This window comes from Acinetobacter sp. V89_4, assembly GCF_029967875.1.
GTDB classification, from domain to species: domain Bacteria; phylum Pseudomonadota; class Gammaproteobacteria; order Pseudomonadales; family Moraxellaceae; genus Acinetobacter; species Acinetobacter oleivorans.
In genome coordinates, this window is record NZ_JASCAI010000018.1 from 57,672 (window position 1) to 115,342 (window position 57,671).

The following is a 57,671-nucleotide window of genomic DNA, read 5'->3' on the forward strand; positions in this document are numbered from 1 at the left end:
TTTATTGGCCCACTGCTACTGATTGGCTTTGCGCAAACGCTTGCCAAAGGCCCATCTTACGTAGTGACCTTTATCGTATTATTTTCTGCTACCCAAACTTTCGGTGGTCTTGTCGGATCTTCTTTTTTCTCGACCTATCAACAACATCGTACGCAAAACTATCAGGCAGAGATTATTAAAGATTTAGAACAAGCGGACCCTCTAGTTGCTCAAAGGCTCTCGACCTATCAACGCAGTGCATCCATCACCACTACTGACCCAGCATTACAAACAGCTCAATCCATGCGCTCACTTAATCAAGTGGTCACCCGGGAAGCCCAAGTGCGTGCCTACAATGATGTTATTGCTTTAAACGGTATTTTTGCCGTCGCCCTACTCTTATGGGGTGGATTTAATATTGCACGTAGTAAATATCTACAACGCAGAGGAATTAGCCGTCCTTAGTGGCTTTCGTATTTGATGAAATAGAAATTGAGATTGATATATGTCAGATGATCAAAACAAACCGGAACCAACACCAGCTCAGGCACCCGCCAACGAGCCAACACTTGCACCTGCACCTGCACCTGCACCTGCACCTGCAAGTAAACTGATTCCGACAAAACGCTCAACACTGTTATGGATGTTAGGTGTTCTTATTGTCGGTATTTTAGTGATTTTATGGGCATGGAGAATCGGGCCATTTGCAACGAGTGTCCAGCAAACTGACAATAGTTATGTCAAAGGTAAAACCACGATTTTATCGTCACAAATTAATGGTTACGTTAAAGATGTAGTCGTTAAAGACTTTGATCATGTCAAAAAAGGTCAAGTGCTCATGCATATTGATGCAACCACTTACGATCAAAAAGTAACGCAAGCAGCATCAGGTGTTGAGCAAGCTAAAAATACCTTAGCCAATCAAACTCAATCCATTGCCCAGAAACAAGCTGATATTGTGGCGGCACAAGCCAAAGTGGATCAAGCCAAAGCTCAATATGAACTTTCTTTAGCCCAGCTTAGACGCTATCAACAGTTAGGAAATAGTGGCGCAGCTTCTAAATCTGAGCAAGATAAAGCTGCAGCAGATGCTGAAAATAACCTTGCAGCACTAAAGCAGGCAGAAGCAAATGTGCTAGTTGCAAATGAAGCACTAAAAACAGCACAAGTTGCAGAAGCGGGTTTAGAAGCACAAGTTTCAAGTGCTAAAGCACAGTTAGACCAAGCACAAACCACCAAAGACTATAGCGTTATTGTTGCTCCGATGGATGGCCAACTTGGTGAAGTTAATCCTCGAGTTGGTCAATATGTAGCAGCAGGCTCACAGTTACTCTACCTCATTCCACAGCAAACTTGGGTGATTGCCAATTTCAAAGAAACCCAAATTGCCAATATGCGAATAGGTCAGAAAGCATGGTTTACAGTCGATGCGATGAAACACAAAAAATTTGCAGGACATGTTGAGCAGATCTCACCTGCTGCTGGTTCCGAGTTCAGTGTGTTAAAACCTGACAATGCGACAGGTAACTTTACTAAAGTTGTTCAACGAATTGCCGTACGCATTACTATTGATCCAAATCAGGAAGGAATGGAACACTTACGCCCTGGCATGTCAGTGGTTACTTCTGTCGATACAAATTCGTAAACAGCTTTTTAAAGTTCTATTTAAAAAGTTACAATGTGATCAATCATTATTTTCTCAATTTCTAATGTTTGATCACATTGCTCAATCAGTTCCTTATCAACATATTCAACTACCTAATCCCCTGCATCTCGACATTAAGCGGCTAGATTTAATTCATCCTCAAATTTCGGGTAATAAGTTTTTCAAATTAAAATACAATTTGCTTGTCGCAAAACAACAAGCGTTATCAGGCGTTTTGACTTTTGGTGGCGCTTATTCAAACCATATTGCCGCAACTGCGTATGCAGCCCATCTTTTTGGCTTTAAAAGTGTAGGCATTATTCGTGGTGAAGAATTAGCAACCCAGCCTCTTAACCCAACACTGGCAAAAGCTCAAAGTCTAGGAATGCATTTACATTTTGTCTCGCGCACTGAATATCGCTTGAGGGATGATGCAAACTACCTTCAACAATTACACAATCAATTTCCTGAAACTTTCATTATTCCTGAAGGTGGTTCTAATGAGCTAGCAGTTCAAGGTTGTCAGGAAATTCTTAGTCAGAATGATTTAGAACAATACGATGTAATTTGCTGTGCAGTTGGAACTGGAGGAACGATTTCAGGACTCATTGAACGAAGCGCACCGCATCAAAAGGTTCTAGGATTTTCAGCATTAAAAGGCGACTTTCTACAACAAGAGATTCAGCAGTGGACTAAAAAACAGAATTGGTCGCTGACAGATGCTTATTGCTGCGGTGGTTATGCGAAAACTTCATCTGATTTACTAGCATTTATAGAAAATTTCGAAGAACAATACGCTGTACCCCTTGAACCGATCTATACGGGAAAAATGATGTTCGGTCTGTTTGACCTTATCAAAAACAACTACTTCCCTGAAGGAACTCGCATTCTGGCAATTCATTCTGGTGGCTTACAAGCAGATATAAGAAATAAACCAAGCTACTGACTCATAAATATTTAGGGAGCCTTATTCACCAGAGCAGTAAATGTCTTTAGCATGACTAAGGCTTGGCATGATAGTATATGCCCCTTTTTAATTTTCAAGATTAATCGAGAACCTTTTATGTCTAACAGCCATGTTGATGTCATTGTCTTAGGTGCAGGTGCTTCTGGACTCATGTTGGCTGCACATGCTGCTAAACGTGGGCGCTCGGTTTTAATTTTAGAAAAAGCCAATAAAATTGGTAAAAAGATTTTAATGTCAGGTGGCGGTAAGTGTAACTTTACCAATCTGTATGTCGAACCTGATAACTATATTTCTCATAATCCGCACTTCGTTATTTCTGCCTTGTCACGCTATAGCAACTGGGACTTTATCGGTTTGGTATGTGACTACAAAATTGCCTATGAAGAACGTAAACACGGGCAATTATTTACGCTAAACGGCGCTAAAGAAATTTTAGAAATGCTTGTGAGCGAGTGTAATAAAACCAAGAATGTGGATATTCAAACTCATTGCGAAGTTGGCCAAATTACACCCTTAGAAAAAGGTGGGTTTTCACTAAACACCAATCAAGGACATTACACTTGTGATTCTTTAGTTATTGCCACTGGTGGCTTATCCATTCCGACTCTTGGGGGATCTGGATTTGGCTATGAACTAGCACAAAAATTTGGCCATCAAGTTTTTCCAACTCGTGCAGGTTTAGTTCCATTTACTTTTTCAGATCACATTAAAGAAGTGACCACACGTTTAAGTGGTAATGCTTTGGATGTGACGTTAAGCAACTCAAAAAATAGCTTTACTGAAGCGTTATTATTTACCCACCGTGGCTTGAGTGGGCCAAGTTCTTTGCAGCTTTCAAACTATTGGAAATCAGGAGAAATTTTTAAAATTGACTTCTTCCCTAGCCAAGATTTAGCAACCTATTTAAAAGATAAAAAGAAAGCACAGCCAAAAGTTTTATTACGTACCCTTCTTAATGAGTTTACTGCCAAAAGTATTATCCAAGAATTACAACAACTCATCTGGCCAGAACAGAGCGAAATAGCGATTGGTAATATCAGTGATGCACAGCTAGATCATATTGCCGAGCAGTTACATGGCTTTGCAGTTAAACCGTCTGGCACAGAAGGATATCGTACCGCTGAAGTTACTTTAGGCGGAATAGATACAACAGAAGTATCTTCTAAGACCATGGAGAGTAAAAAGCAGAAAGGACTGTTTTTTGTTGGCGAGGTACTCGATGTCACTGGACATTTAGGGGGCTACAACTTCCAGTGGGCATGGTCTTCTGCCTATGCTGCTGCCCAATATGTATAAGCTAATTTGAGTTTTTCGAACTACTTGATGCGTTCGATGAATCTTGTGGCTGAGAAGTAGTCTGTTTTGAGCTTTCCGACTTACTAAATACAAATTTATAAGCACTTGCTAAAAACCCTACCGTAATTCCGGCAATGACAATCGGTGCTAAAAAACGACCTGGTTTCTTCATCGTATTTTCCTCACTTATTTGTTTTTATAACGGCCAAAAAAGAACGACCACTCAATATAGAGTGGTCGAACTTATCACAAAAATCAAAGATTTTTTGTACTGTTTATCTGAAATTTAATTTAATTCCCTTAAATTTCATCATTTTCGCCTGTAGAACCAAACGGTTTATTCACTGGTGGTTGTGCTGGATTCACCTGTACAGAATCTGCTGGTTTTGCATCAGATGGAGCTGTTGATGGTGGCGTTGTTGGTGCAGATGGAGTTGTTGACGTAGTTGTAGCTGGGGCTGAACTACTCGTACTAGAAGGTGGTTGATAAAGAGGATTTGGTTGATTCGCTTCTTTTTTCGCTTTATCAAGCAAATCAGTTAAAAGTCGTTCTGCTGGTTGGCGACCACCTAAACCGAATGCAAGAGCGAAAGCCACGGCAACCGCGCCTAGAGTCAAACCAAATGCAAGGTTAACAATTGAATCTGCAATACCCATCGCTCTTAAACCAAGCGCAAGTACCAGACCAATAATTAAAACACGAACTAAACTAGCTAACCAACGCGAACTATTATATTCACCACGTTGAACCACATTCGCTACAACATTCGCTAGCCAGAAACCAATTACTAAAATTACAGCACCCAATAGAATGTTTGCACCGAAATGGATAAACATTGCAATGAGACCACTGATTTGATCGAAACCAAGACGGTCCGCTGCTTCAGATACTGCAAACAGCATAGTAAAGAATACAATTAGCCAGCCAACTGCATTAGAAACTTTAGTTTGACCTAAGAAGCGTTGTACATCTAATTTTGCAGGAATTTCATCAACACCCGTACCTGCAATGAGTTCAGCTACTAAGCGGCCAACAAAACGAGAAACAATATAAGCAACCAGTAAAATTAAACCAGCCGCAATAATGTTTGGAATTGCTTGCAAGATTTCATTTAGCATTGCTGTCGCAGGTTGAGAAATTGTCTCAATACCTAACGCTTCGAACGCTACAATTAATGTAGTAATAATGATAATGGCAAAAACAAATGAACCTAAGAATTTGCCTACATTAGAGCTTTTGAAAAGACCAATTTTTTCAGCTTGAGCCTGAACACCTAAGCTATTTACTAGACCTTCAACAATACCGCGTACAATTTTTGCCAAGATATAACCAACAAAAACGATAACGCCAGCAATAAAGATATTTGGTAAGAAAGCTACGGCGTCATTTACCATATTTTGAACTGGAATGAGTAAGCCTGTAAGTCCTAATATTGACAGAACAATCGGAAGGAAAAGTAACAATACAAGCCAATAAAGAATTTCACCAATGTTCTGGCTAATTCCACCTACACCCACTTCACTGCTTAACTTATCATCGAGTTGGGTTCTGGATAAAACATTGGTAATGCCTGCCCGCACCAGTCGAGCAACGATCCAACCAATAAAACCCACCACCACAGCAGCAATAATATTTGGAATGTAGACCAGTACCTGATTTACCATGTTGCTGAATGGGCCACTCACTCCACTAATGTTGAGCACATTTAGAGCCGCGACAACAGCTAAAATCAGAATAAACCAGAATACTACCTTGGAGATCAGGCCTTCAATATTTGGCGCTCGGCCAGTAGCTGAAGATAGTTTGGCATTGGTATTTACTTTTTGTAGAAGCTTTTTCACACCTGCTGCTACTAATAAAGCAATTATCCAACCAACCAATAAGATCACTACTGCAGCCAGGATAGGATGAAACTGATCCCAGTAATACATCGCATCAAATTGAGCGCCGCGAGGCCCATCAAAAAATTCATTCATATTGTTATGTCCTCAATTGTTATGTTCTTTTCAGTGTTATCTCTAGGAAACACCATTCGTTGTAAAAAATGACGATGAATGCGGTCTATCTCACATTATGTTTTGAATATTTTCTAATCAACACACTTCTGCACAAATACAACAAATTGATGCAAAAGGTTGCAAAAAAGCCTTCAGGTTTACACCTAAAGGCTTGATATCAAGTTAAACTGATTCTCTTATTACCCTGTGTAGGTCTTTAAATTCAAATCAGAACTACCCTTAATTACATGTGGTGTGGTCTCATTTTGAAATGCTCCTTCTTGTTTAGGAGTCTGGTTGTGGTCAGCAACCATATAGACAATAAGTGCAAGAAGAAAAAGCCCAACAATAATTAAAATATAAACTGGCAGTCTTCTTTTTTTCGCAGTTTCTTCAGGACTCGTCACATGAGGTGGTTTTGAAAAGTCATGCATCTTCTTTCCCCTCTTCTATTATCATTAACTTTATATTCATCATAGCAATTTGCTTTGTTGCATTGTGTGAAAAAGCATTATTGGAAGGTGTCTGTAGTTGCAAAACTCTACTTTTAAATCAATAAAAATAGTATAAAATTTGCACACATTAATTTAGCCAATTAAAAATAATTTCTCTTTATTCACGAACTTCGTCTATTCCCCATTTGTAATACAATATGTTTTAGCGCTTACTTTTTATAAAATAGGCTATAATAAGCCCCCTAGTTTTAAAGCTGCTCTATTTTATGATGTATCGTCAGCAAAACGTAACTCTTGATCTCGACACTGACGTCACACATCAATGTTATATACACCAGACGAGAGATGAACATCTCATTGGTATTATTGAATTTAATAAACCAAGTTATGAACTCAAGTGGGGCGATCTGGAGTATTTTCGTCGTCGTACTGAAGAGTTTTCAGTGATGCCATTTCCTGACTGCATTAACGCCATGATTGTTGATATTCGTAATATCAATATTTTTCTGGACAATGAAGTTCCAATTTTACCTTGGCGTTTACTTGAAGAAGACTGCCCTGTTCGCTTAGTTGTTCCTCAAGATCGTTTGGAACATTATGCAGGCCTTTTTGAACCAACTTGGCTTTCAAGCGATGTAGACAGTGCAATTTCCGAAATTCGTGAATTTATGGATATGTTTGTCCATTAATAAACATATCCATAAAAATAATTTTAAAGTTCTTTTAATTGTCGTTTGTTACCAGTAATTTTCTACTGCAATATTTCCCTCACCTCGACGATTCATCGTCAAACCACGCCGCTTTAAAGCATCTTTCGTGTCATCTACCATTTCTGGGTTTCCACAAAGCATGACATGGCTTGTTGCAGGGCTCAGTTCTATACCAGCAACTTTTTCTAATTCACCATTCTCAATCAAAACTGGCAAACGATCATGTAACTGTGCTGATGGATCACGAGTGATAATTGAAATAAATTTAAAACCGATGTGCCCTTCCCCAAAAGTTTCAGCAATTTCTTGAATACGATCGACATAAGCTAATTCAGCTGCGGTACGGACACTGTAGACCAAATTAATCTTTTGATATTTAGACCATGTATCGAAATCTTGTAGCATCGACAAAAACGGCGCCAAACCCGTACCCGTTGCCAATAACCATAAATCATGCGGTAAAGGCTGTTGATAGCGAGCTAAAGTAAGATAACCATAAGGTATTTTTTCTAAATAAAGCTCATCTCCTACCTTCAAATGTTGAAGATTAGAGGTAAATGCACCATCAGGCACTACAATCGAGAAAAATTCTAGCGTTTCATCAAATGGAGACGACACCACCGAATAGGCACGAACAACAAGTTCCTCTCCAACTTTCAGTCCAATACGTGCAAATTGCCCAGCCGTAAATTTAAAATGCGCAGGGCGAGTCATGGTGAAACTAAAAAGAGTTGGCGTCCAGCGGTGTACAGATAAAACTTTTTCTACGCTAAATTTTTCAATTGACATGATTTCAACGTGGCATGAAATAGTGCGCTCATGTTAGCATGACAGCCGAAATAATGAATACTTTTAAACGTTAAGGCTTTTTAAACATGCGCATGACATTACGCCAGTTGGCTGTTTTTGTAGCAGTCGCTCAAGAAGGAACTGTCACCAAAGCCAGTGATGCGGTCAGACTGACGCAAAGTGCAGCAAGTATGGCTTTAGCCGATTTAGAGGATGGTCTTGGTGCCCCTCTATTTGATCGTTTAGGTAAACGACTACAACTCAATGATCTTGGTCGGTTTTTATTGCCTCAAGCGCTAGAAATATTAGGTCGCTGTGAAGCTTTTGAGCAAGCTGCAAAAGGTGAATTACAAAGCATTGATTTACGTATTGGGGCAACTCTAACGATCAGTGATTATCTCATGCCAGATTTAATGGCGAACTTTTTACAGTATCACCCCAAGGCACATTTGCAATTACAGGTGGGTAACACACGCCAAATGATTGAAGCAGTCAATCAGTTTCAGCTTGATTTAGCATTAATTGAAGGCTCATGTCACCTGCCTCAACTTCAATGTATTCACTGGCGAGATGATGAGCTTGCAGTATGCTGCTCCCCTAATCACCCTCTAGCACGTTTAAATCGACCTTTAACTGCAAATGATTTTTATCAAGTTGAATGGATTTTACGTGAGGAAGGTTCGGGAACTCGTGAAGTGTTTGATAATGCTATTTTACAAGATCTCCCAGATGCCAATATTCGCCTAACCCTCGGTCACAATGAAGCAATCTTGAAAATTGTTGCTGGTGGTTTAGGAATGTCTTGTATCTCTAAACTGGCTATTGAACCTTTAATTGAAAAAGGGCAATTAGTGATTTTAGAAACACCTTTCTGGCAACTCACTCGCCCACTTTACATGTTGGTACATCGTCAAAAATACCAAGGCCCTGGCCTAAAAGCTTTCTTGCAATTCTGTGAAGATCAAGTTTAAGACCTGATCTTCTAGTACCATCTTGAGTCATTCTCACATGGCTCACCATTTTTCATTTTATTATTTATGGGTTAAGACAATTAAGGGAAGCCAATACTTCCCTTAATTTTGTATTACTTACTTGTTCGAAACGTTATCAATAATCATCTCTATCCGTCATAGCTAAACTCAACACTAAGCTAGGTTTGAAGATTGAGAGTCTCTATTAACGTCGAAAATGTGATAACAACTCTGACGTAATCGCTTTATTATGATCAGCGATTTTATTCTTTTTTGTTTTAGCCGGATTAGGATCGATACGCTCGATCTTGATAGCCTTAAATTTCCCCTGATTATCTGCCGCAAGAAATCTCACTTTTTCATTTCTTTTTGGCTCACCTTCGGATGCAGGGAAATCAGAAATATGAAAGAAAATATCTCCTTCAGTAGTCGAAATAAAGCCAAATCCCTTATCAGGATCATATTGTTTAACCTTTCCGGTATAAAATTCTTGCTTCATGATCTTTACCTTACTTTTTCAATACTGTTATTACAGTAGAAAATTAAAAAGAGACTTTCAATCCGCCCTCAAAACTTTACGGTTTGATTAAGTCTCTTTTATCGTTATTTCAAAAATTAGTCTTTTTGGACACTACCAAAAATTTTATCGCCCGCATCACCTAGACCAGGAACAATATAGCCTTGTTCATTTAAGCCATTATCAATAGATGCTGTATAAATCTGTACATCAGGATGAGCTGCTTCAACTTTAGCAACACCTTCCGGAGCAGCAACTAATACCATAACACGTATATCTTTACAGCCACTCGCCTTTAATACGTCAATCGCAGCAACTAATGAATTACCTGTTGCCAACATTGGATCGATAATCATTGCAAGACGATTAGCCACATCTGGAACTAGTTTTTTATAATAAGTACGAACTTCTAGTGTTTCTTCATTACGCTCAAGACCTAAAACACTTACTTTTGCACTTGGAATCAGATTAAGTACACCATCCAGCATACCAATTCCTGCACGTAAAATCGGTACAATCGTTATTTTTTTACCAGCAATACGCTGTGTAGTAACAGTTCCAGCCCATCCAGCAATTTCACAATCCACCACTGGTAAATCTTTTGTTGCTTCATAAGTCAACAACATAGTCACTTCCTGAGCAAGCTCACGGAAATTCTTAGTACTGATATCAGAACGACGCAACAAACCTAATTTATGACGAATAAGTGGGTGACGAATTTCTTGAATGGCCACAGATGTTACCTAAAAATATAAAAACGTATTTATTATAATCTTTTTTTAATGCTCAATAAAAAAAAGCCTCCAGATTTGGAGGCTTTTTTGTACACTAGAATTAGTGTTGTTGTGAAAGCATGAAATGTAATGGAGATAAAATTTCTGCTTTTAATGCTAAATTAATCATTGGATCTGGGTAAACACCCAAAATAATAACTAATGCAGCAGCAGCTAATACCATTAAACCACCTACTTTTTGACCCCAATGAGCATCTGCATCAATACGAGGAGTTTCTGGTGGTGTCATATACATTACAACCATCACACGTAAGTAATAGTACAAACCAATACCACTACCCACAATAATCATTGCAGCCAAGAACCAGTGCTGAGTTGTTACAGCAGCCATTACAACCAAGAACTTACCAATGAAGCCTGCTGTTAATGGAATACCAGCCAAAGATAACATCATGACTGTTAAAGTTGCTGTAAGTACTGGACGACGCCAGAACAAACCACGGTAGTCTGCAAGACTTTGTGCTTCATCTACGTTGTTATATGGGCTAGACATTAACGCTACAGCACCAAAAGCACCGATAGTTGTTAAAACGTAAGACACCACATATACAGTTACACTACCCAAGCTCGCATAAGTCATGCTAATTAAAGCAATTAACAAATAACCAAAATGAGCAATAGATGAATAACCGAGAATACGTTTTAAGTTAACTTGACGAACAGCGAGTAAGTTACCAACTAAAATCGACAATACTGCAATGATTGTCAAAATAGTAACTAACGAGTCCACCATAATTGCGCCTGAAGCAAGCATATAGCGCACGAACAAACCAATGGTTGCAACTTTAGCAGCAGTCGCTAAGAAAGTTGCCATTGGCGCTGGTGCACCTGCATATACATCTGGTGTCCATTTATGGAACGGCGCAAGCGATAATTTAAACGCAACAGCAAAGATAATGAGTGCTAAACCTAATAACACCATTGGCTGTTTGATTGCGCCAAATAAAGCCTGTACAGAATCATAGAATGAAAGTGAACCAGTATATGCATAGATATATGCCATACCCATCAACAACATTGCAGAAGCTGTCGCTGAAAGTACAAGATATTTAATACCAGCTTCAAGTGAACTACTACGTTGATAAGTATAAGCAAGTAAGCCGTATACAGGGATCGACATTAACTCAAGGCTAATGAAGAACGATGCATAGTGAGAACTTGCAACCATCAACATTGCACCTGCTACTGAAGCAAGTAACAAAAGATAGAGCTCTTCGCGGTTATCTTTATAAGTTTCGATGTAAGCGTGAGACAAAGTACAACAAGCCAACGCCGCAATCAAAATCATAAATTGATAGAACATGGTAAATGGATCAACCATAAACATGCCCATCACATTTGCCGGTACAAACTTACCGCCAAATACTGCAAATAAAATATAAAGTGCAGCGAGGTTTAAACCAACAACAGAAGCTGTTGCGATTAAATTATGATTACGCTTAATTGAAATTAACAGCATGACGACGATTGTTGTTAAAGCAACAATCATCACCGGAGCTAAAGGCATAAGCGTAGCGAATGATACTGTGAAGTTCATGATTATTGGATCTCCACATGGTCAAGTTGAGTAGCTGTTTGCTGAACAGTGTCAACGACTTCTTGAACTGGCACATAACTATTGACGAACCACTGCATGCTTGAATGAGATACATCCAAGAATGTCTGTGGGTAGATACCAAGCCAAACGAGACCAATCGCACAAATCATCAAAATACCAACTTCACGAGCAGATAAGTCTTTTAGTGGACTAGTGTAGTGTTGCTTTTGTTCAGGATTTGGTTCACCAAACAAAGCGCGGTGAATCAAAATCAAGCCGTATAAGCCTGCAAATACAAGGCTGATAGAAGCAAGAATCGTGAATACAGGATATTTATTAAATGAACCCATCAAAATCAGGAATTCACCAATAAAGTTACCTAACCCTGGTACACCAACAAGAGCAGCAACGAAGAACATCAAGAAAAATGGCAAGTACTGAAGCTGGCCACGAAGACCACCCATTAAACGCAAGTCACGTGTATGTAAACGTTCGTAGATTTGACCAGACATAATGAACAATGCAGCTGATGACAAACCATGTGCCAACATCATGATCATTAGACCTTGGAAGGTCAAAATGTTACCTGCGTAGATCGCAAGTAAAATAAAGCCCATGTGTGAAATCGACGTATACGCAAGTAAACGTTTCATGTCAGTTTGCTGGTAAGCACACCATGCGCCGTAGAAAATACCAATCAAACCGAAAATAATCGCAATGTCTGCAAACTGAGCAGAAGCTGTCGGGAAGAATGGAATAACGAAACGAAGCAAGCCATACGCAGCTGTTTTAATCAAGATACCCGCTAAGTCTACAGAACCTGCTGTAGGTGCTTGAGCATGCGCATCTGGTAACCAACCGTGTAATGGGAACACTGGTAACTTCACCGCAAAACCGATGAAGAAACAGATCATGAAACCGTATGCTAAGCCAGGCGGTAAGTGGTTAGCTACAGCTAATAAATAGTTGTAATCGAAACCGATCATGCCTGTCATCATGTAGCCATAAACCACAAGACCAAGAATACCGATTAACATCACTAAACCAGCGATTTGCGTGTAAAGGAAGAACTTAGTAGCTGCGTAAACACGTGAACGACCGTTTGAACCTTTATGACCCCATAACGCAATCAGGAAGTAGATTGGTACAAGCATCATCTCCCAGAAGAAGAAGAACAAGAACAAGTCAATTGCTAAGAATACACCGATAACGCCACCTAAACTCCATAAAAGGTTTAAGTGGAAGAAACCAACGTTCTTTTGAATTTCGCCCCATGAACAACCAACAGCAAGTACACCAAGTAACGCTGTTAATAACACCATGAGTAAAGATAAGCCATCCACAGCTAAGTGAATGCCGATACCGAGTGATTGAATCCACGGTAAATAGAACTCAGCAGACCAAGTTGGGATTTTTGAACCCATCTCATAGCTATAAGTTCCATTTTGCCAAAGTGCAAGACCTAAGCCCAAAGTAATGAGCATACCAATTAAGGCAATCCAGCGCGGCAAGGTTTTGTCGAGCTTATCGACTAACCAACAAATAAAACCAGCAATGAACGGAACAAGGATCAGCGCGGGTAAAATTAAATTGTTTTCCATTTTATTTCCCCACTACCTGAATAACGATCAAGATCATCAATAACACCACTACACCGAGTGACATACTTGATGCGTATTCACGCAATGAACCGGTTTGACGTGAGCTTGTAAAACTGTTTCCGCCTTTAACAAGTGCAGGAAGAACTAACCACAAACTGTCAATCGGGTCACGGCCAAAGATTTTGGCGAAGAATAAATAAGGTTTAACAAAAACGATGTCATACAATGCATCAAAACCAAAAGCGGTACGGCAAATATGTGCCAAACCTGAACCCAAACTTGTTTGAGCGAATGATTTCACTGCACCATAAGCAAATGTAAATAATGCTATACCAACAACTAGACCAACTAGCGCAATTCCTACTGCTAAATGCTCTGCCCCATGCATGCCTTCAACAAATTGTTCAGCCACATGGAATTCAGGAATTTTTGCAGTATTAAGAATACCAGCTACAGGTGCTTTTAATACGGCACCAACAAAAGTAGAAAGTACAGCTAAAATGCCCAATGGAGCCCAGTAAGTTGCACCTTTAATTTCATGGTAAGGCGTGTTTTCTTGACCAAAGAATACAACCCAGATTAAACGGAATGTATAGATTGAAGTCAGGAATGCACCTGCTACACCCACCCAATATAAGGTGTGATAGAGGGCAACTGATTGACCTTGTACCCAAACTTCACCAAGAATCGCATCTTTAGAGAAGAAACCAATGGTCAAGAATGGAATCGCTGCTAATGCACCGCCACCAATCGCGAAACAAGCAAATAGGAATTTGTTACGCTTGAACAAGCCACCCATTTTGAAGATGTTTTGCTCGTGGTGGTAAGCCAAAATCACCGCACCAGAAGACAAGAATAATAATGCCTTAAAGAATGCGTGAGCCAACATATGGAACAAGCCAGCTTGATACGCTTCCGCACCTACAGCCATAAACATATAACCCAACTGACTCATTGTTGAGTAAGCCAAGATACGTTTGATGTCTGTTTGAACAAGTGCAGCAAAACCTGCAACTAACAAAGTTACCGCGCCAGTTACTGAAATGAATTGCATCACTTCAGGAGCAAGTTCAAATACGCTGAATAGACGGCAGCATAAGTACACACCAGCCGTTACCATTGTGGCAGCATGGATTAATGCAGAAACAGGTGTTGGACCTGCCATTGCATCTGCCAACCATGTTTGCAATGGAATTTGTGCAGATTTACCAGCAGCACCCAAGAACAACATTAATGCAGTCCAGATCGTAAGAGACGAACTCTTCGTCATTACTTCTGCTGCATGTTCAACGATGTACTGAGTATTTAGCGTACCAAATTGTTGGTAAAGCAAGAATAAAGCGATAAGTAAGAATACGTCACCTACGCGGGTAACTGTAAATGCTTTGATCGCAGCCCAACCATTTGCAGGGTTTGCATAATAGAAACCGATAAGCAAATAAGAGCAAAGACCTACGCCTTCCCACCCTAAGAATAACAACGCTAAGTTGTCGCCCAATACAAGAACAAGCATGCTGGCAACAAACAGGTTGAAATAAGAGAAGAAACGCGCATAACCCTCTTCACCGCGCATGTACCATGATGCAAAGATATGGATTAAGAAACCAACACCTGTCACCATGCCCATCATGAGTAAAGATAAGCCATCTAAATGTAAGCTAATGCCCGGTGCAAAACCACCAACATTGAACCATGTCCACAGATTTTGAACAAAAACTTGCTGACCACTTGTGGTAAATGCCATTCCAGCAATCAATGCAAATAATGCAGATAAACCTACAGAACCTACACCAATAATTGCTGCAACATTTTCAGAGAGTTTGTCTCGTCCCGCCGCCAATAAAATAAAACCGATTAGCGGAAATAATACTGTTAGATATAAATAACTCATCCGCGCATCTCACTAGCAGCATCCACATCCAAATGATGGAAGCGATGATAGAACTGAAGGACAATCGCAAGACCGATACATGCCTCTGCTGCTGCAAGGGTCAAAATCAGAATGAACATCACTTGTCCATCTGGTTGTGCCCATACGCTACCCGCAAGAACAAATGCCAATGCAGCAGCATTCATCATGACCTCAAGGCTCATTAACATAAATAATAGGTTGCGTCGCACCATTACACCGTAAAAACCGAGTGCAAAAAGGATGGTTGCAACAATCAAACCATGTTCTAAAGGAATCTGGCCCATTATTCTTTTTCCTCTTCTGCACCTGGTTCACGTTTACCTAAGTGGTATGCTGCAACAAGGGCTGCTAGCAATAACATCGCGGCAACTTCAACCAATAATAAATAGTGAGTAAAGAGTGCTTGACCAACGACTTTTGGTCCAATCACTTGTGCCCCAAGCGGTGCTGAAATAGTAGTGTATTCACCACCAAGCATCCAAACTAAAAGCAAGCCGAGCAAGAAACTCATGAGTGCTGGATATGCCCAAGCATCTGAAGAAAGCCATTTACGTTCTTGTTCAACGGTGTGTTGACCTAAGTTAAGCATCATCACAACGAATACGAACAGAACCATAATTGCTCCGGCATAGACGATGATTTCAAGAGCACCTGCAAAAGGCGCCCCCACTATCATGAAAATACCAGCAACAGCAAGCAATGAAACGATTAGACTAAGTAAAGCGTGTACAGGGTTCGTGTTAGTCACTACACGAACCGTAGAAACGATGGCCACGAGTGCCATCAAATAAAACGGCCACATCATGGTAATAGACTCCGTACATCGATTGGTGCACTTTCTTTTTGTGCTTGACCTTTCTCTTTACCGTTAATCGCCATACCCGTTACACGGTAGAAGTTGTAGTCTGGGTATTTTCCCGGACCTGAAATGAGTAAGTTTTCTTTCTCATAAACAAGGTCTTGACGTACGTATTCGCCTAACTCGAAGTCTGGTGTGAGCTGAATTGCAGTTGTTGGACAAGCTTCTTCACACATACCGCAGAAAATACAACGTGAAAAGTTGATGCGGAAAAATTCCGGATACCAACGTCCATCTTCTGTTTCTGCTTTTTGTAGTGAGATACAGCCAACTGGACACGCAACCGCACATAGGTTACATGCCACACAACGCTCTTCCCCATCTGGGTCACGCGTCAACACAATACGACCACGAAAGCGTGGCGGCACAATCTGTTCAGCCGGTACTTCTGGATATAAAATCGTGTCACGTTTACGCGTTACATGGCTAAATACCATAAACAACGAACGTACAATCGATCCGAATCCAGCTAGAAATTTATACATTTTGTACTCCCTGCTGTCCTAGGCCTGATTCATCAGAATCACAGCACCAGTCACTAACAAGTTGACCAACGCCAATGGCAAACAAATTTTCCAACCAAAGTTCATGACTTGGTCATAACGTGGACGCATTAAAGAACCACGAGCCAAAACAAACATCATTACAAAGAATGCTGTTTTAATCACAAACCAGAATACTGGCGGAACAAATGGAATTTCTAAATTGAATGGTGCTAACCAACCACCGAAGAATAAAGTTACGATCAATGCAGAAATAAGTACCACGTTGACATATTCAGCAACGAAGAACATACCCCATTTCATACCACCATATTCAACATGGTAACCTTCAGCCAATTCTTGTTCTGCTTCTGGTTGGTCAAATGGATGACGGTGAGTTACCGCAACACCAGCAACCACAAAAATCAAGAAACCTAAGAATTGTGGAATAACGAACCAAACATCGCGTTGTGCTTCAACAATTTCACGAAGGTTAAATGAGCCTGCAATTGCAACCACACCCATCAATGAGATACCCAAGAACACTTCATAAGAAATGGTTTGAGCAGCCGAACGTAAACCACCAAGCAATGAGTATTTGTTATTTGAAGCCCAGCCACCAAACAATACTGCATAGACTGCAATACCAGCCATTGCCATGAAGAACAACAAACCGATACTCATGTCGGCAACACCCAGTGAAGGACTCACCGGGATTACCATGAACGAAAGAACCGCTGTTGCCATTGCAACAGCTGGTGCTAAACGGAATGTAAGTTTGTCAGCAAATTTTGGTGTCCAGTCTTCTTTGAACATGATCTTGAGCATGTCGGCAACGATCTGGAACATACCACCAGGACCAACACGGTTCGGACCATAACGGTCTTGCCACCAAGCAAGTAAACGACGTTCAATGAAAGACATCAAGGCTGCAACTAAAACAACAACAAGCAAAATCACAACTGCTTGAACTACAGCGTAGGCGATTGGCCAGTTCTCAGCCCAAAGTGGCGTTTGACGTATAATTTCTTGATTCATGAATTACACTCCTAAAGCCACTGAAACAGGCTCAGCTAGTGACACCATTGGTGCTAAACCAACTGGGTAACCAATATAACCTGTAGGTAAATATTCAATTACTTGTACAGGCAAGCTCACACTGGTTTCGCCTGCTTTTACAGTAATGCGTTGACCTTCTTGAAGGTTCAAACGAGTTGCATCTTGTTCGCCCACTGCAAACATAGCTTCTGGAATACGAGTTTCCATTGCAGGTGTTTTAATCGTGAATTCACCAGAACCAAAAATATGATGCATTGGTACTAAGCGGAAACTTTCAGGGTTTGCAACTACCGCTACTGGAGCTACATAGCTACGTGCAGGGCGTTTTGCCAAGCGATCGAATAAACGAACACCTGAATCACCACCTTTTAAGTGACCACCCACTTCATCTTGGTATTTGTTCCAAGATTGTGGAGAGTTCCAGCCCGGAGCCCACGCAAATGGTACTAATGATGATGCTTTTTGCGGACCAACATAACCTTCCATTGAGAATGTTAATGCTGAATCTGGATCGGTAGGCTGTTTCGGTTCATGAACTGATAACGGTGCACGCATTGCTGTACGGCCTGAATAACGACGTGGCTCACGCGCAATTTTCAAACCATGTACACGGTAACCAGCATCAGGTGCCACATCTTGAATTGCTTCAAGTACTGGTACATTTTTCACGATGCTTTCAATCACATCGTCAAGCAATGTCCAATCTACAGCCTTCCCTTTAATGCCAGTTTCAATGGCATGTAACCAACGCCATGATTCTTTAATTGCATATTCAGGCTTGTAGTAACTTGGATCGTAAACTTGATAGAAACGCTGTGCACGACCCTCTTGGCTTACAACAGTACCATCACCTTCCGCAAAGCTTGCTGCTGAAAGAACAATATCAGCCTGTTTTACAGTTTCAGTTTCACTGTGATCAAGCACGATTACTGTTTCAGCTTTATCTAGTGCAGCTTTTACTTGAGCAGCAGGTAAACGACGGAACAAGTCATTTTCAACAATAACAAGTGTGTCGTAGTCTTGAGCAAATGCTTGTTCAAGGCTTAAGCCACCAAACAATGCCAAGCCCATAGAGTTCACTTCAGGAACCACAAGACTTAAACCAGCTTTAGAACCTAAGTTCTGAGTCAACTCAGCCGCAGCTTCCATAATAGAAGCATCTTGCAAACTTGTGCCCGCAATGATTAATGGTTTGTTTGCTGTTTTTAAAGTGTCAGCAATAGTTTGAGCGAATGCTTTTGCATCGTCATCCAGACCAATTAATACATCACCTTTCACTGCTGCCGCTACGGCGAAGCCTAAACGTGCAATATCATTTGGTGAAGCAACAACTTCACCAGTTGCAACGTCGGCAAGACGAGTTTGAGTTGCAGCCAAGATATAGATTGGAGATTTTGCTTCTTGACCAATACGTTGTACAGGTTCAGCCAACCAATCTGGAGTACGTGTTTTCGCAGCCATTTCGCGAGCTTTGTTTTTCGCAGCTTGGCGAACAGACAATGCCATACGAGGAGCAGTTTGAGTCAGGTCTTCACCTAAAATCAGAACAGCATCGTAGCTTTCAATTTCACGCATGTTCGGGTTATAAATACCCTCGGTTTGCATGATAGATGCAGCAAGTTCAACAAGTTTTTGCTCTTTTTGTGCAACACCAGTTGAGTAATTTGCCTGACCTACAAGCTCACGTAGTGCGTAGTTCGATTCCAAACTTGCGCGCGGAGAACCAATACCCAAGACTTTTTTGCCTTGAAGCTTTGCAATCGTTTGATCTAAAGCTTGATCAACAGAAACAGTTGCAACAGTTTCACCGTTACGGAACTGAGGCTGACGTGGACGGTCTGCACGGTTTACATAACCTGTGCCAAAACGACCTTTATCACAAAGGAAGTACTGGTTAACCGAACCATTAAAACGGTTTTCTACGCGACGGATTTCACCATAACGTTCACCCGGAGAAATGTTACAGCCAGAAGAACAGCCTTGACACACGCTTGGTGCATACTGCATGTCCCATTTACGGTTATAACGCTCTGAATGAGTCTTATCAGTGAATACACCTGTTGGACATACTTCAGTCAAGTTACCCGAGAATTCAGATTCTAAAGTACCTGATTCTGGACGACCAAAGTAAACACGCGATGCATTGGCATACACACCAAAGTCTGTACCGCCCGCATAATCTTTGTAGTAACGAACACAACGGTAACAAGCAATACAGCGGTTCATTTCATGCGCAATGAATGAGCCGAGTTCTTGGTTGTAATGCGTACGTTTTGTGAAGCGGTAACGACGACGGTCATGACCCGTCATTACAGTCATATCTTGTAAATGACAGTGACCACCCTCTTCACAGACTGGACAGTCGTGCGGGTGATTCGTCATCAAAAATTCAACAATAGATGCACGGAAATCCGTTGCTTCTTTGTCTTCAATTGAGATATAGGTATTGTCAGATGCTGGTGTCATGCAAGACATGACCAAACGACCACGCGTATCTTCTGGATTCGCATATTGCGTAACAGCACATTGACGGCAAGAACCAACCGAACCTAAGGATGGATGCCAACAAAAATATGGGATGTCGATGCCCAGACTCAAACATGCTTGTAGCAAGTTTTCCGAGCCGTTGACTTCATACGATTTTCCATCGACATGAATTGTAGCCATAGTCGAATTCCTTAAGCTTGTTCTACGTTGCTGGTTTGCACGACAGGACGAGTCGTCACTTTCGCTTCAAACTCACCACGGAAATGTTTGAGTGCGCCCATAAGCGGCTCCATCGCACCTGGTGCGTGGGCACAGAAAGTTTTACCGATCCATAATTTACGAGTCAATTCTTGTAAATGGTCGATATCTTCTTTCTTACCTTCGCCTGCTTCAAGTGCTTTAAGCGCTTTAACAGCCCATGGCAAACCATCACGACATGGTGTACAGAAACCACATGATTCACGCGCAAAGAATTCTTCTAAGTTACGAGTGAGCGATACCATGCATTGGGTTTCATCGACAACCATCAATAAACATGTTCCCAAACGAGAACCTGCTTTCATAATCGTGTCTGCATCCATTGGTAAATCAATGGTATCTGCTGGTAAAAAGTCAGTTGAAGCACCGCCCGGTAACCATGCTTTAAGCTTTAAGCCTTCTCGCATACCACCAGCATGATCTTCAATCACTTCACGTGCAGTTGTACCAAATGGCAATTCCCAAAGACCTGGGAATTTCACTTTACCTGACGCACCATAAATTTTAGTGCCTGGGTCTTTTGATTTACCTGCTGATAAACCGATATACCACTCTGGACCACGAAGCATAATTGCTGGCAAGTTGTTATAAGTTTCAACGTTGTTCACAATTGTTGGACGGCCCCATGCTCCTGCAACTTGCGGGAACGGTGGCTTAGTACGAGGATTAGCACGACGACCTTCAAGCGAGTTAATCAATGCAGTTTCTTCACCACAGATATAACGCCCTGCACCCGTATGTACATGCAACTCAAAATTCCAGCCAGAACCTAAAATATTTTCGCCTAAATAACCTTTAGCACGAATCTGTTCTAACGCTTCATTTAGATATTGAGCGGCCTCGATGTATTCACCACGGATAAAGATATAACCATGAGTCGCCTCTAAGGTATAACCCGCAATTAACATCCCTTCGATCAATTGATGTGGAAGTTTTTCCATCAACAAACGGTCTTTAAAAGTACCCGGTTCCATTTCATCGGCATTACAGATCAAATAACGTGGACCACCATCATTTGGTGCCATTAATGACCATTTAATACCCGCTGGGAAACCCGCACCACCACGACCTTTTACGGTTGCAGCTTTAATCACGTCTAACACTTCAGCAGGTTTCATGCCTAATGCTTTTTTAAAACCAGCATAACCTTCAAGTGCTTCGTAATCATCAGCACCACGAACTTCGTCACGTTTGCTTAAACGCCAAGTTAGTGGATGAGTTTCTGGATTACCGTCGCCATAAATTGGTTTTGGTTCAGTATTCATACATACTTCTCCAATAACTGTTTGACCGATGTCACTTCAACTAAACCGTGAGTATCTTCATCAATCATTAAAGTTGGGCCTTTGTCGCAGTTGCCGAGGCAGCAAATTGGAAGCAGCGTAAAACGACCATCTGGTGTCGTCTGACCATACTGAATTCCTAGTTCGCGCTGGAATGCTTCAGCAAGTGTTTCTGCACCCATCAAGAAGCAAGCAATTGAGTCACAAAGCAAAATTACGTGACGACCTACCGGATGGCGATAGATACGGTTGTAAAATGTTGCAACACCTTCCAAATCAGCAACACTCATCGACAATAACTGTGCGATGGCATTCATTTGAGCGTCATCTACCCAACCATTACGGCGCTGTACACACTTCAATGCATCCAAAGAGGCTGCACGAGGGTATGGATAGTGACCAATGTGATGTTCGATATCGTGAATTTCTTCCGCAGTCAAAATTCCTTCAACATTCACACGTGGCTTTTTATCAGTCAAAATCATCATTATGTGTTACCTCTTAGCGATCCACGTCAGCCATAACCACGTCAATGGTCGCCAGATAAATGATTAAGTCAGATACCAAACTTCCGTTAATCACTGAAGGCATTTGCTGTAAGTGAGTAAACGTCGGTGTACGAATACGAGTACGATAACTCATCGTCGCTTTATCTGAAGTCAAGTAGTAAGTACTTGCGCCTTTAACCACTTCAGTCATAAATGATGACTCGCCCGCTGGCATGACAGGACCCCATGAAACGCTTAAGAAGTGCGTAATCAAGGTTTCAATATCTTGTAATGTCTTATCTTTCGGTGGTGGAACAGCCAATGGATGATCCGCTTTATATGGACCAGAAGGCATGTTATCCAAACACTGTTGAATAATTTTTAACGACTCAGTAATTTCACGGAAGTGAACGAGTACACGTGCATATGCATCGCCTTCATACTCAACTGGCACATCAAAATCGAAGTTTTCATAGCCACTGTATGGACGATATTTACGAACGTCAAAATCAATACCTGTCGCACGTAAACCAGTACCAGTTACACCCCATGCGAGTGCAGATTTAGCATCGTATTGTGCAACGTTACGCGTACGACCAATAAACACAGAGTTTTTCAATGCCGCTGTGTAGTATTCGTTTAAGCGCTTAGGCATCCACTCTAGCAATTCTTTAACAAGTTTCTGCCAGTTGTTTGGAAGATCGTGTGCTGTACCACCAATACGGAACCATGCTGGATGCATACGGTAACCCGTGATTGCTTCAACAATGTCGTAAACTTTTTGACGGTCTGCGAACATATAGAATACTGGTGTCATACCACCGGCATCCTGAATTGCCGTACCACAGAATAATAAGTGGTTATTAATACGGAACAATTCGTTCAACATGACACGAATCACTTGCGCACGTTCAGGAACTTTAATACCAGCCATTTGCTCTACAGCCATTACATACGGCATGTTTTGAGCACAACCACCTAAGTAGTCAACACGGTCAGTATAAGGAATGAAAGAATGCCATGTTTGACGTTCAGCCATCTTTTCCACACCACGGTGGTGATAACCGATATCAGGAACACAGTCCTTCACTTCTTCGCCATCTAACTGCAATACAACACGGAACGCACCATGTGCAGATGGATGGTTAGGACCCAAGTTCAAGAACATGAAGTCTTCGTCAGCGTTACCACGCTTAAGACCCCAGTCTTCTGGCACAAAACGTAAGTGCTCTTGTTCAAAGTCTTGTTTCGCTTTGTCTTGCATGTACGGCGTATATTCCGTCGCACGTGCTGAATATTCTTTACGAAGCGGATGACCTTCCCAGTACGTTGGCAACAAGATACGACGGAGCATTGGATGCCCTTCGAAATTGATACCGAACATATCGTAGGCTTCACGTTCATACCAGTTGGCATTTGGCCAGATATTAGTCGCTGTCGGAAGGTTAAGATCATTTTCGTTCAAGGCAACCTTGATACGAATGTCACTATTACGCTCAAGCGATAATAAATGATAGAACACAGTGAAGTCAGATGCTGGTAAACCATCACGATGAACACGTAAACGCTCATCCATCGCAGACAAGTCAAATAGCATTACATATGGACGTTCCACTTTACGTAGGAACATAAGGACTTCTTGCACGCGTGCGCGCTCAACCCAGACTGTTGGAAACTCTTCAAAAGTCGCCTGCACGTAAAAGTTCTCACCAAATTTGGTTTTGAGTTCTTCTACGATTGCAAATGCTGGGCGTGAATCAACTGGTGTTGACTCTGGCATAGCAATGTCAGTTTCAGCCATTGGCTTGGCTTCCTATTTAATACAAATTCTGTCAATTTTCTCGATGAACATATCGGTTAGATATGTCAAAACACCGTCAAAAAATTATTTAATCTCATCCATAGAGCGTAAGTTTTTAACGGCAATACGCTGCGCATTCTTACGGTCACGTTCTGGCATCATCTTTGGCTTATACACTGGCTGAAGATCATCACCGATCACGGCAGAAAGCGGGCGTCGCTCTAATTGAATCTGGTCTTGTAAAAGCATTAAAGCTTGAATTAATGCTTCAGGACGAGGCGGACAACCTGGGACGTACACGTCAACAGGAATAATTTTGTCTACACCTTGAACTACTGAATAGATGTCGTACATACCTCCAGAGTTTGCACAAGCACCCATCGAGATGACCCATTTAGGCTCTAACATCTGTTCATATAGACGCTGAATAACTGGTGCCATTTTTACGAAACAGGTTCCTGCAACAATCATCAAGTCAGCTTGACGAGGTGAAGCACGGATAACCTCTGCGCCGAAACGTGACAAGTCATGCACACCTGTTAAGGTCGTTGCATATTCAACGTAACAACAAGAGGTACCAAAGTTAAATGGCCACAAGGAGTTTTTACGCCCCCAGTTTACTGCTGTATGCAAGACATCCTCTAAACGAGTCATGAATACGTTTTTATTCACTTCTTCTTCTAGTGGATCTGTCACGATTTGACGTTCTTGCAATGGGTATTGATCAGCATCCGGATTCGCGCGGGTCAGAGTATATTTCATCCCGACTTACTCCTTTTCAGATGACAATGCAGGTGTAGTTTTTGACTTAACACGACCTGATGATTGAGCTGGAATCTGGCCTGTAGGGTCAGTTACGAGCTCTTCAATAGAGTTAAAGCGTGTAATTTCAGCAATGTTCATTGTTGGTGAACCGATTTTAATCGCCTCACCTGCTGATTTACGGCGATCTGCTGGTGACCAACTTAAAGCACCTACAGAGAAGGCATAAACAAGCGCAATCAATAAATCAACGACAAAGATCACGACAGTGGTATATCCCAACCACCCTACTTCACGCACAGAAGTAGACCATGCATAGAGGTAAAGTGCCTCTAAGTCGAAGACAACAAAGAAAATTGCAACTAAATAGAACTTTGCAGACAGGCGAATGCGAGCGCCACCAGCACTCACGACACCCGATTCAAACTGCTCTTGCTTAGCACGCCCCCACGATTTCCCCCCGAGGAGTAAGGGAACTGTGAGCATAAAGACGCAAAGAAATGTAACGCCGATCACGAAGGCGATAATCGCCCAGTCGTATGGAGTAATGGCACTCATGCGGGGATAACTCCTGGCAGGCCTATTATTTAACAAAGAATGTATGTATTGGCCTTCAAATACACCAAACACAAAATTAATCCCGCCAATTGTACCTGATTTCTAATTTCGCATGCTAGTTGAAGCGTCTTAGTCTTTCGGATGATTTTCTAAACAAAACTATTCTTCTATGGGTTGTAAGGGGGGTTTCACCGCACATAATCGGTTTATTTAATAGTTTTTTTGTTTATGATGATTTTTTTCATTTTTTAATTTTAGAATATTTACACAGTTCATCGACTATTAAGTTTTAATAACTTACTTTTTTATAATATTAGTTTGTTTTTTATTGTATTCAGCTTCTCCTCTGAATTATGATGAATGTTTAGTCATGCATAATATTTTATTACTCTTGGATAAGAGTATTTATCATTAAGGGCAGCTGATGCCATACTCACTTCGTGAATTTTCATTTTTCTCCTCTTTAAAAATTTTTCTCCTGTTTAGCTTCATTATTGCAGTATGTTGTTTTATTGGCATCGCATCTCGTCCTTTAAGCTTTCTCGCATTCTTCTGGCCTGCTAACTCGGTTTTGCTGGGTTTACTCATTCGCTTTCCAAGCACACGTCGATTAAGCTCATTTTTAGGTGCTTATAGCGGCTATGTCGTTGCCGATCTGCTTCAGGGTACTCCATTTGCTCTTACACTCGTTTTAACAACGTCAAATTTTCTTTATGTTGTTACTACGTTTGCACTCTATATGTTTTTTAATCAGCATATTAAAGCGGCCTACCGAGGTTATTCTTACCTTTTTTTATTTGCTTTATGCGGAGTAGGAAGCGTAGCAGGCGCATTGTTTGCAGCAACTTTCGTACCCATGTTTAATACTAAATTTATGCTAGGTGGTTTGTGGGATGAATTTGGTTACTGGTTCACTTCAGAATTGCAAAATGCTCTACTTCTTTTACCGATCATATTGAACCTACCTCAATATAGTCAGGTAAAACATTATTTTTCAAGAAATCGCGGCTTACAAGTAACCGACCTTTTACCTTTCGGGGCGGTCCTCATTTCTATTGCAGCCAGCTATTATGATTCTGGTCCTGGTTCGCTACTCTACCCAATTGCTGCACTGATTTGGTGTGCAATTCGCTACAAACCTATTGTTGTTGCACTCATTACAAGTCTTACGAGTGCCTACATTATTTATCATGTCTCTGGACATTATCTTTTACTCTATCCGAATGACTATTTCAGCAATACGATTTCAATCCGTATTGGGTTAATCATGATGACGATTGCCCCTCTTACGGTTTCCAGTATTAGTGTTTTACACTCAGAATTAATTCAAAAGCTTCAACATGCGATTGCCCATGACGAGTTAACCTCAAGTCTCACTCGACGCCAATTTTTACAGTCGGTCAGACTACTTCAAGAAAAAGTGCACAAGGAAAATAAAACCTCAGCCTTTTTTATGTTGGATGTAGACCATTTCAAACAAGTTAATGACAATTACGGCCATCAAATAGGTGATCGCGCCCTACAAACCTGTGTTACCACTATTCAAAATATTTTGCATCCTCATGATTTATTAGGACGATTTGGCGGTGAAGAATTTGCAATTTTCATTGCAGATACCACTAAAGAGAGTGCCTTTGACCTTGCAGAGCAAATACGAATTAAAATTAGTCAGCAACCGATTTATATTTATGGGAAATTACCAATTTTCATACAAGTCAGTATTGGTATAAGTTTATATTCCCCTTCATCCCATAGAGCGATTGAAAATTTATTTAAAGAAGCAGATGACGCTTTATATCAAGCAAAACGCCAAGGGCGTAATCGGGTCTTTATATCTTTATAGGTTTTCATTTAATCATCTAGTGTAATGAATTTTATACAATAACCTGTGTTTTGCCATGTATGCTAATAACAGATAATAAGGAGAAAAATGCATGACTCTAGAATATACGCATAAACCAAACTACTACTTGTTTGCTCAGTTACTTGTGCGACATATAGAAAGCTATATTCACAAACATCCAGATGCGAATAATGCAATTTTTGACTTGCGAGATGTCTATGAAATATTTAGACAGGATTTTGCGTCAACGACAACAAACCTAGAAGGTATTTTGCATATTGCAGATGAATATAAAATAGAAACGCTTAATGGAGATCAACCTCTTATTCAAAAATACCAGATTGATGCAAAAAACAATTCATTACTGATCGACTTTAATTCCGATGCGTTGACCAGCTTAAGAAGCGGAAAACCTATTTTGGAACCAGATGCAACTCAACTATAAGTAACACAATAAAAAAGCACCTTTAGGAAGGTGCTTTTTTATTGGTTTTCAACGGAGGTTGTTTAAAGCGTTTTGCAGGCCATGTCATGATAAAGCGAGCTCCACCTAAGGTAGGACTTTCATCTACTTTAATCTCACCACCAAACCAATAAGCAATACGACTTACAATTGACAACCCTAAACCATAACCACCTGACGCACGCGTACGACTGTCATCTAAGCGGGCAAAGGCTTCAAATACTCTTTGACGATCTTGTTCAGGAATTCCGGCACCATCATCTTCAACACAGACAAAGGCCATGCCATCGCTGTGAACACCACCTGTAATGCGAACTTTGTTATCACAATAACGAACAGCGTTACCCACCAAGTTTTGAACAACACGGTGAAGATAACGACGCTCTGCATCTACTTTTAAATAAACAGGAGGAGCAACAAGCTCAATTTCTTTTTGCGTTTTTAAAGCTTCAGTTTCTACCGCAACCTGATCCAACACATCAAATAGCGCAATTTCAGCAAAATCTAATGAAGGTGTACCCTGCTCTAGCTTTGCATAAGTCATGATTTCATCAATTAAAGTATTAAGCGCCTCAATATCTTTATCAATCATATCGACCTGATGCATACGATGATTGTAATCATCTTCCTCTGCCAACATCTCTGTACCAAAACGTATACGTGCAACCGGCGTTCTAAGCTCATGAGATACAGCTCTCATCAACTCACGCTGAGCCTCAATTAAACGCTGAATATGATCAGACATATTGTTATAACTTGATGCTAAGTTTGCCATTTCATCACTTCCTTCAATAGGAACACGCAATGACAGATCACCTGACTTCATGCGGTTTAACGCATAACGCACTTGGCGAATTTTACGCTCTAACGGCAAGATAAGGCCATAAACACCTAAGCTCAGTAAGAATAGGCTAAATAAGGTAATTCCGGCAGAAAGCTGTAAAGGCATCCAGTTAAACATTGGAACCGGTCCAAGAACCAGAACTCGTGTAGGCTGATTTGGTATTGGAGATACGATTGAAATGGTCGTGCCACGCATTGTTGCACTATCTTTGTACAACATGACACTTTGGTCTTGGCGTAAACGACCAATTTGTTCAGAGTCTAGATTAATATCTTGAATATTGTAGATATTAATTGGATATGAAAAATGTTTTTGAATCTTGGCAAGATATTCTTGTTCTTGCCCTGGATAAAACATTAGATAATCAAGTACAAAAATAGGGAGAGCCTTCATTTGGCGCTCACTAATTTTGTCTACTTTTATCGATAAAAAGTGCTGAGGATCGTCACGTAAACCAATAATGATATACGCAATACTATTACTGGCATCGTAACGAACAACAGACTTTTGAGCTTCGATCCGTTTTTTCTCAGTACGAGATAACTCAACCTTGCTCGCATCAGTGTAATAAATTGGAAGTTCCAATAAATCTGATGCATCTGAAACCCAGTCTATTTTCTGTTGCTTCCCCGGTTGTCGAGCGACTCCCTCACTGATGACATAAGAAATACCATCAGTTAAAGATTCACGGTATTCTTGAGCACGCTGATAATTGATAATTTGTACAAGCAAATAACCAAAAACGGCAACCAAAACAACAAGAATTACCAGTCCCGCATAGATTCGCAGGAATATGCTGTGTTTAAACACTCGACCAACCTTATAGGAAGTTTATTCAGATCTTATAACCCATTGGTTTCTTTAACGAACAAGTAACCTTTACTACGCACTGTTTTAATACGTTTTGGATTTTCAGGATCATCACCAATTTTTGGACGAATACGTGAGATACGGACATCGATTGAACGGTCCTGACCATCGTATTCAATACCGCGTAAACGTTCGAAGATATCTTCACGCGATAAGATACGACCAGCATTTGATGCAAGCAACCATAATAGGTCATATTCTGCGCTAGTGAAATCAACAAGCTCACCATGCAGTGTTACAGAACGGCCGCCATTATCAATTACAAGGTCATCAAATTCGATACGCTGTGCAACTTCGTCTTCTACAGTTTTATCTGTGCGACGTAATAGTGCACGAATACGTGCTAATAGCACACGTGGTTGAACTGGTTTAGCAACATAGTCGTCTGCACCCATTTCTAGACCAAGTACCTGATCCATATCTTCTGTACGTGCAGTCAACATCAAAATCGGTTGATGATAATGTGGACGAACTTCACGGCAAACAGTTAAGCCATCGGCACCCGGCAACATGACATCCAAGACCACTAGGTCTGGTTGTTCACTAATAATACGACGAATTGCACGGTTACCATCAGTTTCTACACCAACTTCCAAGCCGTTGCGGATTAAATACTCTTGAGTTAATCGTGCTAAACGCTCGTCATCTTCAACGATCAGAATCTTTGGTAACTTTTCTTCTTGGCTCATATCATTGCCCCTATAAATCTCATTACATGCATCTTAAAAATCTTGCAGATACATTCGTTTATCATTTGCAATATACACACGTTTACATTGTAAACAAGTAGGCGTTCACCAAACTGATACATGACAACCGTGTTTTGTTGCATTTTATTAACCTTTGAATTTTCTCGTGTTTTTAACATTTAGTTATTGTTATGAAATTTCATATTCTATTCATATTTCCAATGTATGAATATTAAACAAATTATTTCTTCTCCTACATTAATTGTATTTAAGTGCTTGTTTTTTGAGTTATCCACAAAGTTATCTATAAGCGTTTTTTAATAGCTTTGCTATGCTATCTCCCATCAAATCATACAGATAAAAAATTACTAAAAAGTCAAGATTGATCTGCTATGAAAAATCCCGTATCTTGTGTTCAAAATAAACTTTAACTACTAAGTCTTGTGTTTATCCCTCAAACATCGTGGCATACTTTTTGCTCGGTTCAAACGGTCTATAAACATAACAAAAGTGACAATGGAGCTATGCTGGCATGAGCGTAATTACTTCGACTCCCGGTCAAATTCAGGTGATCAAACGCACTGGAGATGTTGCTGCATTTGATGCAGAGAAAATTTCTGTTGCGATTGGTAAAGCTTTTCTTGCTGTGGAAGGTCAACAGAGTTCGGATTCAAGCCGTATTCACGACCGTATTACCCAACTGACGGAAATGGTATTAAATACTTTCACTCGTCGTTTACCATCAGGCGGTACGATCCATATTGAAGAAATTCAAGATCAGGTTGAACTTGCTTTAATGCGTACCGGAGAACAGAAAGTTGCTCGCGCTTACGTGATTTACCGTGAACAACGCACTACTGCTCGTCAGCAAACGAACTCAAACCACCACCCTACATTACAAGTTACCGATGCTAACGGTCAGCTTCAGCCACTTGATTTAAGTGCATTGCAAGCAACTGTAGCGAAAGCAGCTGAAGGTTTGGAAGGTATTGATGTTCAGGCCATTGTTGATGAAACCGTTAAGAACTTATATAACGGCGTAAAAGAAAGTGATATTGCCACTACAATGATGATGGCAACACGTACTCGTATTGAACAAGAACCAAACTATACTTACGTAACTGCACGTTTGCTTTCTAGTGAATTAGTGAGCACAGGTTTAGCGTTCTTAGGCTTACCTACAGATACGCCTGAAAACAATGCACTCGAAGCCTTTTTGAAAAAAGGTGTAGAGCTTGACTTGCTTTCACCAGATTTGCTTGATTTCGATTTAGAGAAATTGGCAGCAGCAATTCAGCCAGAACGTTCTAATCAGTTTACCTACTTAGGTTTACAGACTTTATTTGACCGTTACTTCATTCACTCAAATGGCGTTCGCTTCGAATTACCACAATTATTCTTTATGCGTGTGTCGATGGGTCTTGCGTTAAATGAGCAAGATAAAGAAGAACGTGCAATCGAGTTCTATAACTTATTGTCTAGCTTCGACTACATGGCGTCTACGCCTACCCTGTTTAACTCAGGTACATTACGTCCACAGCTTTCTAGTTGCTACTTAACAACAATTGGCGATGACCTTTACGACATTTATGGCGCAATGCGTGACAACGCTATGCTTTCTAAATGGGCTGGTGGTTTAGGAAATGACTGGACACCTGTACGTGCCTTGAACTCTTACATTAAGGGTACAAACGGTAAATCTCAGGGTGTGGTTCCATTCTTGAAAGTTGCGAACGATACAGCTGTTGCAGTAAACCAAGGTGGTAAGCGTAAAGGTGCCGTGTGTGCATACTTAGAAACTTGGCACTTAGACATTGAAGAGTTTTTAGAGCTTCGTAAAAACACTGGTGATGACCGTCGCCGTACACACGATATGAACACTGCGAACTGGGTTCCAGACTTGTTTATGCAACGTGTATTTGAAGATGGTGAATGGACACTATTTACCCCTTCTGAAACTCCAGACTTGCACGACTTAACTGGTGCTGAATTTGCTGAGCGTTATGCCTACTATGAGTCTGTAGCGAAAGAAACCAACATGCTACACAAGAAAGTACGTGCTAAAGACTTATGGCGCAAAATGCTTTCTATGTTGTTTGAAACTGGTCACCCGTGGATTACATTCAAAGATGTATGTAACTTACGTTCACCACAACAACATGTTGGTGTAGTTCACTCATCTAACTTATGTACTGAAATTACCTTGAATACAAATCAAGACGAAATTGCAGTATGTAACTTGGGCTCAATCAACCTTGTACAACACGTTCAAGGTGGTGTGTTAGACCGTGAGAAGTTAGCTCGCACAATTAAAACAGCAGTACGCATGCTCGATAACGTTATCGACATTAACTACTACGCTGTACCACAAGCGAAAAACTCGAACTTGAAACACCGCCCAGTCGGCATGGGTATCATGGGCTTCCAAGATGCTCTATATGAAATGAACATCGCTTACGGTTCAGACGCTGCTATTGATTTTGCTGATGAATCAATGGAAGTGATTAGCTACTACGCGATTGAAACTTCAAGCAACTTAGCTGTTGAACGTGGTTCTTACTCAACATTTAAAGGTTCATTGTGGGATCAAGGTATCCTTCCAATCGACTCTTTAGAAATTGTTGCGAAATCTCGTCCAGAGCGCATGTTCGAAGTTGACCGTACTCAACGTTTAGACTGGGACACTTTACGTGCCAAAGTTCAAAAAGACGGTATGCGTAACTCAAACGTGATGGCGATTGCTCCTACTGCAACCATCTCTAACATTTGTGGTGTTTCTCAGTCTATTGAGCCAACATTCCAGAACTTATATGTGAAATCTAACTTGTCTGGTGAGTTCACTGTAATTAACCCTTACCTCGTTCGTGCATTAAAAGATCGTGGTCTTTGGGACACAGTAATGGTTAACGACTTGAAACACTTTGAAGGTTCAGTACAAAAAATTGCTCGTATTCCTGAAGAATTAAAAGCAATCTTTGCTACTGCATTTGAAGTAGATACACGTTGGATCGTTGATGCTGCATCACGCCGTCAAAAGTGGATTGATCAAGCTCAATCTCTTAACCTTTACATCTCTGGTGCTAATGGTAAGAAACTTGACATCACTTACAAGATGGCATGGTTACGTGGTCTTAAGACGACTTATTACCTCCGAGCTTTAGGCGCAACTTCTGCTGAAAAATCTACAATCAACACAGGTGCTTTAAACGCAGTTAAACCTGCGACTGTTGAAGCAGCGGCAGTTGCTGCCCCTGTTGTAGAAGCGAAAAAACCAGAAACTGTTGAAGAAGATGGTTTTACTCAAGCAGCTCCAGTTCCAATGGCTTGTTCAATCGACAACCCAGATTGTGAAGCTTGCCAATAACATTCAATAAAATTGCTCTTTTTCACTAAAGAGCAATTTTAAGAGGTAAAGATTATGCTTTTTCATCTCAGCCATAACTATATGCTTGGTGTTGGAGTTTTAATCTTTGCCTTTCTTTTCTTTTATATACCATTGATTTACGCATTTTTCACAATACGTAAGCAACAGCGTAAGCAAAATAAGTTGTAGTGAGTAGAGACCAGAGGCCCAAAATTTGGTCATGCATCAATAAAACTTAATTTTGTTTACACATTAAAAGCGTATAGTAGGGACATCTTCGTTTAAGAGATGTCAAATATAGATATACACAACGAAGAGAGAACAAAAATGTCTATCCTTAGTTGGGACGATTTTGAAGATGATTCGCAAAAACCGGCTGCACCTGAACACAAGTCTGCGCCCATCCAACCGGAAAAAACGTCTGATTCGCAGAATGTATCTGCTGCGCAGTCATCATCGCAGAGCGTGGCAGCTCCACAATCCGCTGGAACCCATTCCGTGCGACCAACAGTTGCCTCCGATACGGTGGCTAGAGCCTCTGCAGCCTTAGAACACTTAGATGTTGCCCCTGGCCTTGAAGAGCTAGAAATGGGCGCGCAACGTGTTCAAGTTGATGACAAAGCAATGATTAACTGTCGTGCGGACTTGAACCAGCTTGTTCCATTTAAATATGAGTGGGCTTGGCAGAAGTATCTTGACGGGTGTGCAAACCACTGGATGCCGCAAGAAGTAAACATGAACCTAGACATCGCGCTTTGGAAGTCTGAAAACGGCTTAACTGAAGATGAGCGTACGATTGTTATGCGTTCTTTAGGTTTCTTCTCTACTGCGGACTCTTTGGTTGCAAACAACTTAGTATTGGCAATTTACCGCCACATTACTAACCCTGAATGCCGTCAGTACATTTTGCGTCAAGCATTTGAAGAAGCAATTCACACTCACGCTTACCAATACTGTATCGAATCTTTAGGTATGGATGAAGGCGAAGTCTTCAACATGTACCGTGAAGTTCCATCTGTTGCGCGTAAAGCAGCATGGGGATTGAAATATACTCAATCTTTAACTGACCCTAATTTCCACACAGGCACACCTGAAAACGACCAGCGTTTACTTCGTAACCTGATTGCATTCTACTGTGTTCTTGAAGGGATCTTCTTCTACTGTGGCTTTACTCAAATTTTGAGTATGGGTCGTCGTAACAAGATGAACGGTGTTGCTGAGCAATTTCAATACATCTTGCGTGATGAGTCTATGCACTTGAACTTTGGTATCGACATGATTAACCAAATCAAGATTGAGAACCCTCACCTTTGGAGCGCTGAGTTCCAACAAGAAGTGGTTCAAATGATTGTTGAAGGCACAATGCTTGAAATCGAATATGCGCGTGACACAATGCCACGTGGTGTATTGGGTATGAATGCAAGCATGATGGAAGAATATTTGAAATTCATCTGTAACCGCCGTTTATCTCAGTTAGGTTTACCAGAGCAATTTGCCGGTGTAACGAATCCATTTGCGTGGATGTCTGAGATGATGGACTTACGTAAAGAGAAGAACTTCTTTGAAACTCGCGTAACTGACTACCAAACTGGTGGCGCGTTAAGCTGGTAAGTTTAAGCATCTGCTAAATAAAAAAACCGCTATCTATAGCGGTTTTTTTATTGGCTATCGCCTGCTGTATCTTACGCACATCACGTTCAAGTATGTATCAATCTTTAGCAATCTTGCTAAATTGACTCCCCTATACTTATCTCCTATGACTTTCTCACTTAAATTAATTTTAAATGAACTTCATGCAAAGTTTACTGGGTCTATAGTTAGTTTTGTCAGAACCCACTATCACACTATTAAAATCAAAAATTATAACTGGGTATTTATAATTGGTTTTATTTCACTATAGGCATCAAGGTATTGATTAATATTTCCTATAAAGCAATATATGTATCTTACCCTTCGTTATTAAAACAAATAGAATAAAATTAAAATTATTAATATCTAAATCAATTAGTTTAGAAACTAAAAATAATGAATCTATATTGTTAAAGTATATTTAACAATAATCGAGATTCCAGATAGCAGCACAATGATATTAATAATCTTCAAGAATTGTTGTTTAGACAATTTGAGTGTAATTCGCTTGCCAATGAACGCACCTATCAACATTGATGGAATAAACAGAAGCGCAAGTGAAAATAAGTTATCCGAAAAGTACACACCTGCTGTAGTAAATAGAATGACTCGAAAAACCGTACTACACCCAATTAATGTAGTTTGAGTGACGCGGATTTTTTCTGGGGTTTCAATTCGTCCGTTAAGATAAATCGCATATAAAAACCCACCGCTACCAAACATAGCTCCTAAGAAACCACCAGATAACCCAAAAGGAAAAACAAATTTTTTCTCTAGTTTTTTCTGGGGTTTAAAGCCGCTTAATGAGTAAATCGCATATAAAAGAGTAAATATACCAAATGCTAGAAGTGCGTAACTCGCATTCACTCTCATCAGCACTATAAAGCCAAGAAAACTACCGACAAACATAAGTGGTATTAGGAATTTTAATTCAGAAAAGTCTGCCTTCTTACCATCTTTAATAACATTCGAAATGGCAGCAAACATATCTAGTAAGGCTAAAAGGGGAATAATTTGAGAAAGAGGTAAAAAGTTAAGTAATACAGGACTAGCAATTAACGCAGTTCCAAAACCAACCATTCCAAAAATAATATAAGAAAAAACTATTGTTATTAACATTATCGAAAGTTGCAGCACTGAAAAATATTCTAAAAGATACATTTAAAATTCCATTTCTAATTTTTAAAAAATTCAAACTATACTAAAATATAAATTACCACATGAATATTAGACAATTTGATCAAATATTAAAATGTTTAAAACTCTTTGTTGTGATTATTTCTTTGTTATAAAAATTTCGCTTTAAAAATAAATTTCATTATAAAAGGAAATTCAAGCAGGCTCTTGAAGTTCCTTGTTATAACTTATGCTTTGCATTTCCTGTAATCGTGAGTAAGTTCTTTGAAATTCAAATTTAAGCCTCTCACCTTTATATAATTGATTTAGTGGCTGTGAGGCAAAAAAGTAGAGTTTGATTTTTTGATCATAAAGCTCATCAATCAAATAAATAAAACGTCTCACGGTATCATAAATTCTATCTGTCAGGTCACCAATTCCACTGATTAGAACATAGTCATATTGCGTAGCGATCTCAATATAATCAGCTGGGCTTCTGGCTTCTCGGCAAATGGCTTCAAAGTCGAACCAAATCACGTTCTTATGACAAGATTTAACATCTATTGATCTATGATTGATTATGATGTTCGTCTTGAGTTCTTTCTGGTTATTGGTAAGTCGTTGGTAAACCGAATAAAGCCATTGTTCTGATTCTTCATTTAATGGAAATCTATAGAACTCATCATTGGAGTTGCTTTCTTTTATGGTTCTATAATCTAGTTGATTACCGATCTTCAAAACCGTGCAATTCTTATTGATATGATCTATCGTCTCTAAAAATCTATCGCGATTTAAACCATCTTTATAAAGATCTTTCGGATCAATATTCGAGGTAGCAACCAATATCACTTTCTTTGAAAATAGCAGATTAAATAGATTTGAAAGTATCATTGCGTCGGCAACATTTGATACAAAAAACTCATCGAAGCAAATTAGTTTATAGTTGCTTGCGATGTCATTAGCGATCAGCGTTAAAGGATCTTTATTTCCCCGATAACCAATAAGTTGTTTGTGAACATCTTTTAGGAAATGATGAAAATGCACTCTCATTTTCTTTTTAAAACTAAGAGAGTTATAGAACAAGTCCATAATCCATGTCTTGCCTGTTCCTACACTCCCCCACATATATAGACCTTTAATCTGGGGACTAAAGAAATGATTAGACTGGTTTTCAAGTTGATTCCAAATCTCATCCAATGTTTCAATAGCTTGTCGCTGAGATGGATCTGCAAGAACATCGCCATTATCAATCATGGAATTGTATATCTCGATTGGACTTTGACCCTCATGCTTAAGCATCTTCATTCCCTACAGTAGACAAGATTGTTGTTGAGTGCTTAATCATAATATCATTCATTATTAAAATTGCTGGGGAAAATAAGAGAACCAACTAAAACGGCTTGGCCTGCAATACTGACGTGTAATATTGAATCTGTTTTCTCAACTGTTACTAAAACTCGCCCCGGTCTTTGTATGGCTAGACCTTGATATCCCCAATAAGTTACTTTCTTATCACATTCGATTAAATCGTGATGAACAAGGTACGCTCCTGCTGGACCATTTGCATTACCAGTTACAGGATCTTCATTAATACCGATCGCGGGTGCGAACATTCGACCATAAGTAATAGGTTCTTGCTTACTACCTTCCAAGACAAATGGGAAAAAGCCATTGCAGCCTATTTCAGCACTAATAGCTTTCAATTTTTCATTGTTCGGAGTTAATTCATCAAGTGTACTTCTGCTCAGCATGGGCACCATCACCTTGGAATGCCCCGTCGTGACAACTTGTATTGGCAAGTTAGCAAAATCACTTTCACTCACACCCAATGCGCTTGCAAGTTCACTCCGTTGACTCGCATTAAAAGGTGGTAAAAACTCTACGCGGCCTTGAGTCATTTTCACCAATAACGCTTCTGGACTTCCAAATATTGAAACGGGTAAATGACCAGCCCCCGTTTTTGCGATTAATGGATAGTCTGATTGGTGGCCTGTAGTTGCACGTAAAAAATGAGTAGCGATCGTCGCATGTCCACAGATCGGTACTTCATTTGTAGGGGTAAAATATCGAACATGTATGTCATGGCTTTGATCTTTAGGTGACAAAACAAAGGCAGTTTCTGAATACCCTGCGAATGCAGCAATATCTTGCATCTCTTGAGTTGTAAGATGGTCAGCATCTAGCACAACGCCTGCTCGATTTCCTGTATTTGGTTTGGTGGTAAATGCATCAACTACATAAATGGTCGTCATGGCAGAACTCCTCTGTTGTTAATATTGTGATCTCAGAAATAGCTCCTGCCATAACCAGAAAATCTTATTTAATTGCAACGACACATGCCTTAGCTCTAAAAGGTTTATAGTCGTCTCAAATAATGAGTTTTGAGTCTTTGTAGTGGTTGTTTGAATTGTATAAATCTAAACATCGGCGATACTATAGTTTTTATTGCAAACGCATTTTCTAAATATGGAAAGGTATGAATTGGGACGATACTAAAATTTTGTTAGCTATTGGGCGAACTGGCGGGTTGAGCCGCAGTGCAAAATTGCTTGGTATCAGTGTTTCTACCGTACATCGCAGAGCTGTTGAACTAGAGAAAAGTCTCAATGCGATTCTTTTTTCTCGAGACAATGATGGCTATACACTCACCCACGTTGGAAAACATTTTTTTTCTTTGGCTGAAAAAGCAGAAGAACATTTAATAGCGATGGAACGTTACAACGATCAAGGGCAACAATCATTGTTCCGCATTGCTTTACCTGAGTTAATTGGGCAGCAGTTGCTCCAATCAAAGCTAACAGCATTGCAACTCAAGCATCCAGATTTACAATTAGAAATCTCAACGAGTGTCGTTCCTGTTGATTTTTCCCGACGGGAAGCTGACATTATTCTTCGACTTGTGCGTCCAGAAAGCGGGCGTTACATTATTCGACGCCTTGGCCAACTGGAGTATGGACTTTATTGTAGTAAGGACTATCTCGCCAGTTTCACAGAGCATGCTGAAACGGCTGATGATTTATTGAATCATCGTATAATCGGTTGGGACCGAAGCCTTCAATATACGTTTCTAGCACAATGGATGCGTGAACTCACCCAAGATGCAGCCCCTGCCTTGTCTTTTGATAACATGCACTCGCAACTACGAGCAGTCATTGAAGGACAAGGAATTACAGCCCTGCCTTGTTTTGTTGCAAAGGCTTCTGGTTTAGTATCCATACTACCTATGCAAACTTTAAAACAAGATGTGTGGTTAATGCGTCATTTAGATACTAAGGATAGTGACTATTCAACGTTGATTAGCGAAACAATTGAAAAAGAGCTACAAGAATATCTGTTGTGATAAACATTAGCTTTTATTCTAATTTTGAATTCGAAAAAGAAATTTTCTGTTAAACCTAGTTATGTCTCACTCAAGTTGTACAGAGTGATTTTTAGTCAAAATGATTGGCGTGAACTATTAAATCTGCTCATAAAAAAGCCGATTTGTGTCAAAATCGGAATTTTGCTTTTTTTGTAGTAGATAATAATTCTTAACACTCTGATTTTAAAAATCTTTTCAAATATCGTTTCAGATAACGCCGATTATGTTAAATGGAAACAATAATGGCGTGATTTGCAATAACATTGGCGCATTACAAATGGTGATGAGTCACCTTTTACATTTTAATAAAGCTATCTTCTGTTAAATTTGAAAGGTACAACAATGAACAATGTAAAACTACAACTGAAAAAAGATTTTGATGCTCTATACATTGCTGGTGAATGGGTCAAACCCATTACTGAAGAAAAGCGTACATTAGTGAGTCCTCATGACCAGTCTGCCTTTGGTTCAATTGTACTTGCACATGAAGAAGATGTTGATCTTGCTGTCGCAAAAGCAGTTCAACATTTTCAATCAGGCTCATGGGCTAACAAGCCTATTGAACACCGTCTTGCAGTCTTTGAAAAGTTTAATGAAATTGCTCCTTCCTATGATCGCGATTATGCGGAATTAGTCACTTTACAAAATGGTGCTCCTATTGCTTTCAACTTGCCATTGCAGCAATCACAGGCTTATTTGATCAGTGAATTCATTCGTATGGCTAAAGTACACCAATGGGAAAAAGTCAGCAAAAATGAAGATGGTCATGGATCAATTGTTCGTAGTACACCTGTCGGTGTAGTTGCAGCAGTTACTCCATGGAATGCTCCACTCCAATCTGCAATGGCGAAAATAATTCCAGCTCTCATTGCGGGTTGTACTGTAATTCTTAAGCCCACTCCTGAAACATCTTTAGATGCCTTAAATGTTGTTTCTCTGTTAGAAGAAGCAGGCTTAGATAAGGGCGCATTTTCTGTATTACCAGCAGATCGTGAAGCAAGTGAATATCTAATTAGTCACTCAGGAATAGATAAGATTGCATTTACGGGTTCAACTGGTGCAGGGCGTACGATTGCATCAATTGCTGGCAAGCAAATGAAACGTGGTAGTTTTGAACTAGGTGGTAAATCGGCTGGAATTATTTTGGATGATATCTCTGCTCAGGAAGTTGCCCAACATACTTTAGTTCGCTCATTCCTGAATAACGGACAAGCCTGTATTGGCCTAACACGCTTATTAGTACCTACTTCAAAATATGAGGAAATTACTCAAACTCTTGCGACGACATTAGATAGTCTGAAGATTGGAAACCCATTTGAAGAGGATACTTTCTTGGGTCCATTATTCAATAAAAATCAATATGAAAAAGTACGTGGTTACATTCAAATTGGTATTGATGAGGGGGCAACTGTGGCATGTGGTGGTTTAGAAAAACCCCAAGGGACACAGTATGAAAACGGCTGGTATGTAAAACCTACGTTACTAACTAACGTCAATAACGACATGCGTGTAGCGCGTGAAGAGATTTTTGGACCAGTTGTCGTCGCAATTCCCTACAACACTATTGAAGAAGCAATCCAAATTGCAAATGATAGTGAATATGGTTTAAGTGGTGGTGTATTCACAAATGAAACGGATAAAGCTATAGAAATCGCGCGTCAAGTTCGTACTGGTGGTGTGTACATCAATAGTCAGATGCCTTCATTTGATACACCTTTTGGTGGGTTCAAACAAAGTGGTATGGGCCGTGAATTTGGTCAATCTGGTTTAAATAGCTTTATTGAGCTACAAACCATTGCATTTTAAATAACAACATAGTCAAGCTTATTTGATCAGCATAGGGTGGTTCCTATGCTAATTTTCACTTTTGAGTTGAAAACCAGCCATGAAAAAACGTATTTGGATACCCACATTAATCGGATGTTTAACTGGTGCAAGCTATATTGCGACAACTCCGAAGCCTCTCAATTATTCAGCTAGTGATCATTTTAATGAAAAACAGCAGATTTTTTTTAATCGCCAAAAATTAGAAGAAGTTGTTTCATTTTCAGATGGTATATCTGTTGTTTGGGATATGTTGCGAAATGAAAAAAATCGTGCCCCAGCGCAGGCATTACCAATGAAAATACCTAATTGGGATACCTTCTTAAACAAGAATGCAGAAAATCAATTTATCTGGTTAGGCCATTCAAATCTTCTGATGCGAGTGGGTGGACAAACCATTGCAATAGATCCTGTGTTTGGGGATACCGTAGCTCCAATGGGGATCATGATGCATCGCTTTCAAAAAGCCCCTGTTCAAGTCGATGAGTTTCCTTCAGTTGATCTCGTTATTATTTCTCATAATCATTATGATCATTTAGAACAGCAGACCATTGAATATTTTGCTCAGCATTCACCTGCAACCAAATTTATTGTACCCCTTGGTCTTGCGACTACTTTAGAAAGTTGGGGAATATCGGCACAGCAAATTACAGAGCTTGATTGGTGGCAACAGCATCAATTTAAAAATGTCAGAATCACAGCAACTGAAGCACAGCATGCCTCTGGGCGCGGAATGCGCGATAGTAATCGCTCTTTATGGGCAGGTTGGGTAATCCAAGATCAAAAACAGACTATTTTTTATAGTGGTGATAATGGCTACGGTCCCCATTATGCAGAAGTAGGAAAACGTTATCCTCAAATCGACATCGCTTTTATTGAAAATGGACAATACGATATTAGGTGGGCTGCAACACATATGAGTCCTGAGCAGACAGCACAGGCAGCCAAAGATGTTGGAACAAAACATTTTGTCCCTGTACATTGGGGTGCATACAGTATGGCATTACATCACTGGAATGAGCCTGTGCTGAAGAGCATTCCATTAGTTCAATCTTATGGAATAAATACGCTTACTCCAATCATGGGGGAGGTATTCAATATCAAATCTAAAACTTCAGAATGGTATAAGTCTATTCAATAGTTTGGGTTAATCACTGGGGGGAAACAGATACTCCTCTATTTTTTACCCTCAATTTATTTCATAAATTGGCGTGATTTGGCATATTGATGGCGTGATTCGATTTATATAGAAAAGAAAAAGCTTCTAATATTGATCTATAAACAATCAATATGAAGAGTTTCTAATGGAAAATAAAATTGCACTGATTACAGGTGGAGCATCTGGTATTGGTAAAGCGACAGCAATAAAGCTGGTGTCACAAGGGACTACAGTTATTATTTCTGGTCGACGTGAAGAAACGGGATTAAAAGCAGTTGAAGAGATAAAAGCCTTCGCAAAAAATAAAGCTCAGGTACGTTTCATTCGTAACGATATATCGAATGAAGAAGATGTTAAAAGTATGATAGATCAAATCGTGCTTGAGTTTGGACGTTTAGATATGGCTGTCAATAATGCTGGTATTTCTAATGAGACCTCAACTATCAATTTATCAGATACGAACCTATATAAAGAAATGATTAATACTAATATTTTAGGCGTTTATTTCTCGATGAAGTATGAAATCATTCAAATGCTTAAACAAGGTCATGGATCTATTGTAAATCTTGCTTCTATTGCTGGTTTAAATGGTATTCCTTGGGCAGATACATATGCTTCGACTAAACATGCAGTTGTAGGGCTAACTAAGTCTTCAGCAGTTGACCATGCTTCTCAGGGTATCCGTATTAATGGTGTAGCACCTGGAGCTGTTAAAACAGACATTATTGCGAAGCAATTGGATGGCGGTGATGCAAATTATAATGAAGCAAACATTAGCGCAATGCACCCTATGAATCGTTTAGGAAAACCTGAAGAAATTGCGAATGGTATTGCTTGGTTACTCTCTGATGAAGCGAGCTTTGTTACGGGGCATATTTTAAGTGTAGATGGAGGATTTCAAGCGAAGTGATGTCTGAGAATATAAAAGTGCCAACAGCATTTTGGTTAGCCGTAGAGCGGCTTGATTTAAGCCGTTCTGCTTTAATTAAAGAAGCAGAGCTACCTTTAAATGTTGCTCGTGATGATGCACGGGTAACAACTCTACAGTTTTTTAAACTGTGGCAAGCCTTAGAAAATTTTAAGGGTAAGGGTGTTGGTATTAAACTTCTTCAAGTATTAGATAGCGGAAACTTACCTCCGTCTTTTTTAGTAGCATATCATGCAAAAAATTTACGTGATGCCATCCAGCGTGTTTCGCGATTTAAGGCTTTATGCACACCCGAAGAATTATTACTAACTGAAGAGAAAGGGTTACTCTGTATCAACATTAGATGGCCAACTGAACAAATTAAACCGCCCCATGCACTTATAGATGCCACAATTGCTTCTTTAATTTACTTAGCTAGAGAAGGTACTCAGCAATTGGTTCAACCTGCCAAATTAGATTTAAATCGTGACATTGCTGATGTTTTTACAGGATTTATTAACTGTCCGATACACTGTAACTCAAGTGAAAATAGAGTGTATTTTTATCAAAAAGATTTAGATCTCAGTTTCCCTAGCTATAACGATGAATTATTAAAGATTCTAGATGCAGCGTTGGAAGTAAATTTGAATCAACAGAGCACAGGTTTAACAGTTTCTGAGCAAGTTAAATGGCTATTGCGAAGATCTTTAACAGCCGGACGCCCTGAACTAAGAAGTGTTGCAAAAGAATTGTCTATCAGTCAGCGATCACTGCAAAGACATTTAAAGAATGAAGGTGCAAGTTTCCAAGCATTACTTTCTGAAACTAGAAAGCAGCTCGCTTGTGAGTATTTATTGGATTCCAGTCTAGATATTGCTGAGATTTCTTATTTACTTGGGTATGAAGAGCAAGGATCATTTTTTCGTGCATTTCAGGAGTGGGAAAACTCAACACCTACAAAATGGCGGCAAGTTCATCTTAACGAAGCAGTGAAAGTGAGAAAATAATGAAAATTGTCATCTTTGGTGCCAGTGGCATGGTGGGAGAAGGTGTTTTAAAAGAAAGTTTATTAGCATCCGATGTAACTCATATCACGGTGATAGCACGTAAAAAATTGGATCGTATAGATGCAAAATTAGATCAGATCATAATTCCTGATCTATATAAAACTGAATATTTACAATCTATTCAAAATTACGATGCCTGTTTTTTTTGTATAGGCCAGTCTGTAACGGGACTAACTGAAGAAGAATATCAACACGTTACATATGAACTAACAACTAGAATTGCACAGGCAGTGGTGACTCATAACCCTGATATGACGTTTATCTATGTTTCGGGTAGTGGTACAGACAGTAGTGAAAGCGGTAAGACGATGTGGGCACGCATCAAAGGAAAAACTGAGAATGCATTACTGAAGATGGATTTTAAAGCGGTCTATCTTTTTCGACCTGCAATTATTCAGCCTCTAGATGGTATTCAATCTAAAACGAAAAGCTATCGCTTGTTTTATAGAATTATGAAGCCATTTTTCCCTATATTTAAGTTTGTTGTACCAAATTCAATTTTAACAACTCAAAGTATTGGTATTGCTATGTTAAATGCTATGCGTCGAGGTTATTCAACTAATATTTTAGAAGTTAAAGATATTGTTAAATTATCAAATAATGTGGAATAGAAATTATGTAATTTATCTAAAATTAACATAATACGCCTTATACGAAATTAACTTTTTATCTTATATAAATCAGAGCCTTATTGTTTAATAAAAAGCCCAATTCATAATGTTTGGGCTTTTTTATTTTTCCAAAAATAATATTTTAAAGAGAAATCACTTAAATCTAGAAATTTCAAAATTCAATCGATATGTCATAAAATTTATTAAGCATGCTTCTCGAATTCTTTTTCTAAACAGTTCTTGAAAATAGGGGTTTGTTAAAAAAAGACCCAAGGCAACAATTAAATATACAACAGACTTATTTTCGATCTGAAGTACCTTTAAAAGCTCAGAAAAGAACTCATCCACTAAGTTAAAATAAGTTGAAGTTAATAGAGAAACAAATAAATAGAAAAAAATACGATAAAAATTTCTTTTAAACATAACTATTTCTCCACTAAATTATTCTAAGTGCATCAAAAATATAGCATAGTTAAAAAACATTACCCACAGAGATCAAAAATGTTAAAAATTCTTCTGTAACATTGGCTTATGTCCGCTAGCTCAAATCTAAATAACCAAACACAGCTTTTTCAACTCGCTGCTGTAATTTTTTTAAATCACTTTCCCCTGCTATGCCTGCCGCGTTAATCATTCCTTTGCTTAAAGCAATGACATCTTGTGCGGCTAACTGTGCATGTGAAATACCTGAGCGTATAAACAGATCAGAAATTATGGTTTCAAGTTCATGTTGAAGTTCACTTTCCTCAATGTCTTTTCCAATGATTTCTGAAGCAAACTCTAAGGTTCGTGCCAACTGAGGACGGCTCAATTGATGTTGCACCGCAGCATGTATGATGAGTTTTAGTTTTTCTTTTAGGTCTGCGGCTTCATGTTGCTGTATGGCTTCAACAATATGATTTGAAAGCTCAGCTCGTTCACATCGAATCAATTCGACTATTAAGGCATCTTTAGATGGAAAGTATTGATATAGGCTACCAATGCTTACTCCAGCAAGTTCAGCCACGGCATTTGTGTTAAATCCAGCAAAGCCTAAAGACTCTAAAATGCGAGCAGCCGCTTCTAGAATTGCTTCAAAGGTAGCCACTGAGCGTGCTTGACGCGGGCGTTTGCGTGGGTCTGGGAGTGTTTCTGACATGTGTCAAAATGCGAGTATTTAATGTGAGTAATCACTCATATACTGACTGAGTCATGTTGATCTGACAAGCAAACGCTGTCCTTTCAGTTGAACTACAACTCGACTCAGTCATGGAGTGGTTATGTCCAGAACCTATACTTTTTTTATTCATTTAAGAGCTTTGCCCGCTTGGTTGGCTTTAGCTCGTGAAAAGCGTGCTGAGTTTAGTACACAAAAGCTTGAACCTATTTTTGAGAAGTACCCGACTGTAAAAGTTCGATGGTATGACGTGGAAGCGTTTAGTATTAAAGCGACTGATATTGCTGTGTTTGAGACGGCATCTCTGCAAGATTATTACTTTGTGATTGATGCGATTCGAGACTCTGAGTTTTGTACAGTTCCCTACTTTGAGTTTGTAGAGATTATTCCTGCAATTGAAGATGGGTATGTGGAGTATGAAAGTTCTTTATAGAGGTTGTGAATAACCTTATTTAGTTCTTAAGGCGTTATACCTATATAGCCAAGTTACTGATTTTTATATATGATCAAAAAAATTCAATACTTTTTTGATACATGGATACTAAAAAGAAAGGCGATATTTTTGAAAATTATGTTTTTGACTATTTTTCAGCTCTAATCCAAAAAGGTTATATGGGGCTTAATCCAAGTCACACTAAAATTTACAAGCAAAAGAAATATTATTCAAAGGATCGAGAAGACTATATTACCTTCGATGTAGCTATTGAAGTTTTCTTATTTGATCAAAAGGAACCATATTTAGTAATCTTAATTGAATGTAAAAATTATGAAAAAAATGTTCCTGTGGACGATATTGAAGAGTTTTCAACCAAAGTTAGTCAAGTCGGAAAACATTATACAAAGGCTATCTGCATTACTAAAAATGGCTTTCAGAAAGGAGCATTAAATGTTGCAAAAAATAGAAAGATAGGGCTGTGGAGAATTACAGCCAATGATAATCATGAAATTATCTTTAACAGAACGATTAATAGAGTAAAAAATATTGATGAAATTATAAGTAATGCTCTGACATCAGAAAACTTCCAAGATATTTCTTCTTCAAATATCTTTATTCAAACACCTCTACGCTTTACAAGTATTCCAAAAGATCTAATTTATGATTTCCTTTCATTACAGAAAGATATATCTCCAAAAGAATTTTTCACGCAACATCGTGTAAATTCATACTCTAAAACTATTCCTTATAAATCTAAAAAAGAGTTAAGTATTCTTGCAGAAAGCTTATTTAATAAATTTTATAAAAACGATGAGATAGATTTAAACGAAATAATAAATACATTAGGTTATAAAATTATTGAGATTAATACTCCCGAACATCCAAATATTATTGGTAAGCTAGAAACCAAATTAAAAACTATTACCATTTTTGGAAGTGGCTTCTTTTCTCAACATCAAATTAATTTTGCAAAAGCACATGAAATAGCTCATGTTTTTCTTAATCATAACAAGTATTTAATTTCAGAGAATTTTTCTCCAACTATGGAATCTCACTCTGTAAATATAGAGATTACCCAGAATATTGATCGACTAGAATTTCAAGCAAATTATTTTGCGGGTTGCTTACTACTGCCTGAAAATCGGTTAAAAGCGACTTTAAACTATTATTTACAACATTATGGCATTAGGAATAGAGGTTTCTCCCCCCTATACATTGATTCACAACCATGCAATTTTGAAAATTATAGAAAAATCATTTTACCTTTGACTGAAATTTTTAACGTTTCTCAAGAAACAATGAAAATTAGGCTTACAGAATTAGGTTTAGCTCAATTTGCTTTTCAACCTACTTCTCCGCATAAGGTAAAGAGGTCATATATAGATCGGTTCTAAGCCTCCCAAAACCTCTCCAACATCACATCCCGTTCATTCAAACTGTTAGAGCTTAAAACCTGTAGCATCAAGCCATCAATTAAATTTAAAACCATGTTGGCATCGGGATTAAATGCATTGCTTTCCAGACTAAAGACTAGATCAAAAAGCTCTCGAAGTAGCCATTTTCGATATTCAACTGCCATGCGGTAAGCCGTTGGATAAAGCTGTTTTATTTCAAAAATGGCCTTAAACAAAAGGTGGTAAAGGCTATTTTCATTGGCATGTAAACGGACAATTTCTTTAAGTTTATCGCTTGGTTTTGAGTAGCGGTGTGAATAGACAATTGCTAGCACTTCTTCTTTCAGTCGGCTTTTTTGAAAGCTTATGCAGGTTTCAACGAGCCTTTCTTTCGAGTGAAAGTAGTTATAAAGCGTGGCTTTCGGAATTTTAGTTTCTTTGGCAATTAGGTCTACGCCCGTGTTGTGAAATCCATAGAGATTAAATAGGTCTATTGCGGTATGTATTGCTTTTAATTTTTTTGAAGTCGTTTCTAAAGTTGGCATAGTTTTACCGTTATAAAAATTAGTTGTTATGTCTGGCTGAGATAAAAAGCCTGTGCCCCTTCTGGGAGAAAAAAAGCACAGCAAAGCCGTAAGACGGTGCTTGGCACATCTCAAGTTTTGTTTTGCTAAGTTTTAAGTAAAAATGACTTAAAGCCTGAAAACCTTATGGCGTTCAAGCTGCTTTAAATTTTTAAGCTGTGTCGTTATAGCTTTTGGCACTGAGGGCCAAGAAATAATGGATGTGCATAGCCAACTCCTGATTTTGGGAGTTCTGCCAAAGCATTCATTTGAAATTATGGTGGCAGAACGAAAGAGGGTTGACAGACTGGTGAAAGATTTAACCAGCACACCCGAAGGTGTCCCTCTCCCGTCCTACCGCTACGGGAGGAGACGAGGAGTTTACGCATAAGACTATTCCTCAGAAGGAATAACTCTGATGCGATCTTTCATTCAGCCTGTCAAAGCCGGCTGGCAATGTAGGCCAGCACGCAAAGCATAATCTGAGAGTTTAGAGGTGTCAATGTAGCTTTTATGACAAGTATTTAAATTTATTATTATTTTTCATTAGATTAACTTAATTATTATTTTAGATATTATATTTAATTGTATTTTTTAAATTTAGAGAGAAGCGATCCATGCTTATTCGTTTCTATCTTTTAACTTTTAATATGAGACAACAAAACGGAAAGTGGGATTAGACAATCTCGGTCTGCCCCACTTGGTGATAAGCACGATTAAAATAAACCAAACTTTGGTCATGCTCGCTTTGTTTAATCGCCACAATCGGACAAATAAGAATAGTGTGTGTGCCGACTTGTTGAACTTGCTCAATCTCGCAATCGAAACTGACCAAAGCATCATCTAATACAGGTGAACCTGTTTCTAACTCAATCCACGCGCCATGTTTAAAGCGTTCTTCTGGTGTGAGCTTAGATGAAAATGCTTTTGAAATATGTTCGTGGTGTGCGCCTAAAACATTCACAGTTAAGATTTTGTTATCTAGGAAATGTGCATGTGAACTCGCAGATTGGTTCATACAGACCAATAATGTCGGAGGTGTGTCAGTCACACTACAAACAGCAGAGGCAGTAAATCCAAAACGGCCAGACATGCCTGCCGTAGTCACAACACTAACCGCACTTGTGAGTAAAGACATTGCATTTCTAAAGTCTGTTGCTTGAACCATGACATTATTCCTAAATTGAATCGTACCTTGTCCTGAGTGTTTGCTATACCGCCCAACTCCATCAGGAAGGTACTTTATCGACATGCATTCTGAGTAGAACGACATGTAGTAAGTAAAATGAGGGTTACTTGTTTGATTATCAACTGCCATCAAAAAAGTAACCCTTTATACCACTTATTGGTAAATATTAAGCAGAGAGTTCAAAACCCGTAAGTTCTCTACGAACGATTTCTGCACCTGCACTTAAAGCATTTAACTTGCCACGTGCAACTTCACGTGAAAGAGGCGCCATACCGCAGTTTGTGCAAGGGTAAAGCTTGTCAGCATCTACAAACTGAAGCGCTTTACGAAGTGTGTTCGCCACTTCTTCTGGAGTTTCAATTTGGTTAGATGCAACATCAATTGCGCCGACCATGACTTTTTTACCACGAATGAGTTCGAGTAAGTCGATAGGCACATGTGAGTTGTGACATTCTAACGAGATAATATCGATGTTAGATTTTTGCAGTTTCGGGAAAGCTTCTTCGTACTGGCGCCATTCTGAACCTAATGTCTTTTTCCAGTCTGTGTTAGCTTTAATGCCGTAACCATAGCAAATATGGACCGCAGTTTCACACTTAAGACCTTCAATTGCACGCTCTAAAGTCGCAACGCCCCAATCATTTACTTCATCAAAGAAGACGTTAAATGCAGGTTCGTCAAACTGAATAATATCTACACCAGCAGCTTCTAACTCACGCGCTTCTTGGTTCAAAATTTTTGCAAATTCCCAAGCAAGTTTTTCACGGCTCTTGTAGTGACCATCGTAAAGCGTATCAATCATAGTCATTGGGCCAGGTAATGCCCATTTAATTGGTTGATCAGTTTGCTGACGTAAAAACTTAGCGTCTTCAACAAACACAGGCTTTTGACGAGACACTGCGCCTACAACAGATGGTACGCTTGCATCGTAACGGTCACGAATTCGAACTGTTTCGCGCTTCTCAAAATCTACGCCATTTAAGTGTTCGATAAACGTGGTCACAAAGTGTTGGCGGGTTTGTTCACCATCGCTCACAATGTCGATGCCAGCAAGGCGCTGTTCGTGCAACGCTAAACGTAGCGCGTCTTTTTTACCTTCAAGCAGACCTTCGTTTTCGAGTTTCCAAGGCGACCAAAGCTTTTCAGGTTCTGCAAGCCAAGACGGTTTAGGTAAGCTGCCAGCAGTTGAAGTCGGTAGTAATTTTTTCATGATCAATGACCTATATGTTGATTAGTTAAGAGCGTAATTAGCAGACCACTGCTCAAGAATCGCTTGGTATGGTTTGATAAATTGCTCTTCAACAAACTTCCCTTGCTCAATAGCGAGGCGGCTACGTTCTTCACGGTCATACACAATTCGAGTAAGTGAGTAATCTTGGTTCTTTAAGCTTGGCTGATAAGACTGTCCAGCCACTGAATTTGCGTTGTAAATTTCAGGGCGGTAAATCTTTTGGAACGATTCCATGGTGCTGATGGTGCTGATCAACTCAAGGTTGGTGTAATCACTTAGCAAATCACCAGTAAAATAGAACGCCAAAGGTGCAGCACTGTTTTTAGGCATGAAATAGCGAACTTTTAAGCCCATTTTTTGGAAATATTCATCAGTGAGTGAATAGTCTTCTTGCTTGTATTCCACACCCAAAACTGGATGTTCATTTTCAGTACGGTGATACTCTTTAGTTGTTGAAACGCTTAAGCAAATCACAGGTGCTTTTTTAAAGTTGGCTTTATAAGTTTCAGAGTTAATAAAGCTCTTAAACAAATTACCGTGCAATTCACCAAACTTCTCTGGCGTGCTAAAAGTAGACTTGTTTTTGTTGTGATCTAACAACAGCACACTAAAGTCATAGTCACGTACATAAGACGAGAAGTTATTGCCTACAATGCCTTCAATACGTTCATTGGTTTTCTTATCAACAATATTGGTTTTCAATATTTCGATTAAAGGAAGCCCGCTTGCACGGTTCTCGGCATCAATATTCATTTCAACTGAAATGATTTCAAGTTCAACGCCATAGCGGTCGCCTTTAGGGTTGTCCCAATGAGCTAAGGCATTAAAACGATTATCGATCATCTGTAAAGTGTTGCGCAGATTCTCTTCACGGCTCATCCCTCTCGCTAAGTTAGCAAAGTTGGTTGTAATACGCGTATTGTCTGCTGGACGATAGTTTTCATCGAAACAAATACTCTTAATCGTAAATGTAAATTCTTTACTCATTTTGATCAGTACCCTAATTTCTGAGATAAACCTAAAAATATTTCGAGCTCTTTTTAAACTTTCCAGCCTTGTCAGATTTGTGCCTTAAGGTCTTATCAAAAGTGAATAACTGGAACGCTTCAGAGCGTGAATAGATTTATACCGCAATCAGAACATGAATAAAAATGATTTAGTCTCATTCAAAACTGAGTGAAATTCATGTTTAGGGTTTAATAAAGAAGTATGAAGTTAAATATTTTTCATCTTAAGGAATTTTAGACAGCAGAAATTCATTATACGGCGCTCACACAGCACCTTAATCATTTTAAATATTAATTATTACTTTCAAATACTTAATAGTAAAAATTTAAGTTAAAAAGAATCAACCTAAAGTAATGTGTGCTGACTTTCATTCATCTCTGCTTTTAGCCATTCTAAAAATATGGTTTTACGTGAATCTTCCACAAAAGCACTATGAGAAAGTAAATAATAGGCTGAATTATCTTGTACAACAGGTGAAATTTTTTGCAGTAAGTTCCACTCAAGCTCTTTTTCAATCATATAAATTGAGATGATTGTTGCGCCAAGTCCCGCCAAACAGCCTTCTAAACATAGATAAAAATGTTCGAGTTCAACTTTAGCGTAGGCTTTTAAACTCTGCTTTAACTCAGCAATGCGATTCATGCTTGTGAAAAAATTTGGCCTAGAGGTCGAGATGAGTACGTCGTTTGTTTCCGATGGCTTGGTTGCTTGAACTAGAGCGATATATTCATCGGCAATCTTTTCACTATAGATATGCTCTCCCCAATCAAAGTCATTTCTACGAATCGCGATATCAATATTATCTTTTTCAAAGTCGACCACGCCGCCTGCGGTAAGTAGCACAACCTCAAAATCATGACCGAGCTTTTTAAATTTTGATAACCGTGGAATAAGCCATTTCATTGAAAGAGTCGGTTCACACGATAAAACCAATTGTTTGTTTTCAGCTTTAGGCTGGCTGAGTTCTATTAAACATTCATCGAGTTGACCAAACACCTGATGGCAACAACTTAGTAAAATTTCGCCCTGCTCAGTCATCACAAGAGTTTTATTTTTTCGGTCGAACAAAGTCGTATTTAAAGCTTCTTCTAAATTATAAATCTGTTTACTGACCGCACTTTGCGTCACAAATAATTTCTTTGCAGCTAAAGTGACGCTGCCATATTTCGCCACAAAGTAGAAAAATTTTAGTGAATTCAGCGATATTCTTTCAATCATTCCAAAAACTCATAGATATATAGTCGTTTTTATCGATTTTTATTTCTAGGTTTCTGTTCAAAATAAAAATCATCTTTATTAAAACCCATTTTAGATGATGAAAAATATATTGAATATCGATATCTATCTTCGAAAACCGGAAGCCTCCGCATTTCTTGCAAAAAGAATAGCAATTTTAAGTAATACTTTCGCTTTCTTAAATACATTCCAAAAAGTACAGATCAATTCCCTCGTTTTCAGTGAGGGCACAAGATAATGGCAGAGTTTATTGCGGTTATTTTAATTACGATTTTGGCGGTGGTTAGCCCCGGCGCTGACTTCGCGATCATGACGAAAAATAGTTATCTGTATGGCAGAAAAATAGGTGTGTTCACTTCACTAGGCATATCGCTTGGCGTGTTGGTACATGTGACCTATACATTAGTTGCCGTTGCCTTTGTGATGACTTATACGCCGCAAATTTTAAATATTGTTAAGTACATTGGTGCGCTTTACCTGATCTATATTGGCTATAAAACTTTTACGCAGAAACCAGTTTTAGACACTGCTGCCTTAACGTCTATAGGTACTTTGCAAGCCATAAAGTACGGCTTTTTTACCAACGCCCTGAACCCTAAAACCACGCTATTTGTGATTAGTACCTATACGCAAATTGTGAGTTTAACCACGCCTAAAACCATTCTTTTGGCTTATGGCTTTTTTATGTCATTTGCTCATTTTGCATGGTTTTCACTTGTGGCTGTGCTTTTCTCTTCCATGCTATTGAGACAGAAAATGTTGGCCAAGCAAGTACAGATTAATAAGGTGATTGGCTCAATTTTATGTGTATTAGGCGTGATTCTTCTTTTTACTCAGTTTCAGTAGAGCCACTTCATTTTTAAGAAACTGTAGAATGTGGACTGAACCCTGTGTACAGAACTCAGTCCATTCAAGCGAGTTAAGAATCTATTTGTTAAGTATTCGATTCAGATAAATTATTTACATTCCAACGATTTGCTCTTTTAAAGGTTCCGACATCGTTAAACCGCACTCCCATATCACGCATAACTTTATGGGCAACAGGCGCAGTCATTTGTCGAATGTAGAATGGTTCTTTCACCACAAAATGATGGATGGCATGTGTCGAACCAAAGTTAAAGCAAAAGAGTTGGAACGGCATCATCCACCACGGTGTTAATACTTGAGTTTGTTGAATGACATTACCCAATTCAACATCACCGTAGTAATGCATGTTGCTTGTCACAAAGTGCAGGCAGAAAGTACGCAGCACATTTGGCGCAATCCACACCACAGTCAAAATATTAATCACATGCATAACATTTAGCGTTGTAGCTGACCATGCGATCGGTGCATTTGCCAAGCTTGAAATCATATCAACTGCATGGAAGCCTAAGAAGATATACCAAAGAGACCAATGAATAATTCCAAGTGGAAAATAAGCTAAGAACGCACGTTTAAAAATAACTTTTCTAACAGTCCAATTGCTTGCAGCAATAATGCGTAGCAAAACTGCAAAACCATTGTCACCGATGGCGACGAGTCGGCGTATGCTCCACTGCTCTCCATTGGTGAGCGCTCTTTCTTCTAAATCAACTTCAGTGCCTGAATTTTTATGGTGATTAAAGTGAAGCTCACGGCGTTTCCATGGGTTAATGGTACTTGGGCGAGCTAACCACACTAAGCCCATCATAAGGTGATGTGCCCATGGCTTCTTTCTAAAATACATCCAGTGAATGAGGTCGTGTTCTAACTCATGGGTAAGAGATGCAAAAAACGCAATAATTGGAATTGCGAACCACGCTGAAAGCTGATGATTGATATAGAGTACAGCCGTAGCAATCATTCCAACGAGGGAAACAAATAGAATCATCGCTCCTATTGTGTTTTGATGGTTCAAAATGGGATGGCGCTTGCGTAAAGCCACACCTTCCGCTGTGACTACTTTTTTAATGTGTTCCGTTTTTTCGCTATCGCTCATTCCAGCAGGATTTTTATATATGTAGGTCATCCGTTATTCCTCAGTTTTCTCATATCCCTACTTTATTTATATCTACCTTTGTACGCTTAGCTCGAAACGCCAATCTATTGGCTATGGATGCCAAAATAGTAAGATTCAAAACAAACAAAAGATTTTTTAGTTTTGAATCTTTTATACTGCTCACAGGAATATGAGTCACAAGTTATAGGACATAACATGCCACAGACAGCAACGGCACTGGCTAGCTGGGTTAAAGCGATTCAAAAAGCGCTTGAGAAAGCAGGTGTGGATAGCCAACCTTTATTAAAACAAGCAGGTTTAGATGTTCAGGCCCTAAACGATCCAGATGCACGCTATTCATTAAAAAACACAGCAAATTTATGGAAATTAGCCGTTCAAGCGACTCAAGACTCGTGCTTTGGCCTTAAAGTTGCGAGCCAAGTCAACCAAAATACATTTCATGTGTTGGGCCATTCACTCATTACCAGCACCACACTAAAAGAAATGTTTTTAAGAATTATTCGTTACTTCCGCATAGTGACCGACATTCCCGAACTTGAATTTTATGGCGAGGGAAAAAATCATTATTTCGTTATTCATGTTCCCGACGAAGTTCAACCCGAATCTATCGATGCTTTTATCTCTGTTTTTATTCGTTCAAGTCGTGCGTTACAAGGTTCTGTTTTTTCGCCCTTACGCATTGAACTAAGACGCTCAGAGCCACAAGATTTAGAAACTTTTCAGAGTATTTTAAAAGCCCCGATTGTGTTTAATGCACCCAAAGACATGATTGTATTTGACACAGCAACCATAGAGCAGCCTTTAGATGGTGGGAATCCTAGCCTCACCCAAGAATATGATGAGATTATTAATCGTTATCTCGCACGGTTTGATAAAGAAAATATATTGGCTCGTGTGAAAGTAAAACTCATTGAAAAATTATCTACAGGTGACTTTCAACAGCAAGACGTTGCGAAAAGTTTAGGCTTAAGTATACGCAGTCTGCAACGCAAGCTTTCGGCAGAAAATACCTCTTATAGCGAGCTACTCGACAATACACGGCACGAACTCGCTTTGTCGTATATCAAAAATTCAAGCCACAATATTACCGAAATTGCCTATATTCTTGGCTTTACCGATGTGAGTAGTTTTACCCGTGCTTTTCGACGCTGGACAGATTTATCACCGCTACACTATCGGGAAAAACATCTGTCTTGTTCTTAAATTTTTAGAAATTTTAGATAAAAAAAGATGCCTCGATGTGCATCTTTTTTTATGAACATCTTATTTTTTATTTAATAGTTCGAGCATAGACACCGTGGTGACTTTAGCCCCGACAGGCAAGGCTTTTAAATCTACAACATAGTTCGGACTATGCGGAATATAAGGCACAGGTTTGCCTTGCTTGACTGCATTAGCAAACACAACCGGATCTGCCACGCCAATGAACATAAAGTTAAACGGAATGTCTTTTTGATCACCTAACAAATGGTGAACATCTTCAGAACCCATAACGGCGGGATATTCAGTTAGAACATGTTTGTCGCCTAGCAAAGCTTTTAGTGGTCCATTTAAACGCGCAGAGAATTCTTTATTATTGACTACAGGCGTACTTGAACCCTTAAAGGTAAAAGTAGGCAATTGATCTTTACCCATGCCCTGCATTTCGGCAGCACCTTCACTCATGAACTTAATGTTATTTAACATGGTTTCACGTACTTTTGGATCAAACCAACGTAAATTCATTTTGACCAGTGCAGTAGAAGGAATCACGTTATTCGAATTTCCGGCTTGGATCGAGCCAATCGATAAAACTGCTGCTTGTTGAGGGTCGACTGCGTTACCCATAATGGTTTGATATTGAGTTACTGCATTTGCCGCCATACTAATTGGATTTTTGGTTAGCATTGGTAATGACCCATGCCCACCCACGCCTTTAAATAAAACATCGAGCTGATCGGTTCCCGCCATGCGTGGCCCCGGCGCATTAATGACCACTCCAACAGGTGCAGGTGTGGTATGTACTGCAAAGAAATAATCAGGTTTTGGTAAGTTGTATTTTGTCCACAAACCGTCAGTCACCATAGCTTTAGCACCCGTTATAGGCTCTTCAGCAGGTTGTGCGACTAAAATAATAGTTCCGCTCCATTCCTTTTTTAAAGCGACTAAGGTTTTTGCCATACTGAGCATCCATGTCACATGTGCATCATGGCCACACATGTGTGCAACAGGCGTTTCGGTTCCATCGTCAAGTTTTACCCGCACTTTACTTGCATAAGGTAAGCCAGTCGCTTCTTGAACAGTATTGGCATCCATGTCGGCACGGTACATGACCGTTGGCCCATTACCATTTTTCAAAATGCCGACCACACCTGTCTTGGCTATGCCAGTTTTAACATCAAACCCTAATGACTTAAGCTCTTTGGCAACAATGGCAGAGGTACGCGTTTCCATAAACCCAAGTTCAGGGTGTTCATGAATATCTTTATAAACCTTACTTAACCATTCTGTTTGTCCATCAATAATCGTTAACGCTTTTTGTG

Annotated in this window: 55 protein-coding genes (2 of these 55 cut by a window edge); 21 read left to right on the top strand and 34 right to left on the bottom strand. The window is 39.5% G+C overall.

Going from position 1 to position 57,671, the window contains the following annotated elements:
- From QLG01_RS06575 to QLG01_RS06590, 4 genes are all read left to right on the top strand, one after another.
- Positions 1-444 carry the final stretch of an MFS transporter gene (locus tag QLG01_RS06575; RefSeq protein WP_282496055.1) on the top strand. The gene continues 1,200 nt to the left of window position 1, outside the view, so the window shows 444 of its 1,644 coding nt (coding positions 1,201-1,644); its start codon lies beyond the left edge, outside the window; its stop codon occupies positions 442-444.
- A 40-nt stretch (positions 445-484) separates the two neighbouring features.
- Positions 485-1,624, top strand: coding sequence for an HlyD family secretion protein (locus QLG01_RS06580; RefSeq protein WP_282496056.1), 1,140 nt, complete (start codon positions 485-487; stop codon positions 1,622-1,624).
- 64 nt (positions 1,625-1,688) lie between these two features.
- Positions 1,689-2,570: a pyridoxal-phosphate dependent enzyme gene (locus QLG01_RS06585; protein WP_282496057.1), complete on the top strand. Its 882-nt coding sequence runs from the start codon at positions 1,689-1,691 to the stop codon at positions 2,568-2,570.
- 117 nt (positions 2,571-2,687) lie between these two features.
- Positions 2,688-3,887 carry an NAD(P)/FAD-dependent oxidoreductase gene (locus QLG01_RS06590; protein ID WP_282496058.1) on the top strand — a complete coding sequence of 400 codons (1,200 nt, stop codon included), beginning with the start codon at positions 2,688-2,690 and terminating at the stop codon, positions 3,885-3,887.
- 1 nt (position 3,888) lies between these two features.
- On the opposite strand, the gene QLG01_RS06595 is transcribed toward QLG01_RS06590, so the two are convergent.
- From QLG01_RS06595 to QLG01_RS06605, 3 genes are all read right to left on the bottom strand, one after another.
- The gene (locus tag QLG01_RS06595; protein ID WP_004794296.1) at positions 3,889-4,059 is read right to left on the bottom strand and encodes a hypothetical protein; all 171 of its coding nucleotides are present in this window, start codon (positions 4,057-4,059) and stop codon (positions 3,889-3,891) included.
- Between the two features lie 128 nt (positions 4,060-4,187).
- The gene (locus tag QLG01_RS06600; protein WP_282496059.1) at positions 4,188-5,864 is read right to left on the bottom strand and encodes a mechanosensitive ion channel; all 1,677 of its coding nucleotides are present in this window, start codon (positions 5,862-5,864) and stop codon (positions 4,188-4,190) included.
- Between the two features lie 221 nt (positions 5,865-6,085).
- Entirely contained in the window at positions 6,086-6,319 is a 234-nt protein-coding gene (locus QLG01_RS06605) for a hypothetical protein (protein ID WP_005302983.1), read from the bottom strand.
- Positions 6,320-6,609: 290 nt separating this feature from the next.
- Between QLG01_RS06605 and QLG01_RS06610 the strand changes: the two genes are divergently transcribed.
- Entirely contained in the window at positions 6,610-7,029 is a 420-nt protein-coding gene (locus tag QLG01_RS06610; RefSeq protein ID WP_171056780.1) for a hypothetical protein, read from the top strand.
- A gap of 48 nt (positions 7,030-7,077) precedes the next feature.
- On the opposite strand, the gene QLG01_RS06615 is transcribed toward QLG01_RS06610, so the two are convergent.
- On the bottom strand, positions 7,078-7,839 hold the full coding sequence (locus tag QLG01_RS06615) for a ferredoxin--NADP reductase (protein ID WP_005302981.1): 762 nt from the start codon (positions 7,837-7,839) through the stop codon (positions 7,078-7,080).
- A gap of 86 nt (positions 7,840-7,925) precedes the next feature.
- On the opposite strand from QLG01_RS06615, the gene gigC reads away from it, so the two are divergent.
- On the top strand, positions 7,926-8,810 hold the full coding sequence (gene gigC, locus QLG01_RS06620; protein WP_004794306.1) for a LysR family transcriptional regulator GigC: 885 nt from the start codon (positions 7,926-7,928) through the stop codon (positions 8,808-8,810).
- 205 nt (positions 8,811-9,015) lie between these two features.
- Here the strand turns inward: gigC and QLG01_RS06625 are convergent, their stop codons facing one another.
- From QLG01_RS06625 to ndhC, 15 genes are all read right to left on the bottom strand, one after another.
- Positions 9,016-9,309: a cold shock domain-containing protein gene (locus QLG01_RS06625; protein WP_004794308.1), complete on the bottom strand. Its 294-nt coding sequence runs from the start codon at positions 9,307-9,309 to the stop codon at positions 9,016-9,018.
- A gap of 116 nt (positions 9,310-9,425) precedes the next feature.
- Positions 9,426-10,061 (bottom strand): uracil phosphoribosyltransferase, encoded by a 636-nt coding sequence (gene upp, locus QLG01_RS06630; RefSeq protein WP_004794310.1) that lies wholly within the window; start codon positions 10,059-10,061, stop codon positions 9,426-9,428.
- Positions 10,062-10,161: 100 nt separating this feature from the next.
- Positions 10,162-11,658, bottom strand: coding sequence for an NADH-quinone oxidoreductase subunit NuoN (nuoN, locus tag QLG01_RS06635; RefSeq protein ID WP_004794312.1), 1,497 nt, complete (start codon positions 11,656-11,658; stop codon positions 10,162-10,164).
- Positions 11,659-11,660: 2 nt separating this feature from the next.
- Positions 11,661-13,259 carry an NADH-quinone oxidoreductase subunit M gene (gene nuoM / locus QLG01_RS06640; protein ID WP_004794314.1) on the bottom strand — a complete coding sequence of 533 codons (1,599 nt, stop codon included), beginning with the start codon at positions 13,257-13,259 and terminating at the stop codon, positions 11,661-11,663.
- Position 13,260: 1 nt separating this feature from the next.
- Positions 13,261-15,150, bottom strand: coding sequence for an NADH-quinone oxidoreductase subunit L (nuoL, locus tag QLG01_RS06645; RefSeq protein ID WP_004794316.1), 1,890 nt, complete (start codon positions 15,148-15,150; stop codon positions 13,261-13,263).
- Positions 15,147-15,455 carry an NADH-quinone oxidoreductase subunit NuoK gene (gene nuoK, locus QLG01_RS06650; RefSeq protein ID WP_003653467.1) on the bottom strand — a complete coding sequence of 103 codons (309 nt, stop codon included), beginning with the start codon at positions 15,453-15,455 and terminating at the stop codon, positions 15,147-15,149. The genes nuoL and nuoK overlap by 4 nt, the downstream gene beginning before the upstream one ends.
- Positions 15,455-15,973, bottom strand: a complete 519-nt coding sequence (gene nuoJ, locus QLG01_RS06655; protein WP_014205902.1) for an NADH-quinone oxidoreductase subunit J — start codon at positions 15,971-15,973, stop codon at positions 15,455-15,457. The genes nuoK and nuoJ overlap by 1 nt, the downstream gene beginning before the upstream one ends.
- Positions 15,973-16,515, bottom strand: coding sequence for an NADH-quinone oxidoreductase subunit NuoI (gene nuoI, locus QLG01_RS06660; RefSeq protein ID WP_004794319.1), 543 nt, complete (start codon positions 16,513-16,515; stop codon positions 15,973-15,975). The genes nuoJ and nuoI overlap by 1 nt, the downstream gene beginning before the upstream one ends.
- Positions 16,516-16,533: 18 nt before the next feature.
- Positions 16,534-17,550: an NADH-quinone oxidoreductase subunit NuoH gene (gene nuoH, locus QLG01_RS06665; protein WP_004703499.1), complete on the bottom strand. Its 1,017-nt coding sequence runs from the start codon at positions 17,548-17,550 to the stop codon at positions 16,534-16,536.
- 3 nt (positions 17,551-17,553) lie between these two features.
- Positions 17,554-20,238, bottom strand: coding sequence for an NADH-quinone oxidoreductase subunit NuoG (nuoG, locus tag QLG01_RS06670; protein WP_004794324.1), 2,685 nt, complete (start codon positions 20,236-20,238; stop codon positions 17,554-17,556).
- Between the two features lie 11 nt (positions 20,239-20,249).
- Positions 20,250-21,581: an NADH-quinone oxidoreductase subunit NuoF gene (gene nuoF / locus QLG01_RS06675; RefSeq protein WP_049838194.1), complete on the bottom strand. Its 1,332-nt coding sequence runs from the start codon at positions 21,579-21,581 to the stop codon at positions 20,250-20,252.
- The gene (nuoE, locus tag QLG01_RS06680) at positions 21,578-22,087 is read right to left on the bottom strand and encodes an NADH-quinone oxidoreductase subunit NuoE (protein WP_005302974.1); all 510 of its coding nucleotides are present in this window, start codon (positions 22,085-22,087) and stop codon (positions 21,578-21,580) included. Before nuoE ends, nuoF begins: the two co-directional genes overlap by 4 nt.
- A gap of 13 nt (positions 22,088-22,100) precedes the next feature.
- A complete protein-coding gene (gene nuoC, locus QLG01_RS06685) occupies positions 22,101-23,888 on the bottom strand; it encodes an NADH-quinone oxidoreductase subunit C/D (RefSeq protein ID WP_004794331.1) in 1,788 nt (595 codons plus the stop codon).
- A gap of 84 nt (positions 23,889-23,972) precedes the next feature.
- On the bottom strand, positions 23,973-24,650 hold the full coding sequence (locus QLG01_RS06690; RefSeq protein ID WP_002050353.1) for an NADH-quinone oxidoreductase subunit B: 678 nt from the start codon (positions 24,648-24,650) through the stop codon (positions 23,973-23,975).
- Between the two features lie 6 nt (positions 24,651-24,656).
- The gene (gene ndhC, locus QLG01_RS06695; protein WP_003653481.1) at positions 24,657-25,208 is read right to left on the bottom strand and encodes an NADH-quinone oxidoreductase subunit A; all 552 of its coding nucleotides are present in this window, start codon (positions 25,206-25,208) and stop codon (positions 24,657-24,659) included.
- A 424-nt stretch (positions 25,209-25,632) separates the two neighbouring features.
- Between ndhC and QLG01_RS06700 the strand changes: the two genes are divergently transcribed.
- Positions 25,633-27,051 carry a diguanylate cyclase gene (locus QLG01_RS06700; RefSeq protein ID WP_005302972.1) on the top strand — a complete coding sequence of 473 codons (1,419 nt, stop codon included), beginning with the start codon at positions 25,633-25,635 and terminating at the stop codon, positions 27,049-27,051.
- A gap of 91 nt (positions 27,052-27,142) precedes the next feature.
- Positions 27,143-27,496, top strand: coding sequence for a hypothetical protein (locus QLG01_RS06705; RefSeq protein WP_002120022.1), 354 nt, complete (start codon positions 27,143-27,145; stop codon positions 27,494-27,496).
- A 22-nt stretch (positions 27,497-27,518) separates the two neighbouring features.
- Here the strand turns inward: QLG01_RS06705 and bfmS are convergent, their stop codons facing one another.
- The 3 genes from bfmS to QLG01_RS06720 are packed head-to-tail and all read right to left on the bottom strand — an operon-like array spanning position 27,519 to position 30,096.
- A complete protein-coding gene (gene bfmS / locus QLG01_RS06710; protein WP_005302970.1) occupies positions 27,519-29,168 on the bottom strand; it encodes a sensor histidine kinase BfmS in 1,650 nt (549 codons plus the stop codon).
- A 32-nt stretch (positions 29,169-29,200) separates the two neighbouring features.
- Complete coding sequence (gene bfmR, locus QLG01_RS06715; protein ID WP_003653488.1) at positions 29,201-29,917, bottom strand: response regulator transcription factor BfmR; 717 nt, start codon at positions 29,915-29,917, stop codon at positions 29,201-29,203.
- Positions 29,914-30,096, bottom strand: coding sequence for a hypothetical protein (locus tag QLG01_RS06720; RefSeq protein ID WP_034679197.1), 183 nt, complete (start codon positions 30,094-30,096; stop codon positions 29,914-29,916). Before QLG01_RS06720 ends, bfmR begins: the two co-directional genes overlap by 4 nt.
- Before the next feature lie 353 nt (positions 30,097-30,449).
- Between QLG01_RS06720 and QLG01_RS06725 the strand changes: the two genes are divergently transcribed.
- From QLG01_RS06725 to QLG01_RS06735, 3 genes are all read left to right on the top strand, one after another.
- On the top strand, positions 30,450-33,281 hold the full coding sequence (locus QLG01_RS06725; protein ID WP_151989083.1) for a ribonucleoside-diphosphate reductase subunit alpha: 2,832 nt from the start codon (positions 30,450-30,452) through the stop codon (positions 33,279-33,281).
- Positions 33,282-33,335: 54 nt separating this feature from the next.
- Positions 33,336-33,470, top strand: a complete 135-nt coding sequence (locus tag QLG01_RS06730) for a preprotein translocase subunit YajC (protein ID WP_081399196.1) — start codon at positions 33,336-33,338, stop codon at positions 33,468-33,470.
- 138 nt (positions 33,471-33,608) lie between these two features.
- Positions 33,609-34,892, top strand: a complete 1,284-nt coding sequence (locus QLG01_RS06735) for a ribonucleotide-diphosphate reductase subunit beta (protein ID WP_005302967.1) — start codon at positions 33,609-33,611, stop codon at positions 34,890-34,892.
- Between the two features lie 420 nt (positions 34,893-35,312).
- Here the strand turns inward: QLG01_RS06735 and QLG01_RS06740 are convergent, their stop codons facing one another.
- The 3 genes from QLG01_RS06740 to QLG01_RS06750 form a co-directional block, all read right to left on the bottom strand.
- A complete protein-coding gene (locus tag QLG01_RS06740) occupies positions 35,313-36,071 on the bottom strand; it encodes a sulfite exporter TauE/SafE family protein (RefSeq protein WP_282496060.1) in 759 nt (252 codons plus the stop codon).
- A gap of 171 nt (positions 36,072-36,242) precedes the next feature.
- Positions 36,243-37,325 carry a cell division protein ZapE gene (gene zapE / locus QLG01_RS06745; protein WP_282496061.1) on the bottom strand — a complete coding sequence of 361 codons (1,083 nt, stop codon included), beginning with the start codon at positions 37,323-37,325 and terminating at the stop codon, positions 36,243-36,245.
- A gap of 50 nt (positions 37,326-37,375) precedes the next feature.
- Positions 37,376-38,278: a PhzF family isomerase gene (locus QLG01_RS06750; protein ID WP_282496062.1), complete on the bottom strand. Its 903-nt coding sequence runs from the start codon at positions 38,276-38,278 to the stop codon at positions 37,376-37,378.
- 224 nt (positions 38,279-38,502) lie between these two features.
- Between QLG01_RS06750 and QLG01_RS06755 the strand changes: the two genes are divergently transcribed.
- The 6 genes from QLG01_RS06755 to QLG01_RS06780 all read left to right on the top strand — a co-directional run bounded on the left by QLG01_RS06755 (position 38,503) and on the right by QLG01_RS06780 (position 44,955).
- Positions 38,503-39,366 carry a LysR family transcriptional regulator gene (locus QLG01_RS06755; protein ID WP_282496063.1) on the top strand — a complete coding sequence of 288 codons (864 nt, stop codon included), beginning with the start codon at positions 38,503-38,505 and terminating at the stop codon, positions 39,364-39,366.
- A gap of 363 nt (positions 39,367-39,729) precedes the next feature.
- On the top strand, positions 39,730-41,193 hold the full coding sequence (locus QLG01_RS06760; RefSeq protein ID WP_282496064.1) for an aldehyde dehydrogenase: 1,464 nt from the start codon (positions 39,730-39,732) through the stop codon (positions 41,191-41,193).
- Between the two features lie 79 nt (positions 41,194-41,272).
- On the top strand, positions 41,273-42,352 hold the full coding sequence (locus QLG01_RS06765) for an MBL fold metallo-hydrolase (RefSeq protein ID WP_282496065.1): 1,080 nt from the start codon (positions 41,273-41,275) through the stop codon (positions 42,350-42,352).
- A gap of 163 nt (positions 42,353-42,515) precedes the next feature.
- Complete coding sequence (locus QLG01_RS06770) at positions 42,516-43,280, top strand: glucose 1-dehydrogenase (RefSeq protein ID WP_282496066.1); 765 nt, start codon at positions 42,516-42,518, stop codon at positions 43,278-43,280.
- On the top strand, positions 43,280-44,284 hold the full coding sequence (locus QLG01_RS06775; RefSeq protein ID WP_282496067.1) for an AraC family transcriptional regulator: 1,005 nt from the start codon (positions 43,280-43,282) through the stop codon (positions 44,282-44,284). The genes QLG01_RS06770 and QLG01_RS06775 overlap by 1 nt, the downstream gene beginning before the upstream one ends.
- Positions 44,284-44,955 carry a hypothetical protein gene (locus tag QLG01_RS06780; protein WP_282496068.1) on the top strand — a complete coding sequence of 224 codons (672 nt, stop codon included), beginning with the start codon at positions 44,284-44,286 and terminating at the stop codon, positions 44,953-44,955. The genes QLG01_RS06775 and QLG01_RS06780 overlap by 1 nt, the downstream gene beginning before the upstream one ends.
- Positions 44,956-45,108: 153 nt before the next feature.
- Here QLG01_RS06780 and QLG01_RS06785 read toward each other — a convergent pair whose 3' ends face one another.
- A complete protein-coding gene (locus QLG01_RS06785) occupies positions 45,109-45,378 on the bottom strand; it encodes a hypothetical protein (RefSeq protein ID WP_282496069.1) in 270 nt (89 codons plus the stop codon).
- A gap of 115 nt (positions 45,379-45,493) precedes the next feature.
- On the bottom strand, positions 45,494-46,093 hold the full coding sequence (locus QLG01_RS06790) for a TetR/AcrR family transcriptional regulator (protein WP_282496070.1): 600 nt from the start codon (positions 46,091-46,093) through the stop codon (positions 45,494-45,496).
- 121 nt (positions 46,094-46,214) lie between these two features.
- Here QLG01_RS06790 and QLG01_RS06795 point away from each other — a divergent pair, with 121 nt between their 5' ends.
- Positions 46,215-46,544, top strand: coding sequence for a darcynin family protein (locus QLG01_RS06795; protein ID WP_282496071.1), 330 nt, complete (start codon positions 46,215-46,217; stop codon positions 46,542-46,544).
- A 101-nt stretch (positions 46,545-46,645) separates the two neighbouring features.
- A complete protein-coding gene (locus QLG01_RS06800) occupies positions 46,646-47,941 on the top strand; it encodes an ImmA/IrrE family metallo-endopeptidase (RefSeq protein ID WP_282496072.1) in 1,296 nt (431 codons plus the stop codon).
- Here the strand turns inward: QLG01_RS06800 and QLG01_RS06805 are convergent.
- From QLG01_RS06805 to QLG01_RS06825, 5 genes are all read right to left on the bottom strand, one after another.
- On the bottom strand, positions 47,938-48,486 hold the full coding sequence (locus QLG01_RS06805) for a TetR/AcrR family transcriptional regulator (RefSeq protein ID WP_282496073.1): 549 nt from the start codon (positions 48,484-48,486) through the stop codon (positions 47,938-47,940). The genes QLG01_RS06800 and QLG01_RS06805 overlap by 4 nt on opposite strands.
- Before the next feature lie 694 nt (positions 48,487-49,180).
- Positions 49,181-49,672: a flavin reductase gene (locus QLG01_RS06810; RefSeq protein ID WP_056483724.1), complete on the bottom strand. Its 492-nt coding sequence runs from the start codon at positions 49,670-49,672 to the stop codon at positions 49,181-49,183.
- Positions 49,673-49,859: 187 nt separating this feature from the next.
- Positions 49,860-50,903 carry a methionine synthase gene (locus tag QLG01_RS06815; RefSeq protein WP_151826903.1) on the bottom strand — a complete coding sequence of 348 codons (1,044 nt, stop codon included), beginning with the start codon at positions 50,901-50,903 and terminating at the stop codon, positions 49,860-49,862.
- Positions 50,904-50,924: 21 nt separating this feature from the next.
- Positions 50,925-51,911, bottom strand: coding sequence for a DUF1852 domain-containing protein (locus tag QLG01_RS06820; protein WP_005302940.1), 987 nt, complete (start codon positions 51,909-51,911; stop codon positions 50,925-50,927).
- 366 nt (positions 51,912-52,277) lie between these two features.
- Positions 52,278-53,150 carry a LysR family transcriptional regulator gene (locus QLG01_RS06825; RefSeq protein WP_282496074.1) on the bottom strand — a complete coding sequence of 291 codons (873 nt, stop codon included), beginning with the start codon at positions 53,148-53,150 and terminating at the stop codon, positions 52,278-52,280.
- Between the two features lie 255 nt (positions 53,151-53,405).
- Between QLG01_RS06825 and QLG01_RS06830 the strand changes: the two genes are divergently transcribed.
- Complete coding sequence (locus QLG01_RS06830) at positions 53,406-54,014, top strand: LysE family translocator (RefSeq protein WP_282496075.1); 609 nt, start codon at positions 53,406-53,408, stop codon at positions 54,012-54,014.
- Between the two features lie 88 nt (positions 54,015-54,102).
- Here the strand turns inward: QLG01_RS06830 and QLG01_RS06835 are convergent, their stop codons facing one another.
- Positions 54,103-55,128: a fatty acid desaturase gene (locus QLG01_RS06835; RefSeq protein WP_282496085.1), complete on the bottom strand. Its 1,026-nt coding sequence runs from the start codon at positions 55,126-55,128 to the stop codon at positions 54,103-54,105.
- A 216-nt stretch (positions 55,129-55,344) separates the two neighbouring features.
- Between QLG01_RS06835 and QLG01_RS06840 the strand changes: the two genes are divergently transcribed.
- Positions 55,345-56,352 (top strand): AraC family transcriptional regulator, encoded by a 1,008-nt coding sequence (locus tag QLG01_RS06840; protein ID WP_045437616.1) that lies wholly within the window; start codon positions 55,345-55,347, stop codon positions 56,350-56,352.
- Between the two features lie 60 nt (positions 56,353-56,412).
- Here QLG01_RS06840 and QLG01_RS06845 read toward each other — a convergent pair whose 3' ends face one another.
- Positions 56,413-57,671: the 3' portion of an amidohydrolase gene (locus QLG01_RS06845; protein WP_151826907.1), read on the bottom strand. 109 nt of this gene lie beyond the right edge of the window; only the last 1,259 of its 1,368 coding nucleotides appear in the window; its start codon lies off the right edge, out of view; it ends in the stop codon at positions 56,413-56,415.

Bases quoted from the DNA above. Each gene is read 5' to 3' on its own strand.
- QLG01_RS06580 (WP_282496056.1), top strand. From the start codon at position 485: ATGTCAGATGATCAAAACAAACCGGAACCAACACCAGCTCAGGCACCC.
- QLG01_RS06585 (WP_282496057.1), top strand. From the start codon at position 1,689: ATGTTTGATCACATTGCTCAATCAGTTCCTTATCAACATATTCAACTA.
- QLG01_RS06590 (WP_282496058.1), top strand. From the start codon at position 2,688: ATGTCTAACAGCCATGTTGATGTCATTGTCTTAGGTGCAGGTGCTTCT.
- QLG01_RS06595 (WP_004794296.1), bottom strand. From the start codon at position 4,059: ATGAAGAAACCAGGTCGTTTTTTAGCACCGATTGTCATTGCCGGAATT.
- QLG01_RS06600 (WP_282496059.1), bottom strand. From the start codon at position 5,864: ATGAATGAATTTTTTGATGGGCCTCGCGGCGCTCAATTTGATGCGATG.
- QLG01_RS06605 (WP_005302983.1), bottom strand. From the start codon at position 6,319: ATGCATGACTTTTCAAAACCACCTCATGTGACGAGTCCTGAAGAAACT.
- QLG01_RS06610 (WP_171056780.1), top strand. From the start codon at position 6,610: ATGTATCGTCAGCAAAACGTAACTCTTGATCTCGACACTGACGTCACA.
- QLG01_RS06615 (WP_005302981.1), bottom strand. From the start codon at position 7,839: ATGTCAATTGAAAAATTTAGCGTAGAAAAAGTTTTATCTGTACACCGC.
- gigC (WP_004794306.1), top strand. From the start codon at position 7,926: ATGCGCATGACATTACGCCAGTTGGCTGTTTTTGTAGCAGTCGCTCAA.
- QLG01_RS06625 (WP_004794308.1), bottom strand. From the start codon at position 9,309: ATGAAGCAAGAATTTTATACCGGAAAGGTTAAACAATATGATCCTGAT.
- nuoN (WP_004794312.1), bottom strand. From the start codon at position 11,658: ATGAACTTCACAGTATCATTCGCTACGCTTATGCCTTTAGCTCCGGTG.
- nuoM (WP_004794314.1), bottom strand. From the start codon at position 13,259: ATGGAAAACAATTTAATTTTACCCGCGCTGATCCTTGTTCCGTTCATT.
- nuoL (WP_004794316.1), bottom strand. From the start codon at position 15,150: ATGAGTTATTTATATCTAACAGTATTATTTCCGCTAATCGGTTTTATT.
- nuoK (WP_003653467.1), bottom strand. From the start codon at position 15,455: ATGGGCCAGATTCCTTTAGAACATGGTTTGATTGTTGCAACCATCCTT.
- nuoJ (WP_014205902.1), bottom strand. From the start codon at position 15,973: ATGTGGCCGTTTTATTTGATGGCACTCGTGGCCATCGTTTCTACGGTT.
- nuoI (WP_004794319.1), bottom strand. From the start codon at position 16,515: ATGTATAAATTTCTAGCTGGATTCGGATCGATTGTACGTTCGTTGTTT.
- nuoH (WP_004703499.1), bottom strand. From the start codon at position 17,550: ATGAATCAAGAAATTATACGTCAAACGCCACTTTGGGCTGAGAACTGG.
- nuoG (WP_004794324.1), bottom strand. From the start codon at position 20,238: ATGGCTACAATTCATGTCGATGGAAAATCGTATGAAGTCAACGGCTCG.
- nuoF (WP_049838194.1), bottom strand. From the start codon at position 21,581: ATGAATACTGAACCAAAACCAATTTATGGCGACGGTAATCCAGAAACT.
- nuoE (WP_005302974.1), bottom strand. From the start codon at position 22,087: ATGATGATTTTGACTGATAAAAAGCCACGTGTGAATGTTGAAGGAATT.
- nuoC (WP_004794331.1), bottom strand. From the start codon at position 23,888: ATGGCTGAAACTGACATTGCTATGCCAGAGTCAACACCAGTTGATTCA.
- QLG01_RS06690 (WP_002050353.1), bottom strand. From the start codon at position 24,650: ATGAAATATACTCTGACCCGCGCGAATCCGGATGCTGATCAATACCCA.
- ndhC (WP_003653481.1), bottom strand. From the start codon at position 25,208: ATGAGTGCCATTACTCCATACGACTGGGCGATTATCGCCTTCGTGATC.
- QLG01_RS06700 (WP_005302972.1), top strand. From the start codon at position 25,633: ATGCCATACTCACTTCGTGAATTTTCATTTTTCTCCTCTTTAAAAATT.
- QLG01_RS06705 (WP_002120022.1), top strand. From the start codon at position 27,143: ATGACTCTAGAATATACGCATAAACCAAACTACTACTTGTTTGCTCAG.
- bfmR (WP_003653488.1), bottom strand. From the start codon at position 29,917: ATGAGCCAAGAAGAAAAGTTACCAAAGATTCTGATCGTTGAAGATGAC.
- QLG01_RS06720 (WP_034679197.1), bottom strand. From the start codon at position 30,096: ATGTTAAAAACACGAGAAAATTCAAAGGTTAATAAAATGCAACAAAAC.
- QLG01_RS06725 (WP_151989083.1), top strand. From the start codon at position 30,450: ATGAGCGTAATTACTTCGACTCCCGGTCAAATTCAGGTGATCAAACGC.
- QLG01_RS06730 (WP_081399196.1), top strand. From the start codon at position 33,336: ATGCTTTTTCATCTCAGCCATAACTATATGCTTGGTGTTGGAGTTTTA.
- QLG01_RS06735 (WP_005302967.1), top strand. From the start codon at position 33,609: ATGTCTATCCTTAGTTGGGACGATTTTGAAGATGATTCGCAAAAACCG.
- QLG01_RS06740 (WP_282496060.1), bottom strand. From the start codon at position 36,071: ATGTATCTTTTAGAATATTTTTCAGTGCTGCAACTTTCGATAATGTTA.
- zapE (WP_282496061.1), bottom strand. From the start codon at position 37,325: ATGCTTAAGCATGAGGGTCAAAGTCCAATCGAGATATACAATTCCATG.
- QLG01_RS06750 (WP_282496062.1), bottom strand. From the start codon at position 38,278: ATGACGACCATTTATGTAGTTGATGCATTTACCACCAAACCAAATACA.
- QLG01_RS06755 (WP_282496063.1), top strand. From the start codon at position 38,503: ATGAATTGGGACGATACTAAAATTTTGTTAGCTATTGGGCGAACTGGC.
- QLG01_RS06760 (WP_282496064.1), top strand. From the start codon at position 39,730: ATGAACAATGTAAAACTACAACTGAAAAAAGATTTTGATGCTCTATAC.
- QLG01_RS06765 (WP_282496065.1), top strand. From the start codon at position 41,273: ATGAAAAAACGTATTTGGATACCCACATTAATCGGATGTTTAACTGGT.
- QLG01_RS06770 (WP_282496066.1), top strand. From the start codon at position 42,516: ATGGAAAATAAAATTGCACTGATTACAGGTGGAGCATCTGGTATTGGT.
- QLG01_RS06775 (WP_282496067.1), top strand. From the start codon at position 43,280: ATGTCTGAGAATATAAAAGTGCCAACAGCATTTTGGTTAGCCGTAGAG.
- QLG01_RS06780 (WP_282496068.1), top strand. From the start codon at position 44,284: ATGAAAATTGTCATCTTTGGTGCCAGTGGCATGGTGGGAGAAGGTGTT.
- QLG01_RS06785 (WP_282496069.1), bottom strand. From the start codon at position 45,378: ATGTTTAAAAGAAATTTTTATCGTATTTTTTTCTATTTATTTGTTTCT.
- QLG01_RS06790 (WP_282496070.1), bottom strand. From the start codon at position 46,093: ATGTCAGAAACACTCCCAGACCCACGCAAACGCCCGCGTCAAGCACGC.
- QLG01_RS06795 (WP_282496071.1), top strand. From the start codon at position 46,215: ATGTCCAGAACCTATACTTTTTTTATTCATTTAAGAGCTTTGCCCGCT.
- QLG01_RS06800 (WP_282496072.1), top strand. From the start codon at position 46,646: ATGGATACTAAAAAGAAAGGCGATATTTTTGAAAATTATGTTTTTGAC.
- QLG01_RS06805 (WP_282496073.1), bottom strand. From the start codon at position 48,486: ATGCCAACTTTAGAAACGACTTCAAAAAAATTAAAAGCAATACATACC.
- QLG01_RS06810 (WP_056483724.1), bottom strand. From the start codon at position 49,672: ATGGTTCAAGCAACAGACTTTAGAAATGCAATGTCTTTACTCACAAGT.
- QLG01_RS06815 (WP_151826903.1), bottom strand. From the start codon at position 50,903: ATGAAAAAATTACTACCGACTTCAACTGCTGGCAGCTTACCTAAACCG.
- QLG01_RS06820 (WP_005302940.1), bottom strand. From the start codon at position 51,911: ATGAGTAAAGAATTTACATTTACGATTAAGAGTATTTGTTTCGATGAA.
- QLG01_RS06825 (WP_282496074.1), bottom strand. From the start codon at position 53,150: ATGATTGAAAGAATATCGCTGAATTCACTAAAATTTTTCTACTTTGTG.
- QLG01_RS06830 (WP_282496075.1), top strand. From the start codon at position 53,406: ATGGCAGAGTTTATTGCGGTTATTTTAATTACGATTTTGGCGGTGGTT.
- QLG01_RS06835 (WP_282496085.1), bottom strand. From the start codon at position 55,128: ATGAGCGATAGCGAAAAAACGGAACACATTAAAAAAGTAGTCACAGCG.
- QLG01_RS06840 (WP_045437616.1), top strand. From the start codon at position 55,345: ATGCCACAGACAGCAACGGCACTGGCTAGCTGGGTTAAAGCGATTCAA.